A 45,409-nucleotide genomic window follows, 5' to 3' on the forward strand; every position below is an offset into this window, starting at 1 on the left:
AGCCACTTCCGGCAGCGTCCGCGCTCGACGAGCGATCCTCGAACGAGAGCCCACCCAGCAAACCGGCGTCTGCGCGGTCTCTATCGAGGTCAAGCCGAAATCACGAGCAACGATCGCTGTATCGTTCTCTCGGGGGACCACCGACGAAGCATGTACCAAGGCCAGGACCCTGGCCTCAGCGGTCGAACTGCTCTTGCCCAAGAACACGTGATGATCGCTGCCCGGATGTCATGAACGGCTGACAGCTCGTGTCCGTACATCTAGAGTGGGCACGGGAGCACACAGCGTGGCCTGGGAGGGTACTGCAGCGATGGAGGATGCATCCAACTTCGAGGATCACCCGGTCTCCTCGACTACCGGTCAGGGTCAGGCGCCTTTCCCCGACTTGATGGTCAACCCGCTCGACACCGAAGGCGCAAAACGTGTCAGCGAAAGTGCCGAGAAGTTCAAAGCGCTTGCCACCGGTGGTGGGTTCGCGATCAACGACGCCGGGTTCGAGGCGTACAACAAAGTGTGCGACGAATTCCTCGCAGGCTACGACAAGATCAGTATCGATTTCTACCGGCTCATAACTCGAGCCAAGATGGGCTCGAGCGACTACGCGGGCCAGGTCGCCGACTACAACGTCAAAGTTGCCCACGGTGATGGGCAGGCGCTGATCCCCAACCTCGAACTGCTCAAGGAAAGCATCAAGCAGGTCCAGGAAGCCCTGGCGATCGCGAAGGCCAACTACAGCGCGGCCGACAGCGAGCACGCCCAGACCTTCTCCGGTATCGGCAAGGCGGACTCATGAGCGAACGCGCCCAGCCCCGCGAGTACGAAGCCGACTACTACAGCCAGGCTCACGCAGACCTCTCGAAAAAAGCTGCGCCCGGGCGGTTCGGTGCCGAGGATCAGCAAAACATCCGCGGCTCCGTCGATCAGCGCACGGGTCAGGCGGCCTCGAATTACTCGGTAACCCAAGGCCAGCAGCTACTCGAGGGCCAGGCTACCCGCGGCGACGCCCCCGCCCCCAACGCGAACTACGCGGCGCACGATCACCAGCAGCTGTACGACATGGTGCACACGAACATGGACCCCGGCGAACTCGACGCCCGCGGGCGAGTCGCCAACGACCTCGGCAACTGGCTAGCCGCCGTGTCCAACTCGATCAACGACGCGGCCAACAGCAGCCAGATCGAGTGGCAGGGCTCGGGCGCGTCGCAGGCGCACAACTTCTTCCAGAACACCGCGACCTACGCTTCGAACACCGCGAGCGCCGCGCAGCTGAGCTCCAACCGCTATTCGCAGCAGGCCGCCGCGGCTGGGCACGCGCAGACGAACATGCCGGAGCCCGTGAAGTTCGACCAGCAGGCCGAGATGCAAAAGGCGACGCAGCAGTTGAGCGTCGCGGATCCCGCGGCCGCCGCGCAGACGATGAACGCCATCGCCGCCAAACAGCAGCAGGCGGACGCCGCGCATCAGCAGGCCGTTCAGGTGATGCAGGGGCTGGACAACACGTACCACGAGACGTCCACGACCCAGCCCCAGTTCACGGCGCCGCCGCCGATCGGGGGTGGGGACGACAGCACCCACGCCAGCAGCGCCCAGCCCGGTGTCGGCCTCGGAGGGCACGCGGGCGCGTTGAGCAGTGGAGCCGGCAGCTTCGGGTCGCCCGGTGGAGGTGCGCCGGGAGGCGGCGGCCCCGGTGGCGGAGCCGCGGGCTTCAACGGCAACGCGTTCACTCCAGGCGCGGGCTCCAGCACCGGTGCCGGGTCCTTCGGTGGGCCTGGCGGCACTGGTGGCACTGGCTTCCGCCCGCCTGCGGGCGGCGGTGGCTTCGGGCGGCTGTCCCCGGACGCGTTGGCGTTCGGCGGGGGTGGGCCGGGCGGCGCCGGTGGCGCCGGCGACGAGACCCTGCGCGGCGGGCGGGCCGGCGGCGGAACCGGGCGATCCGGCGGCGGGTTCGCCGGCAGCCGCGTCTCCGGCGGTGGCGCGGCCGGCAAGGGCGCGGCGGGCGAAGGCGCCGAGTCCGGCAAGGGCGCAGGCGAGCGGCTCGAGCGTGGGGCGACCGCGGCGGCCAACGCGGGCAAAGCCGGGAAGGCCGGCGCAGGCGGAGCGGCCGGCGCCGCTGGGGCCGGCAAGAAGAAGGAAGACGACAAGGAGCACAAGAACAAGCTCCCCAACCAGGAAGACCCCGACGAGGTGTTCGAGGTTCGCCCCGAGCGCGGACCCGATGGGGAGAAGATCACACCGCCGGTCATCGGTGGGTGAGTAGAGGCTGACGGAGCGCGGCGCCACCTGAGGGTGGCGCCGCGTTGTGTTTCAGACAGTGTCGACGCGAGCAGTGAACGTCGCGCGTCACGCAAGTGCCGAGAAACGGCACCACACCAACGCGTGAGAGCCGTGTCACGATGACGCCGGCACAACCGCAGCAACCAGCGCTGCGAAGGCGAGCCCACCGCGAAGACGCCCCGCGAGGCAAGAAGAGAACACCCAGGTCGACAAAGCGACACCACAAAATCCAGGGTAAAACCCTGACACCCCCACCCACCCCACCCCGGTACCGTCAAACCATGCGGTTCTACGTGGTCGATGCGTTCACCGGGGAGGCGTTCGCCGGGAACCCGGCCGGCGTGGTGGTCCTGGAGAGGGACGTGGACGCGGCCTGGATGCAGCAGGTCGCCGGCGAGATGAAGCACTCCGAGACAGCCTTCGTCCGGAAGAACGGCACCACGACGAGCCTCCGGTGGTTCACGCCGGCCACCGAGGTGGACTTGTGCGGTCACGCGACCATCGCGGCGACCCAGGTCCTCGGCGGCACACAGACCTACGAGACCCGCAGCGGCATCCTCCGATGCACCAAGCACGAAGACGGCTGGATCGAGATGGACTTCCCCGTCGACGAGCCGCGGGAGACGCAAGCGGACGTCAGCCGCATCCTCGCCGACGAAGACGTGAAGCCGCTGTACGTCGGCCGCAGCAGGGAGAACCTGTTCGTCGAGCTCGAGACGCCGGAGCAGGTCGCCCGAGCCACACCGGACCTCACGGAGCTCAAGAGCACCTGGACCGGACGCATGATCATCACCGCGAGCGGCGACCCCGGCGAACCCAGCGAGACCGACGAAACCGGCGACAACACAGACTTCGTCAGCCGGTTCTTCGGCCCCGGCGTCGGTGTCGACGAAGACCCCGTCACCGGATCCGCCCACTGCGCCCTGGCGCCCTACTGGGCCAGGAAGCTGGGCAGAAAAGACCTGACCGGCAAGCAGATCTCCCAGCGTGGCGGGATCGTGAAAACCGAACTCGACAACGACCGCGTCCGCATCAGTGGGCGGGCGGTCACCGTGGTGAGTGGGGAGCTGCACGTCTGATGCGCCTGCTGCTGAACATCATCTGGCTCGTGCTCTGCGGATTCTGGATGGCCGTGGGCTACGTCCTCGCGGGCATCGTGTGCTGCATCCTGATCATCACCATCCCGTTCGGGCTGGCGTCGTTCCGGATCGCGAACTACGCGTTGTGGCCGTTCGGCCGGACGGTGGTCGACCGGCGCGACGCGGGTGTCGGGTCGGTGCTGGGCAACATCATCTGGTTCATCTTCGCCGGCCTGTGGCTGGCGATCGGCCACGTGGTCACCGGCATCGCGCTGTGCATCACGATCATCGGGATCCCGTTGGGGATCGCGAACTTCAAGCTGATCCCCGTGTCGCTGATGCCGCTGGGCAAGGAGATCGTCGACGTCCCTACGGCTCAGGCGTGAAAGGCAAGGGCACCACGAGGCACGGGCCGCCCACGAACAAGCCGCCGTCGATGCCCAGGGCCTTGCCGCCGGCGTACAGGTAAGGCCCCTCGATCTGTGCCGGGTGGATGCCCAGCTGGTCGGCGATCACGCTGTGACCGTGGACGATCCGCGAACCGCCCAGGGCTTCCATCAACGCGTCCGCGTTCTCCTCGCCGGCCGGGCCGCGGAAGGCGTAGCGAGTGGTCATCCGGCGCCAGACGTCCCACCACGCCTCGATGTCGCTGCCGGTCAGGATTTCCCCCACCGACGCGTTGATCGACGTGATGTCCGAGCCCCAGTCGAGGTACTCCAGCGTGTCCGAATGCATCAGCAGGTGGTCGTCGACCAGCGCCACCAACGGACGCGCCGAAAGCCACTCGATGTGTTCCGGCGTCAGGCGGTCCTGATCGGACAGCAGGCCGCCGTTGATCTCCCAGCTGCGGGCGAAGCTGCGCGGCCCGAAGTCCGACGGCACCTGGCGGTCGCCGAAGTGGTACATCCCCAGGAGCAGGATCTCGTGGTTCCCCAGCAGCATCTGCACGGAGCCGCCCGCCTCCGGCGCCTGTTCCTGCAGCGAACGCACGAAGTCGATCACGCCGACACCGTCGGGACCGCGGTCCACGAAGTCGCCGAGGAACCACAGCTGGTCTTCGGCGCCGCTCCACTTGCCGTCGCTGTCGACGAGCCCCTCGGCGCGCAGTGCGTCGGCCAGGGCGTCGCGGTGCCCGTGGACGTCGCCCACCACATACACGCTCATCGTTCGACGATAGGCCCTGCTCCGGCGCGCACGCCGGTCAGGCTTCGCCGAACGGGTCCAGGGTTCGCCCGATCAGGTCGGCGACCGAGTCGATCACCTTCGTCGGCCGGTACGGATAGCGTTCGGCCGACTCCGGAGTGGAAATCCCGGTGAGCACGAGGACCGTCTGCAGCCCCGCTTCGATGCCCGCGTGGATGTCGGTGTCCATGCGGTCGCCGATCATCAGCGTCGACTCCGAGTGCGCGCCGAGGCGCCGCAACGCCGAGCGCATCATCAGCGGGTTCGGTTTGCCCACAAAGTACGGCGAACGCCCGGTGGCCTTCTCGATCAGCGCCGCGACGGACCCGGTGGCCGGCAGCGAGCCCTCCATCGTCGGGCCGGTCGCGTCCGGGTTGGTGGCGATGAACTTCGCGCCGCCGTCGATCAGGCGGATGGCGTTGGTGATGGAACTGAAGCTGTACGTGCGGGTCTCGCCCAGCACCACGTAGTCCGGGTCGCGTTCGGTCAGCACGTAACCGACCTCGTGCAACGCGGTGGTCAGCCCGGCCTCGCCGATCACGAACGCCGTGCCGCCCGGGCGCTGCGAGTCGAGGAACTGCGCCGTGGCCATCGCGGAGGTCCAGATCGACTCCTCCGGGATGTCGAGCCCGGTGCGCAGCAGCCGCGCCCGCAGGTCGCGCGGGGTGTAGATGGAGTTGTTCGTGAGCACCAGGAAGCCGATGCCGTTGTCCCGCAGCTCGCCGAGGAACTCGTCCGCGCGCGGCACGAGATGCTCCTCGCGAACCAGGACGCCGTCCATGTCGCTCAGGTACGTCCAGCGTCCTTCAGTCACCCTCGCCGTCCTCTGTTCTGCGGTACTTGATCGAAACAGGCGCACCGTACCACGGCACCCCGCCACGGTGCGCCCGCAGAGGATTTCCATTGCGGCACAACGCAGTCAGGCTTGCGCGGGATGCACCGCCACCGTCGCGGCCTTCACCGACAGCGTCACGGACGAGCCCGGCTCCAGCTCCAGGTCGGCGACCGCCGCCGGCGTCAGGTCGGCGGTCAGGCCCTCGGCCCAGCCGCCGCCGGTCACGCGCAGCCGGATCACGGGCCCGTGCGGTTCCAGGGCCGCGACCAGGGCCTCGGCGGTGTTGCGCGGGCTGCCGTGGTGCTCGCCGTCGTGCGGGTACACGGCCACCGCGCTGGGCTCGAACACCGCGACCGCGGCCTCCCCCACCACGGCGTCCGGCGAAAGCAGCCCCGACACCAGGTCACCCGACTTCGTGCGCAGCCCCTCGGCCTCCGCGAGGCCCGCAACCAGGTTGAGCCCCGCGATCCGGGCCGTGAACGCCGTGCGCGGCGCGGCCAGCACCTCCCGTGTGGGCCCGCGTTCGACGATCCGCCCGCCCGACATCACGGCCACGTGGTCGGCCAGCGCGAGCGCGTCGAGCGGATCGTGCGTGACCAGCACCGTGGTCGGCCCGCCGCGCAGCACCCGCCGCAGCAGGCCGCGGATCGCGGGCGCCGCGTCCACGTCGAGAGCGGCGAACGGTTCGTCGAGCAGCAGCAGCGACGGCGTCGAAGCCAGCGCCCGCGCGATCGCCACCCGCTGCTGCTGGCCACCCGAGAGCTGGCCGGGCCGCCGGCGCGCGAACGCCGACGCGTCCACCTCCGCCAGCCACATCTGGGCGACTTCCCGGGACTTCACCCTGCCCGCACCGGCCGAACGCGGGGCGAAAGCGACATTGTCCAAAGCGGACAGATGCGGGAACAGCAGCGCGTCCTGCGACAGCAACCCGACCCCCCGCGCGTGCGGCGGCAGGTTCACCTTGTCCCCCGCCAGCACGCGGCCGGACAACGTGATGTCGGCCGACGTCACGGGCACGAGCCCGGCCAGGCCACCGAGCACAGTGGACTTTCCCGAGCCGTTCGGGCCGAGCAGCGCCAGCACCGTTCCCTCGGGCACGGTGAACTCGACGTCGAGGGAGAACGTGCCGCGCGAGAGCGCGATCCGAGCCGAGAGCGTCACCGGAAACCACCTTCGAACGACCGCGGCCGCGCCACCGCGATGACCACGATCGCCACCACGATCAGCAGCAACGCGAGCGCCACCGCGCTGTCGACGTCCACCTCGGCCTGCGTGTAGACCTCCAGTGGCAGCGTCCGCGTGACGCCTTCCAGGCTACCGGCGAACGTGATGGTCGCGCCGAACTCACCCAGCGCGCGGGCGAAGCTGAGCACCACGCCGGAGCCGAGCGCCGGCAGCAGCAGCGGCAGCGTCACGCGGCGGAACACCGTCCACGGCCGCGCGCCGAGCGTCGAAGCCACCTGCTCGTAACGGTCGCCGGAGCCGCGCAGCGCGCCTTCGAGGCTCACGACCAGGAACGGCATGGCCACGAACGTCTGCGCGATCACCACGGCCGCGGTCGTGAACGGGATCTGCTGGCCGGTCAACGCGTTGATCAGGATGCCGAGGAAACCCTTGCGTCCGAGCAGGTACAGCAACGCGAGGCCACCGACCACGGGCGGGAGCACCAGCGGCAGCAGCACGATCGAGCGCAGCAGCCGCGTGCCGCGCACGCGCGAACGAGCCAGCACGACGGCCAGCGGCACACCGAGGATCACGCACGCCACCGTCGAGAGCAGCGCCGTGATCATCGACAGCTTGAGCGCGGCCAGCGACGATTCGGAGATCAGGAGAGACGGGAACCGGGCGACGTCCGAGCGCACGAGCAGCCCGACGACGGGCAGCACCACGAGCGCGAGCGCCACCACGGCGGGGATCCAGAGAACAAGGGGAACCCGCGAATGCGGCGGCCGTTGCTCGACCGCCGCACCGCGTCGCCCCTTACTGAGCCGGGCCAAACCCGATCTTGGTCAGCTCGGCCTTGCCCTGCGCGCCGAGCACGAAGTCGTTGAACTCCTTGGCCAGAGCGGCCTGCGGAGCGTCCTTCACGACGGCGATCGGGTAGTTGTTGATCGCGCCGGAAGCCTCCGGGAAGTCCACCTTGTCGACCTTGTCCGCGGCCGAGGTCGCGTCGGTGACGTAGACCAGGCCCGCGTCGGCATCACCCGACTGCACCTTCGCCAGCACCTGCTTGACGTCGGTCTCTTCGCTGGCCGGCTTCAGCGTCACGCCAGTGTTCGTCTCGACCTTCTTCGTCGCCGAGCCGCACGGCACCTGGGCCGCGCAGACGACGACGGTCAGGCCTGCCTTGTTCAGGTCGGCGAACGTCTTGATGCCCTTGGGGTTGCCCTTGGCCACGGCGATCGCCAGCTTGTTGGTGGCGAACACCGTCGGCTGGCCGTCGATCACCCCGCCCTGCGTGGCCTTGTCCATGTTGGCCTGGTCGGCGGAGGCGAACACGTCGGCCTTGGCCCCGTTGTCCAGCTTCTGCACGAGCGCCGACGAGCCCTCGTAGTCGAACTTGACGGTGACACCCGGGTGCGCCGCCTCGAACTCCTTGCCGAGCTCGTTGAACGACTCGGTGAGCGACGCGGCGGCGAACACCGTGAGCGTGCCCGTCGCGCTCGAGCCGGCGGGCGACGGCACCGCCGGGCCGCCGGAGCCCGGACTGGTGCTGGCCTCGTCGTTCGCGCTGCACGCACCGGCCAACAACGCGACCGCCGCTACGGCGATGGCGAGCTTCTTCATCTGTTTCCTTCCGGGGTCTCCACCACGACGGTGGTCGCCTTGACAACGGCCACCGCGAGCACACCCGGGCGCAACCCGAGCTCGCGGACGGCTTCTGAACTCATCAGTGACACCACTCGGTGCGCCCCGCACTGCAGCTCGACCTGTGCCATCACCTTGTCGGCGGTGACCTCGGTGACGAGCCCCACGAAGCGGTTGCGGGCGGAGCGGCCGACTGCCGACGGGTCCTCGGGACCGGCGGCCTGCGCGCGGGCGAACCCCGCCAGCTGGGCACCGTCGACGACCTTCCGGCCGGCGGCGTCGTCCGTCGCGGTCAACTGACCGCCGCGGACCCAGCGCCGGACGGTGTCGTCACTGACGCCGAGGAGCCGGGCGGCCTCGGACAACCGAAATTGCGGCATGGCCGGAAGATTATCGCCGCAGTTGAGGAAAAGCTATGTGAAACGTGAATTGTCGAGCACTTCGTTGTGTGACGCTTCAAGTATTGCGTTCTGGTAACGCTCGGGGTTTGCCCGGACGGTCCGCAGCCCTCGCCCGCGACCGCTGATCGAGTCGGCCGATGACCCACGTCACAGCCGGTGTGGACAGTCGGGTTCGCGCCGCAATCCGCCCCGCTGCCAGGAGTTCTGCGCCCCGTCCTGCGAGGTCGGGGGCGGTGCGGTCGATTCCGGACAGTCGCGCCGGCGCCGGCGCGCGAGCGGCCCGGCCGGGTCTGTGAGCGGGCGGTCACGAGGAGGTCACCGACGGCTCGCGAGAGGCCCTTCATCGGCCGACCCGGTGATAAGGACGAGTCGGCTTTTCAGGCGTTCACGAGTTAGGCTGTGCGTAATGACAGCAGTACATCTCGGGTTTCCTCGCGTCCCCGGTACACGAGGTTCGTCCGGCGCGCCCTCGGCACCCCGGCCCGATCATCCCGGCTTGCTCGACCAGTTCGGCCGCGTGGCCACGGATCTGCGGGTTTCGCTCACGGACCGCTGCAACCTGCGCTGCACGTACTGCATGCCCGCCGAAGGCCTCGACTGGATGCCCGGCGAGCAGGTGCTCAGCGACGACGAGCTGGTGCGGCTGATGCGCATCGCCGTCGAGACGCTGGGCGTCACCGACATCCGCCTGACCGGCGGCGAGCCGCTGCTGCGCCCGGGTCTGGAGGACATCGTGGCGCGGATCACCGCGCTCGAGCCTCGGCCGCGGGTTTCCATGACCACCAACGGGATCGGGCTCGCGAAACGGGCGAAGGGCCTCGCCGAGGCCGGCCTGGACCGGATCAACGTGTCGCTCGACACCGTGGATCGCGCCCTGTTCGAGCAGATCACCCGCCGCGACCGCCTCTCCCACGTGCTGGCGGGCCTCGCGGCCGCGCGCGACGCTGGGCTGGCGCCGGTGAAGGTCAACTCCGTGCTGATGCGCGGGCTCAACGACCACGACGCCGTGCCACTGCTGCGATTCTGCCTCGAAGAGGGCTACCACCTGCGGTTCATCGAGCAGATGCCGCTCGACGCGCAGCACGGCTGGAACCGCGGCGAGATGATCACGGCCGAAGAGATCCTGAGCATGCTGGGCGAGGAGTTCTCGCTGTCGCCGTTCCCGGCCGCCCGCGGCGGCGCGCCGGCCGAGCGGTGGCTGGTCGACGGCGGACCCGGCGACGTGGGTGTGATCGCGTCGGTGACCAGGCCGTTCTGCTCCGCGTGCGAGCGCACCCGGCTCACGGCCGACGGCGCGGTGCGCTCCTGTCTCTTCTCCAACGACGAGACGGACCTGCGCGCCCTCGTGCGCGCGGGCGCGCGCGATGAAGAGGTAGCGGACGCGTGGCGGGCCACGATGTGGGGCAAGCTCGCCGGCCACGAGATCAACGAAGCCGGGTTCGCGCAGCCGATCCGGCCCATGAGTGCGATCGGCGGATGACATGTCACCCCAGTCTCTGGAACCGATGACCGTGCTGGTCCGCTACTTCGCCTCCGCCCGCGCGGCGGCGGGAGTGGAAGAGGAGAAGCTGAAGCTTCCTGAGGGCTCGACCGTCGCGGACGCCGTCCGCCTGGTGCGCGAACTGCATCCGGGACCGCTGCCGCGCATCCTCGACGCGGCGAGCTTCCTGTTGAACGAGGTTGCCGTCCGTAATCAGAATCGCGCCCTCAGTGACGGAGCGCAACTCGACGTGCTCCCACCCTTCGCCGGCGGCTGACCCTCGCGAGACCCCGCCAGACCCGGCTCAGTGGCTCACTGGGCCCTTGAACCCTCCTGTCCGGCCATTTGGTCCGGACCACGCCGAGCGGCGCTCAAGGCGCCTTGAGCGGCCATTTTTGTCAATACCTACTCTCCGGAGTAGTTCGCTCACGGCGTATTCCCGGACACCCACAGAACCACTCGACGTGCACTGGCAGACTTCGCACTGAGTGGTTTAAGGTGCCCAACTCAAAGGCCGCGCGAATGGACCGTTGACGCCTTATCGACGTGATCCAAGCCTCACGATCTGTGAAATATCTCGGGCAGAAAACGGGCAGATAACGGCCCTCTGACCTGCGCAAACATGCCGATCGCGAGAGGTTGCGTGCTGTTACTGTGACGTAGGTCACATGCCGAATGATTTCCGATCACGGCTCTCATTACGTACCGTCGCTTTTCGGTTGGCCCCGACCAACCGAGCAAGACCGGGAATCCGTAGTGCCTAGCCCTGTCCAGCGGATCCCCGGACCCATACCCCGAGCGAAAGCATTTCCGGACAGGGACGAGGGGACGAAGACCGCGCGTCGTGCGCAGTCCGCGTCTGCCGCCCGGCAACGGGCGGACGGGCTCCCAACCCGGCCCTCAGCCTTCGGGCTCGTAGGCGCAGGAAAACCGAGAAGTATTCTCATGTCTTACCGAGGCAAGCACCGCAAGATGTCCGCCGCCACCCGCACCATCGCCCGCGTCGCTGTCGCGGGTATCGCGGTCGGCGCGCCCATCGCGATCGCCGCGACCCCCGCGTCGGCGACCAACTGGGACGCTGTCGCGCAGTGTGAGAGCAGCGGCAACTGGAACACCAACACCGGCAACGGCTACTACGGCGGCCTGCAGTTCACGCAGAGCACCTGGAAGGCCTACGGCGGCACCGGCAGCGCGTCGAGCGCTTCCCGTGAGCAGCAGATCGCCGTGGCCGAGCGCGTTCTCGCGGGTCAGGGCGGCGGCGCGTGGCCGAACTGCTACGGCAAGGGTGCCGGCGGCTCGACCGCCGCGCACAAGTCGACGAAGTCGACCAAGTCGACCTCGAAGTCGACTGCCAAGAAGTCGACGACCCCCAAGAAGAGCACGAGCGCCCCCAAGAAGGTCGCCAGCACTCCGGTCACCGGCGTGCCGAGCTCGAACCCGAACGGTGACTACACCGTCGTGTCCGGCGACAGCCTGTCGAAGATCGCCAAGCAGCTCAACGTTCAGGGTGGCTTCCAGAAGCTGCAGACCCTGAACAAGTCCTACATCCCGAACCCCGACCTGATCCTGGTCGGTCAGAAGATCGCCACCAAGTGACTCCTGACCTCCTCGTGAGGTCGTGAAGTCCTTCAGGGCGCAGCGTTCGGTTGGCTGTGATCCGACGAAAGGGCCCCACCGCGAATTTCCCCCGGCGGTGGGGCCCTTCGTGGGGTCTGACGAACGGCCATTGCCGCAGCGGATCAGGGTGAGTTGACCCATTCGTCGGAGCCGTCGGTGAAGTGCTGGTGCTTCCAGATCGGGAGCCGGGCCTTCACCTCGTCGACGAGCTCCGCGCAGGCCGAGAAGGCCTGGCCGCGGTGTTCGGCGGCGACAGCGCACGCCAGCGCCACGTCGCCGATGGCGAGCGGACCGACGCGGTGGCTCACGGCCACGGCGCGGACACCCGTCCAGCCCGTGGCGAGCTCGGTGACGACCTGGGCGAGCACCTCGCCCGCGGTGGGGTGGCCTTCGTAGACGAGGTCGAGCACGCCCTTGCCGCCGTCGTGGTCGCGCACGACCCCGCCGAAGGTGACGACGGCGCCGGCCGCGTCGTCCTCCACGAGGCGGGCGTGCTCGTCGACGGACAACAGCTGGTCGCTGACCTCCGCGCGGAGGATGCGGACCGCGGGTGTGCTCGGGGTCTTGGCTTCGAGCGGATCCGCCGGCAGCGAGTCCGCGGCGAGTGCGTCGGCGACGGACGCCGAGTTCTCCGTGGACTCAGCGGCTTGTTCGGCCTTGGCCAGCTCTTCTGAAGCAGGTCGTGGGTGGTCGCCGCCGGCGAGCTGGTCCACGGCGTGGTCGAGGATCCCCTCCAGCACGCCCAACCCGTCCTTCACGCCGCCGCGCGAGCCGGGCAGGTTGACGACGAGCGTGCGGCCCGCGACACCCGCGAGGCCGCGCGACAACACGGCCGTCGGCACGTGCGGCAGGCCCGCGGAGCGAATCGCGTCCGCGACGCCCGGAAGCTCGTAGTCCAGCACTTCGCGCGTGACGTCCGGAGTGCGGTCCGTCGGCGAAATGCCCGTGCCGCCTGTGGTCAGGACCACCGCGACGCCCTCGGAAACCGCCGCGCGCAAGGCGATCCCCACCGGTTCGCCGTCCTCGACGACCACCGGGCCGGGCACCGCATAACCGCGCGCCGCGAGCCACTCCACGAGCACCGGCCCGGTTTTGTCCTCGTAGACGCCCTTCGCGGCGCGGTTGGACGCCACGATCACCCGTGCCTCGCTCATGACTGCCGCTCCCACGTGCCGGTCTTGCCGCCGTCCTTGCGGATCAGCCGGACGTTGTCGAGCGTCGCGGCCGGATCCACGGCCTTGATCATGTCGTGCAGCGTGAGCCCCGCGACCGCGACGGCCGTGAGGGCCTCCATCTCGACGCCGGTGACGTCGGTGGTCTTCGCCGTCGCGCTGATGTGGACGGCGCTCCCGTCCAGTTCGAACTCCACCTTCACGCCGGACAACGCGATCTGGTGGCACAACGGGATGAGTTCCGGCACGCGCTTGGCGCCCATGATGCCGGCGATCCGGGCCGTCGCCAAGGCGTCGCCCTTCGGTAACCCGTTGGCGGACAACAGATCCACCACTTCGGCGGTGGTGTGCACCGTGCCGCCGGCGAGCGCTGTGCGCGCGGTCGCAGTCTTGCCGGAGACGTCGACCATCCGCGCGGCGCCGGTTTCGTCGACGTGGCTGAGTTCACTCACCCCACGAGGCTATGCCAGCGGTGTCCCGGCCGACAAAAAGGCCCCGTCACCGCGGTAAGCGATGACGGGGCCTCCAGGGCCTGAGGAACTCAGCCGGCCGTGGCCTCCGCGCGGACGGCCGCCTTCACGGCCTCCGCGACGGCCGGGGCCACCGCGTTGTCGAAGACGCTCGGCACGATGAACGACGCGTTGAGGCGGCTCTGGTCCACCACGTCGGCGATCGCGTCGGCGGCCGCCAGCAGCATGTTGTCGTCGATGTTGTGCGCGGCGGCGTCGAGCAGGCCGCGGAAGACGCCGGGGAACGCCAGCACGTTGTTGATCTGGTTCGGGAAGTCGCTGCGGCCGGTGGCGACCACGGCGGCGTGCTGCTGCGCCTCGAGCGGGTCGATCTCCGGGTCCGGGTTGGCCAGCGCGAAGACCACGGCGTCCTTGTTCATCGTCGCCACCTGCTCGGCGCCGAAGAGGTTCGGAGCGGAGACGCCGATGAAGACGTCGGCGCCGACCAGGGCCTTGTGCAGCGTGCCGGCCTGCTTGTCGCGGTTGGTGTGGTTCGCGATCCAGGTGAGGTTGTCGTCGAGGTTGCCGCGGTCCGGGTGGACGATGCCGTCGATGTCGGCGGCCACGATGTCACCCGGGTTCTTTTGCAGCAGCAGCCGGATGATCGCCGAGCCGGCCGCGCCGACGCCGCTGACCACGATCTTGCAGTCCTCGATCTCCTTGCCGACCACGCGCAGCGCGTTGCGCAGTGCCGCGACGACCACGATCGCCGTGCCGTGCTGGTCGTCGTGGAACACCGGGATGTCGAGCTGCTCACGCAGGCGCGCTTCGATCTCGAAGCAGCGCGGCGCGGCGATGTCCTCGAGGTTGATGCCCGCGTAGACCGGCGCGATCGCCTTGACGATCTTGATGATCTCCTCGGTGTCCTGCGTGTCCAGGCACACCGGCCACGCGTCGACGCCCGCGAACTTCTTGAACAGCGCGGCCTTGCCCTCCATCACGGGCAGCGCGGCGGCCGGGCCGATGTTGCCGAGGCCGAGCACGGCCGAGCCGTCCGTGACCACGGCCACGGTGTTGCGCTTGATGGTCAGGCGGCGCGCGTCCTCGGGGTTCGCGGCGATCGCCTGGCACACGCGGGCGACACCCGGCGTGTACGCGCGGGAGAGGTCGTCACGGTTGCGGAGCGCTACCTTGGGCGTGACCTCGATCTTGCCGCCGAGGTGGATCAGGAACGTCCGGTCGGAGACCTTGCGGACCTTCACGCCCGGCAGCGAGTCGAGCGCCTGGGTGATGTCCTGCGCGTGGTTCTCCGACAGCGCGTTGGCACTGATGTCGACCACGATCGTGTCGGCGTGCGACTCGACGACGTCGAACGCCGTGAGCACCCCGCCGACGCGGCCGACGGCGGTGGTGAGGTCACCGGCGGCCGTGGAGGAAGCCGGGGCCTCGACCCGGACGGTGATCGAATACCCGGGACCGGGAACCGGCATGGCACTAACTCCCCGCTGGGAAACCTGTGGCTAGGACACTTCGAACACTAGCCCCGTGACCGCCGCCACCTGACCCCAACCGGGTGACCGACCAGTAACTACGGTCGTTTCCCCAGAAGTGGGGAATCAGCGGTTGATTTCCGTCTCCGGGTGCACGTAGGGCACCGAGTCGAGCGGGAACGTCAGGTCGCCGAACGGCGACAGCGCGCCCTGACGGTCGGACGCGAGCTCCGACACGGGGTGCTCACCGTCTTCCGCCGGCCAGGTGGGGTCGATGCCCTTTTTCCTGCCGTTCTCGCCCTTCGCCACAACGCCCTCCATTGACCTGGTGCCGTCGGTTCGCCCACAGTCTGCCCGAACACCCCCGGCGCCCGCTCACCCGCCCGGTATCCTGGACGTCTATGCCCGCGACCTCTCTGGCGGACTGGCTGCGTGCGGAGTCCGACGACGCACTCGCCGACCTGCTGCGCACCCGTCGCGATCTGTCGACCCCGCCGCCTTCCGACACCACCGTGCTGGCCACGCGCGCCGGCACACCGGGCTCCGTCGCGCGAGCTTGCGAGGACCTCGACACGTTCACGTTGGCGGTGCTCGACGGCCTGCTCGTGGCGGGAGCGGACACCGCGCCGGTTTCGCTGGCTTCGGTCGCGGCACTGGTCGGAACAGACATTTCGGGCCCGCTGACGCGGTTGCGTGCGCGGGCGCTGGTGTGGGGCACGGACGACGAGCTGCGGGTGCCTCCGGCGGCGCGTGACGCGCTGGGGCCGTTCCCGGCGGGCCTCGGGGCGCCGTCGCCGGTGTTGGCGGCTTCCGACTTGGCGGCGCTGCTGGCGGAGGTCGGCGAGGACGAGCGCAAGGTGCTCACGGCGCTGGCCGCGGGCCCGCCGATCGGGCGCACGCGTGACGCGAGCTTCGACGTCTCGCTGTCCGACGCGGCCACGCCCGTACAGAAGCTGCTGGCGCGCTCGCTGTTGCTGCGCCGCGACGACCAGACGGTGGAGCTGCCGCGCGAGCTGGGGCTATTGCTGCGCGGCGGGGCGGCGTTCGAGGCGGCCACACTGGTCGAGCCGAAGCTGCCCGTCCATCCACATCAGACGGACACTGTGGACTCCACGGCGGCCGGCGAGGCGATGGAGTTGTTGCGGCAGACGGAGACACTGCTGCGTTCCTGGTCGGCCACACCGCCGCCCGTGCTCAAGTCCGGCGGGCTGGGCGTGCGGGAGCTGCGGAAGATGGCGAAGGACCTCGAGTCCGACGAGGCGCGCGCTTCCTTCGTCGCGGAGCTGGCCGTGGGCGCCGGCTTGGTGGCCGACAGCGAGGCGACGACGCCCGAGTGGGTGCCGACCACGCTCACGGATTCGTGGCTCGCGTCGCCGACGGTGCAGCGCTGGATGACGCTCGCGCAGGCGTGGCTGGAGCTGCCACGGCTGCCCGGGCTGAGCGGCGGGCGGGACGCGAAGGACAAGCCGATCGCGCCGTTGTCGGAGGATCTGCGTCGCCCGCTGGCGCCGGTTGCGCGCCGTCGGGTGCTGGTTGCTCTGGGGGATCTGGCGCCTGGCTCCGGCGTGAAGAGCGTGGACGAGCTGGTGGCCGTGCTCGCGTGGCGCGCGCCGCGGCGGGGCGGACGGCTGCGTGACGAGACCGTGCGCTGGACGATGGCCGAGGCGTCGGCGCTGGGCCTGGTCGGCCTGGGCGCGCTGACCACCGCCACTCGGCTGCTGCTGGAGGACGACCGCCCCGGCGCCGTCGAGGCGATGCACGACGCGCTGCCCAAGCCCGTCGACCACGTGCTGGTGCAGGCGGACCTCACGGTCGTCGCGCCGGGACCGCTCGAGCCCGAGCTGGCGACCGCCATGGCCGCCGTCGCCGACATCGAGTCGGCCGGGCACGCGACGGTCTACCGCGTCACCGAGCCGACCGTGCGCCGCGCCCTCGACACCGGCCGTACCGCCGACGAGCTGCACGCGCTGTTCCGCTCCAAGTCCGCCACCCCCGTGCCGCAGTCGCTCACGTACTTGATCGACGACGTCGCCCGCCGCCACGGCCGCCTCCGCGGCGGCGCCGCCGGGTCGTTCCTTCGTTGTGACGACGAGGCCTTGCTGGCCGAGGTCCTCGCCCACCCCGTCGCCGCGGAGTACGACCTGCGCATGATCGCGCCGACGGTCCTCATCAGCCCCGTGCCGCTCGGCGAAGTCCTGGAAGCCTTGCGCGGCGCGGGTTTCGCGCCCGCCGCCGAAGGCCCCGACGGCCGCGTCGTCGACATCCGCCCGTCCGGCCGCCGCCTCCCCGCGCGCGCCCGCGCGGCCCGCTCGCGCCCCGGCGAGCAGGCCGTCCTCACCGACGACCAGGCCACGCGCATCGTCGCCAACCTCCGCGCCGGCGACGCGGCCACCGCCCGCCGCCGCGGCTCCGCCGTCCGCGCCCACTCCGGCGGCGGCGCCGACACCACCGCAACACTGGACCTGCTCTCCCGCGCAACCCTCGAACGCCGCGAAGTGTGGATCGGCTTCGTCGACTCCCGCGGCACGGCCAGCCAACGCGTCGTCCGCCCGGTCCGCGTCGGCGGCGGCGTGCTGGAGGGGACGGATCACGAGCGGTACCCGTTGCACCGGATCACTTCGGCCGCGTTGGTGGAGGAGTAGGTCCTCCACCGTCCTCAGAGGTTGCGCCGCCCTGCCTCACGCGGATGGTCTGCCCCGTCCGAGCAGTCGGCTCAGTTCGCCGGCGAGGGCGACCGATGCCTCGATCTCGGCCTTGCGGATGGACACGCTTTCCACCAGGAAGCCGAAGGGCAGACCGAGTTTGCGGCAGAAGGCGGTCAGGTCGCGGGCGGTCGTCAGGCAGTGCTGGTAGGACTCGGCCAGTGTGTCATCGGCATGACGCAGGGAGTTTTCCAGCCAGCGTGGGACGTGGACGCCAAGCCACTTGAGGAAAGCCAGCGTCTTCACCGAGCCGCACACCGAGAGTGTGAACACGACGGGCTTCGGTTCCAGCTGCTGCTCGCGGCAGGCGTAGTAGTAGTCGGAGACCATGCTCTTCGCCGCGTCGGAGCTGTAGATCACCTGCGAAATGAAGTACGCGCAGCCCGCCTGCTGCTTGGTGATCAGTCGCCGGTGCTCGTCGGGGCGTTCGGTGATGGCGACGCCGCCGAGCAGCAGGTCCGGGCGGGCGTCCCGGCGCAGCGCCTGAGCCTGGGACAGGCGGGTCCGCACCTCCTTGTCCCTCGAAGACGCGCCGACGAACACAGTGAGCACGCGGTCAGAGTCGGCTGTCTGCAACCAGGTCCGCAGGTGCGCCTCGGTGTACTTGCCCACGCAGCGGTAGACGACCGCCGGCCGGTGCCACTCGCCGAGGTATTCCGCGTGGTACACGGCGGGATCAAGGGTCGGCAGGTAGGGGAACGGCCGCTCCGCCGGGTTGCGGTCGCTCTCGTCGTCGATGTCGTACAGCGCCAGACCGTCGACCTCGAGGGAGTCCAACCGCGCCAACGTCGCCGCTGTGATCTCCCGGATCCGCTCGGGATCGGTACTCAGACGGGGCGGCGTGATGCCGAACAGCAGGATCTCACTGCCGGCTTCGGTCACCAGCGTCCGGAGAGCGGCGCTGTCGCTGTGGTCCACCATGCGCGGAAGCTAGCAGCTTCATCCGTCGGACGGCGCTCCCCCGTCAGAGGTTGCGCAGGCCCCGCAGGACACGCTCCATGAAATCGCGCGAGGAGCGGTCGCCCAGGACGAGTTCGGTTTGGTGGATGAGGACCAGGCCGATGTCGGCCATGTCGCCGACCAGGATTTTCACCACGCCGAGGGGCAGGTGGAGGTGGGCGGCGATCTCGGCGACCGAGCGGGTGTCCAGGCAGAGGTCGCAGATGCGGCGGTGCTCGATGGAGCGCACGCCCCGGTAGCGGCGGCCGTCGTCGCTGGTGGAGACGAGGGCTTCGAGGGCGAGGTTGTGGTCGGAGCGGGTGCGGCCGCGGGTGCGGGCGTAGGGGCGGACGCGGGATTTGGCCGGTTTTGCCACCGGGGGCACGTCTTCGCGAGACCACGCCTGCTCGGACTCAGGTGAGTAGGGCTCGGCCGCGTACTGATCCTGGTGTGCCGCAACGGGTTCAGGCGCGTACTGCTCAGCCTCGGACTGGTGCGCGGCACGCTCGGGCGAGTACTGCTCAGCCGGGTACGACTCAGGCGAGTACGGCTCAGCCGGGTACGAATCATGCTGCGACACAACGGGTTCGGGCGCGCGGCGGCGGCCGGTGGTGCGCTCCGGGGGTTCGGCGAGGCGGTGCTGGGCGTCGGCAGGCGGGAGGTAGCCGACGTCGGCCGGGGTGGGGCGGTAGGGCCGGTCGCGGTCGGCGGTGTCGACGGCGGCGCGGCGGCCGCGCAGGTCCGAGTGCGAAGGCGCCACGACGGCGTGGCGGCCGGTCGACTCGGAGGCGGGCGCTTCGAAGTAGCCCGAGGAATACTCGGTGGCAGACGTCTGGTGGTGCTCGGCGGGATACGACGCCGGTGCGGCAGAACGGTTGTAGTCCGTCGGATAACCGGCATCGGAAGCAGGAAGCTGGTGGTAGCCGGAGGAGTACGGCTGAGCCTGCTGATACCCGGAGGCGTGAGGATCCGAAGCGGGAGCCTGGTGATAGCCGGAGGGGTACGGCTCAGCCTGCCGGTGTCCCGAGGCGTAAGGATCCGAGGCGGGAGCCTGCTGATACCCCGAGGCGTAAGCATCCGAAGCGGAAGTCTGGTGGTACCCCGAGGCGTAAGCATCCGAAGCGGGAGCCTGCCGGTACCCCGACGCGTAGTCGTCAGCAACCGGAGTCTGGTGATAACCCGAGGCGTACGCGGCATCCGTAGCAGGCGCCTGCTGGTAGCCAGCGGACTCCGGAACACGCTGGTACCCCGACGCATGAGCAGCATCCTGCTCATACCCGGCCCCACCCGCAGGCTCCTCCACCGCAGCCAAATGCCGCCGCTCCGGAGCCTGGTAATAAGCCGAGTCCTCCGGAACCTGACGGTCCTCGTGCGTCAAGTACGACTCGGCGTCGTAGTACCCCGAGGAAGTCCCGGTCTCCTCCCAGTACCCCGACTCCCCGTCCTCGACCCACTCGTACCCGTCATCGTCGTAGTACTCAGAAGACGAAGGAGCAGCAGGAACAGGAGCAACCGGACGAACAGGAGCAGGCGGCGGGACAGCAGAAGCAGCGGGCCGCCGGTGCGGCAGCATCGTCTTCAGCGTGCTCAGCTCGAAATGGCTCGGCGAGTCCACGCCTTCACGGTCGGTGCCCTTGTGCAGCGCGTCCCAAGCGCCCGTGTCCTGTTCGCCGAAGCCGGAGATCCTCATGTACTAACCACGCACCCCGCCCTGGAGCTGGGCGCGCAGTTCGGGCGTGAGCTGCTGGCCGACGCGCTCCACGAGCAGCGTCATCTCGTACGCGACCGTGCCGATGTCGCACGTGGGGGCGGCCAGCACGGCCAGCGACGACCCGTCGGACACCGACATCAGGAACAGGTACCCGAGCTCCATCTCGACCACGGTCTGGTTCACACCACCGGCCTCGAAACACCGCGCGGCGCCCTGCGTGAGGCTCACGAGGCCCGACGCGACAGCCGAGAGCTGCTCGGCGCGCTCCTGCGGCAGACCTTCCGACGGCGCGAGCAGGAGACCGTCGGCCGACACCAGCACGGCGTGGGCGGCGCCGGCCACCCGGCGCACGAAATCCGTGATCAGCCAGCTGAACGTGCCCTGGCCTTCCTGGCCGGAAACGGTCACTGTCCCTCCAAACTGGTCGAACACCGCCGAACACCGCCATGATCGCCGGGCGGGCGTGAAGACGCCGTTCCAGCGTATTCACCCGCCCGACACTGTCGAGCCCGCGTCGGGCGAGCACCCGTGCACTGTGCGTACCCATACGCACGCGCATCGCGCGAACCCATACGGGATCACGCATACGTGGGTCACTCGGTGGTGGCGCCGGCAACTGTGCGCAGCGGGGTGTCTGCGCAGGTCACCGGCCGTTCGGCTGCCCGTTCAGGCCTTGCCGGCCCCGACCGTACCGAAGAGCGGGCGGGGAGCCCTACCCCGGTCGGAGGCACCACTCCCCGAAGCGGGTGAAGCACGTGGAGTTCACTCCAACGGCCGCACCCGGTTTCGGGTACTGGGGTTCTAGCCTGCCCTCAGTGCCGTGTCGTGAGCGATGGCGTGCTGCACGACCGAGATCAGCACCTGCTTGGCGGAGTCACGCTCGCGCGCGTCGCAGGCCATGATCGGCACCGACGGGGAGATCGTCAGCGCGTGCCGGACGTCTTCGATCTGGTGGTGCAGCAACCGGTCGAAGCAGTTGATCGCGACCACGTACGGCAGTTTCCGGTTCTCGAAGAAGTCGATGGACGGGAACGCGTCGGCGAGCCGCCGCGTGTCCACCAGCACCACGGCCCCGATCGCACCGACGGCGAGGTCGTCCCACATGAACCAGAACCGGTGCTGGCCCGGCGTGCCGAACACGTACAGCACGAGGTCCGAGTCGAGCGAGATCCGGCCGAAGTCCATGGCGACCGTGGTGGTCGTCTTGTTCGGCGTGGCCGAAGTGTCGTCGTGGCCGACACTCGCCTCGGTCATCATGGCCTCGGTGGTCAGCGGGTCGATCTCCGAAATCGCCCCGACCATTGTCGTCTTGCCCGAACCGAACCCACCCGCGACCACGATCTTGGCCGACGAGGTCGGACCTGTCACCTGCGGTGTGTTCGCGTCGGAGTCAAATTCTCCGAAGCCCACTGAGCACCCTTTCCATGAACTCGATACTGGGGCGGTCGCCCGAGGAAGTGCTGCTGGTGGTGTGCACCAGCACCAGTCCGAGACCCGCCACGTCACCAATGAGCACCCGCACGACGCCGAGCGGCAGGCGCAGAAGCGCCGCCACCTCCGCGACCGAGCGGGTGTCGATGCACAGATCGCAGATGGACCGGTGCTCGGGCACGCGCACGCGGTCCAGCACGCGCCCCTGCTCGCTGGTCGAGACCAGGGCCTCGATCGCGAGGTCGTAGGTCGGCCTCGTCCGGCCGCGCGTGCGGAAGTACGGGCGCACGAGCCCGGACGTCTCCACCTCGGCCACCGGAGGTTCGTCCACGTACTCGCCCGCGGCCTGCTGCGGCAGGGCTTCGGCGAGCTCGTTGGACGACGGTCCCGGCGAGCCGTCGCGCTGCGCGCTGAACGCCGCGAACTCCGCGGAGTCGTACAGCGGCCCGCTCGCGCCGCCGAACAGCTCGGCGCCCGGACCGCCCAGGAGGCGGTCGCGGTACTCGCCGGTGATCGGCTGCTGCCCGGCATTGGAGTCCGTCAGCCAGTTCGGCGGCTCCCGCACCGGATCCGCGTCGGATCCCGTGGCGCGCCGGGCGCGCCACTCGCGGTCCACTCGGTCCCGGAAGGACTTCCAGTCCTCCCGGCCTTCGTCCCGCTCGGCCCAACCGCCGGTGAAATCGTCACCGAGCCGGCCATCGCCCCTCAAGCGCCCGTCGTCCACGGTCTGCTCCTGAAGTTCCCGATCCGCCTAGCGGCGGATCGCAGCGCCCTGCAGTTGCGCGCGCATTTCCGGCGTCAGCTGCTGGCCGACTCGTTCGACCAGCAACGTCATCTCGTATACGACGAGACCGATGTCGCTGTCCGGCGCGCCCAGCACCGCGAGGCACGAGCCGTCGGAGACCGACATCAGGAAGAGGAAGCCGTTGGCCATCTCGACCACGGTCTGCGCGACCGGGCCGCCTTCGAACACCTTCGCCGCGCCGCGCGCCAGGCTGGTCAGCCCGGAGGCGACCGCCGCCAGCTGGTCGGCCCGGTCCTTCGGCAGCCCTCGCGAAGCCGCGAGCAGGAGCCCGTCGGCCGAAACGACCACCGCGTGGGCCGCGCCCGGAACCCGGTGGACGAAGTCCGTGATCAGCCACGCGAAGCTGCCCGCCACGCCGCCGCCGGCCCTGCCGTTCGGCTGCGCCGAGCCGCCCCCCGGCTGCACTGCACCCGCCCGTGTCACTGTCGCTCCTCACTGCTGTCGCTCACATACCCGGACCCGGTGACTCGTACGCCTTCGTCGTCGAGCCGGGCTTCGTCGGCCGGCCGTTCCTTCAAACTGTGCCGTCCGGAGGTGTACCCACGCTGGAAGCTTGCCATCCTGTTGCGGGCCGCGGCGGCCGAGCGGGTGATAGCACCCGTTCCGGGCAGACCGGAAGTCGCGTCGGTGAACGAATTGTGCTGGTCATCCGGTGCGGAGTCACCGCCGATCGAGCCCGGCACGAGGTACGCGTTGGGCACCCGCTTGGGCAGGCCCGCCGGCGTGATCTCCTCGGCCTTCTTCTCCAGCAGCGACTGCGCGGCCTGCCAGCCCTCGTCCGACGCGCTGCTCCAGCCGTCGTCGGAACCGGGGTAGAGAGGCGTTGCTTCGATCGGCTCCTCCTCACGGCTGTCGAAGGCGCCGCCGATCCCGGCCGGCTCGTCAGCCGCCACCGAGGCAGCCGAGAACCCGTTGGCCGCTGCGGCCTCGCGGGCCCCGGCGGCTTCCGGTTCGACCGGAGCCTCGGCCGGAGCCGCTTCGGCTGCCGGGGCGCCGAGCTCGTCGGCCGCACCGGGTTCGCTGTCGTCACTGCCCTCGCTGAACCACCGCGAGAGCACCGACTGGTAGATCGGCAGGCGCCGCGTGGGCACGTCGTCCTCGAGGGCCGACGCGCCGTCGTCCACGGCCGGCTCCTGCCGCTGCGGCTCCTCCGGCGCGACGTACTTCGGTTCGCGCTTCGGGAGCACCAGCGGCGGGAACTGGGTCTCCGCCAGGCTCGCACCATCCCCGTTGGGCTGCTGGGTGAGCGGGGCGAGATCCTCCGCCGTCGGCCACGCCGGCACCTCGGGCAGCGACGCCTCCGGGCTCAGGAACGGCCCTGCAGCGCGGTTTCCGGCCACGAGGTCGTCGAGGCTGATCGGCTGGTCGAGCGGCACGAGGCCACCATTGGACTGCGCCGGCACGGCCGGTGCGGGCGGAGCCGCGGGCGGTGCCGAAGGGGGCGGTGGCGTCGAGTCGAACTGCGAGTCGAACTGGTCGAACTGCTGCCGGTTGCCCGGCGGCAGGCTCGGGTGCGAGACCTCGTTGCGGTTCAGCGGCGGCGGCGTGTGGCGCGGCATGGGGTTGGCCACGCGCACCTGCGTGAGCAGCTCGGCCGGCACCACCACGCGGGCGATCACGCCGCCCTCGATGTCCTCGTTCTCGCGCAGCCGCACCTCGATGCCGTGGCGCTGGGCCAGGCGCGCGACCACGTACAGACCCATTCGCCGCGTCACCGACACGTCGAGGTCCGGCGGGTCGGCCAGGCGCTGGTTGACCTCCGCGAGGCGGTCCTCCGTCATGCCGACACCGTGGTCGGTGATCTGGATGGCCAGGGCCTTCTTGCGAGTCACCACAGCCCGCACTGTGACCTTCGTCTCCGGTTCGGAGAAGTAGGTCGCGTTGTCGAGCAGTTCGGCGAGCACGTGCACGAGGTCGTGGATCGCGAGGCCCTGCACGGCGACCTCGGGGACGATGCCGACCTCGATGCGGGCGTACTGCTCGATCTCCGACACCGCGGCGCCGATCACGTCGGCCGCCGGCACCGGCTTGGGCACGGACTTCGCGAGACCGGCGCCCGAGAGCACCAGCAGCGACTCACCGTTGCGCCGCAACCGGGTGGCGAGGTGGTCGAGCTCGAACAGGCTCGCCAAGTGGTCCGGGTCCTGCTCGTCGGCCTCGAGCCGGTCGATCACGCCGAGCTGGCGTTCCACCAGCCGCTGCGACCGCCGCGAGAGGTTCACGAAGATGCCGTTGACGTTCTCGCGCAGCAGGGCCTGTTCGGCGGCCATCTTCACGGCCTGGCCGTGGACCACGTCGAACGAGCGCGCCACTTCGCCGATCTCGTCGCGTGAGGTGACCGGAACCGGGTCGACGGCCTTCTTGGAGGCGTTGACCGGATCCGGATCGTCCAGAATGGACTGAACCGTCTCCGGCAGCCTCGTGTAGGCCACGTCGAGCGCCGTGGTCCGCAGCACGCGCAGCGGCCGCAGCATCAGGCGGGCGATCACGAGCATGAGGATCAGCGCCGCGATGAGCGCCGCGAGCACGATCACACCACCGACCCACGCCGAGCGCACGGCCGAGCTGGCCAGGTCGTCGGCTTGGGTGCGCAGCTGCGTGAGCAGGTTCGTCTCGACCGCGCGCATCTTGTCGGAGGCGACGGTGCTGTCCTGCCCGAGCTGCGTCGGGTCGATGTTGAGCGCTTCGCCTTGCTGCGCGAAGGAGAACGCCTGCGTCTGGATGCGGCGCCGGTCGTCGACCTCCGGGCCCGAGACGGTGTCGGAGTACAGCTGCACCTGGTCGTCGGTGGCGTTCGCGAGGAACGCCGCGATCGACGCGTCGCCACTGGCTTCGGCGGCGCGCGTCTCGTCGAGGAGGTCGCCGGGGAAGCCGTTGCGGAAGGCCGCGATCTCCAGGGCCGTGTCGCCGCGGAGCGTGAACTCCTTGGCCTCACTGATGGCCTGCGTGCTGTTGCCCAGGCGCAGCAGGTCCCGGTCGGTGACCGCGGTGGTCACCTCGCGGCCCAGCTGGATCAGCGAGTTGAGGATCGAGGAATAGGTGTCCAGCACCGCGACGTCCGAGTAGGACGAGGAGCCCACGGCCGCGCGCAGCGGGCGCAGCGCGTCGAGGCGCTGGATTCCGCGGGCGTACCGATCAGCGGTGGCCTGGTCATCTGGATTCAAGTTGACCAACGAGTTGCGCAGGTCCTCGACGTCGTGGTCGACCTTCGCGATCTGCGCGTCGAGCCCGGTCTGGCGCAGCGCGTCGCCGGAGGAGATCCGCGCGACGGCGAGGCTGCGCTCGCCCTGCAGGTCGTGGATGACCGCGGTCACCTTGCCCGCGAACGCGACCTGGTCCGCGGTGTGGCCGAGCTGCACGGCCTGCTGCGCGTCGTCCGCCACCCGCAACGCGCCGAGCACCAGCGCGGTGAGCGTCGGGATGATCAGGATCAGGGCGAGCTTCGAGCGAAGCCGCCAGTTGTTCAGCGCGAAGACCGAACCCCGTCGTGCGGGATTCGCCCCACCTTCGCGCGCAGGGGCCCCTCCCACCCCCGCGGTGTCTTCGTTCGGCACCGCCGCACCACCATCTTCGTCGGGGCCCGAGGGACCCTGTGAGTTGAAGCCTGTCGTGCCCGCGACCACTACCCGCACGCTCCCGGCAGGCCGCCCGGCACCTCAGCGGCCCGGTGGGCCTGGGCCATTACACCCTTTCGGGGGAAAAGATCCACTTCCAGGTGCGGTTTCGCGCCGCCCTGGACGCGGAATCGGTTCAGTACTTGCATGGCGTTCGGTCCCCGCACTGGTCGATCACTGGTCCAATAGGCCTAAGCCACCAGTCCGCCGACGAGTGCCGGCCTGCGCAGAGTGCCTCTCAGCGAGGCTGACTCTCACTACATCGGTGGTCCACACCTCACACTGCCGGAGCAGAGGGTAGCGAACGACTCGGTGATTTGTAACCCTCTTGACAGCCGATCCAGAACACCCAAGTAGCGGATCAAGCCGATTCGTAGTTGGCTCCGACGTGCCGGATGATCTTCAACTCGACCACCTCGATCCCCTGATCGAGTGATTCACGCCACTGTCGGACCGTTGATGAACACCCATTGTGATGGATGCGGCGCTTCTCTACAGTAGCCGCGTGACTCCGGACAATGAGCCACACCCACCAAACCCAGCACGGTCAACACCCATGTGACCTCATTCTCCAAGGAGTGGCATTGTTTGAAACAGCCGGGAGCAGCCAGGCAAGACTCGGGCGCCGTGGCTTCCTCTCCCTCGCCATGGCGAGCGGCGTCGCACTGACCGCGAGCGGCTGCGGCCTGCTCGGGGGTTCGGACGACTCGGGCAGCACCAACGGCGCGTCGGGGCTCGAGAAGACGAAGATCAAGGTCTCGATCATGCCGACGATCGACGTCGCGCCGTTCCACCTCGCCGTGCAGAACGGCTACTTCAAGGACGAAGGCCTCGAGGTCGAGTCCGTCGACGCCGCCAGCGGTGACGCCTCCGTGACGAAGCTGATGTCCGGAGAGGTCGACATCGCGTACGCGAGCTACACGCCGTTCTTCATCGCGAAGAGCAAGGGCAACGCGGACATCAAGTTCGTGTCCGACGCCTCCTCGGCCGGCCCGAAGAGCACCGAGATCGTGGCCATGCCCAACGGTTCGGTGAAGAGCGTGCGCGACCTGGCGGGCAAGAAGATCGCCATCACCGCGCAGAACACCATTTGCGACACCCTGACCAAGTCCGTGATGCGCGACAACGGCGTGGACTTCTCCAAGGTGCAGTGGGTTTCCCTGCCGTTCCCGAGCATCGGCGCGGCCGTGAAGCGCGGCGACGTGGACGCGGGCTTCCTCACCGAGCCGTTCATCACAGGGTCGGCGAAGACCAACGGCACGGTGCCGATCATCGACACCGCGACCGGTGCCACGCAGGACTTCCCGACCGCGGGCTACGGCTCGCTGGGCAAGTTCACCTCGTCGAGCCCGAAGACCGTGGCGGCGTTCCAGCGGGCGATGCTGCGCGCCACCAAGGAATCCGCGGACCGCTCGAAGATCGAGCCGCTGATGGTGCAGTTCTCGAAGGTCGACGAGGCCACCGCCTCGCTCACCGCACTGCTCACCTTCCAGTCCACTCTGGACGCCCGTCGTCTGCAGCGCGTGCCGGACCTGCTGCAGCAGTTCGGGTCGATCCCGGCCAAGATCGACGTCGCGCAGATGATCGTGGCACAGCCGAGCGCTTCCTGACGTGCGACTCGTTCGGAACCTGGTCGGCCTGCTCGGCTTCCTCCTGATCTGGGAGGTCGTCGTGCGGGCCGGCCTGATCGACCAGAACGACGTGCCGCCGCCCACGATCGTGTTCGCGCGCATCGGCGAGCTGTTCGGCGACGCCGAGTTCGTGCGTGACGTGATCGCGTCCGTGCTCGCGTGGCTGATCGCGATGGCCATCTCCATCGTGATCGCGGTGCCGGCCGGGCTGGTGCTCGGCAGCGTGCGCTGGCTGCGCGACGCGACCAAGGCCATCGTCGAGTTCCTCCGGCCGATCCCTTCGGTGGCCTGGATCCCGCTGATCCTCATCGTGGTCGGCGGCGGGCCCGAAGCGAAGATCACGCTCGCGGTCTACGCGGCCGTGTGGCCGATCCTGTTCAACACGATCTACGCGATGGCCGAGATCGACCCGGTGCTCATCGAGACCGCGCGCTCCTACGGCACGCCGAAGTCGCGGCTGCTGACCTCGGTGGCGCTGCCGCACGCGGCGCCGTTCGTGTTCACCGGCATCCGGATGTCGGCGGCGATCTCGCTGATCCTGGTGATCAGCACGGAGTTCCTCGCCGGCGCGAAGCTGGGCATCGGGCAGTTCGTGCTCGAGGCGTCGTCCGGCTCCGGGCGGATGGACCTGGTGCTCGCGGGCACCGTCGTGGCCGGGGTGCTGGGATACCTCGCCAACGAAGGGCTCGAGCGGCTGGGCAAGCGGCTGTTCCGCTGGAGCAGCAACGACGAAGGGGACGTCGCGTGACCGTCGTCGGCAAACCGGTAGCCGCCGCGCGCGGCCGCGTGAGCCGCGGCCTGAGCGGCTTCGCGCGCAAGTGGCTGCTGTTCGTGGTGCTCGTGGTGATCTGGCAGGTCATCACGCAGTTCACGGAAAGCGTGTTCTTCCCGCCGCCCACCAAGATCGTCGCGGCGGCGGTGAAGCTGTGGTTCTCCGGCCCGGCCTCGCACGTTTTCCTCGGCCAGGCGGTGTTCGACCACATCCTGCCCAGCCTCGCGCGGGTGCTCGGCGGCTGGCTGCTCTCGGTGGTGCTGGGTGTCGCACTGGGAACAGCGCTCGGGCGCTCGAAGACCGGCATGGACTACGTGGGCCCGCTGTTCGCGTTCTTCCGCGCGATCCCGCCGCCGGCGCTGGTGCCGGTGTTCATCGTGTTGTTCCACATCGGACCGGGGATGCAGATCGCCACGATCATCTTCGGTTCCGTGTGGCCGATCGTGATGAACACGGTGGACGGCGTGCGCTCGGTCGACAAGGTGAAGGTGGAGACCGCGCGGGCGTTCCGCACGCCGCGGTTCTACTGGATCACCACGGTCGTGCTGCCGGCCGCGATGCCGAAGATCTTCGCGGGTCTGCGGCTCTCGCTGTCGATTTCGCTGATCCTCATGGCGATCTCGGAGCTCGTCGGCTCGCTCAACGGCATCGGCTACGCGCTGATCGCCGCCCAGCGCGCGTACGACTTCGACCAGATGTGGGCGTGGATCGTGCTGCTGGGCATCCTGGGTTACGGGTTCAACGCGGCCCTGCTCGCCGTCGAGCGCCGGGTGCTCAAGTGGCAGCCCGGCCGTCACTAGAACTTTCCGGAAGGTAGTCAGAATGTCGACCATGCTCGAGGTCTCCGACCTCAGCCACCGCTACGGCACGGGCGACAAGGCGCACGTCGCCGTGAACGAGCTGTCGTTCACCGTCGAGGCGGGCCAGCTGGCGTGCATCGTCGGCCCTTCGGGGTGCGGCAAGTCGACGCTGCTGCGCGCGATCGCGGGCCTGCTGCCGCCGTCGTCGGGCACCGTGAGCCTGCACGGCGACCTGGTCACCGGCGTGCCGGACGACCTCGCCGTGGTGTTCCAGGACTACAGCCGCTCGCTGTTCCCGTGGCTGACGGTGGGGAAGAACGTCGAATTCCCTTTGCGCTGGACCAAACTCGACAAGGCCGAACGGCGCAAGCGGGCCGCTTCGGCGCTCGAGGCCGTCGGGCTGGCCGGGGTCGGGGCGAAGTTCCCGTGGCAGCTTTCGGGCGGTATGCAGCAGCGCGTGTCGATCGCGCGGGCGCTGGCTTCGCGGCCGGCGCTGCTGATCATGGACGAGCCGTTCGCCTCCGTCGACGCGCAGACGCGCTTCGAGCTGGAGGACCTGCTGCGGCGGGTGCAGCGCGAGCAGGGCACCACGGTGCTGCTGGTGACGCACGACATCGACGAGAGCGTGTACCTGGGCGACCGGGTGCTCGTGCTGTCGAAGTCCCCGGCGTCGATCGTCGCCGACCTGCCCGTGGACCTGCCGGCGGAGCGGGACCAGATCACGACGCGGGAATCCCCCGAGTTCGTGACGCTGCGCGGCGAGGTGGCTCGGTTGCTGCACGGGCCGGCTTCGGCGGCGGTGGCGGGCGAAGCCGAGCGTGAGCTGGTGGAGTCCGAGGTCGCCGAAGAGGCCGCGGTGAAGGCCGAAGCCAAGAGCTGAGGATGTTCTTGCTGAACGGGGCACCCATGCCGGGTGCCCCGTTCTGGCGTCTCAGGCCTTCGCTCGCGAGTCCGGGCCGGTCTCGTCGGGGCCGATCTCCGGCAGCGTCCGCACGCCGAGCACGTTGGCGCCCACCAGCTTGCGCGTGGCGAGGTTGCCCATCGGCATGAACGTGCTCGCCTGCACGTCGCGCCACATCCGCTCGAACGGCAGCTTCTTCGTGTACGACATGCCGCCCAGCACGTCGACGAGGCGCTGCATCACCTGCACGGCGTTGTTGGCCGCCACGTACTTCACGACCGCGCAGCGGGCGACTCCGTCCTGCACGTCGCCGGTGAAGAGGCGCCGCGACATCACGTCTTCGGCGTGGCCGCGGATGAGCGCCCGCGAGCTGTCGAGGAGGATCTGGCACTCGCCGATCACGTCCTGCAGCACCGGATCGCCCGTCTTGCCGCGCTTCTGAAGCGAGCGCACGGTCCAGTCGAGCGCACCCGCCGCGACTCCCGTGTAGACGGCCGAGAACGCCGGCATCGCCCACGACCACACGGTTTCCAGCACCCGCGCGTCGAGGTGCTTCACCGGCAGCGAGTGGACGACGGCGCTGTCCTCGACGAACACCTTGGTGAGCTCGACGTCGTTGCTCTGCGTGCCGCGCATGCCCATGGTGTCCCAGGTCTGGTGGATCCGGACCCCGGGCTGGTCGAGGGCGATCTGGCACAGCAGCAGCCGTGGGCCGCCGTCGGCGTCTTCGTAGCGCGCAGTGGTGGAACAGTGCGTGGCCACGGCGGTGTTGGTGGCGAAGCTCTTGCGGCCCGTGAGCTCGAACCCGCCTTCGACGCGGACGGCCTCGGTGTTCGAGTCCGTCATGTCGTTGCGCAGGCCGGTTTCGCTGGTGACCGACGCCCAGATCAGCTCGCCCTCAGCCGCTTTCGTGAGCAGCTCGGCCAGGCGCGGCGACTGCGTGCGCCGCCAGACGCTCGCCCACTGCCCCAGCGGCGAGAGGTGCATCGTGAACGCCAGCGCGGTGGCGCCGTCGCCCATCGCCAGGCGCTCCAGCACGGGCAGGATCTCCGGCAGGCCCGCGCCGAAGCCGCCCAGCTCCTCCGGCACGGACAGGCGCAGGAAACCCGCTTCCCGCAGGTCGTCGTAGTTCTCGTGGGGGAAGGAGTTCTCGCGGTCGTGCAGGCTGGCGCGCTCGGCGAAGACGTCGGCGAGCTTGCCGGCCTGTGCGACGAGTTCCTGCTGTCCGGGAGTCAGTAGAGGCTGCACCCGGTCATCCAAACAGCGTCACCCGGTCGGGTCAATCGCGAAGATCAATACAGTTTCTGCGGATTCGGGTCCACCTTGACGTGCACGAGCGCGGGACCGTTTTCGGCGAGGGCTTCCGCCAGCGCGTCACGCAGGTCGGCGCCTTTCTCCACGGTCCGCGCCGGCACACCCATGCTCTGCGCTAGCTGCGCGAAGTCGATGCCGCCGAGCTCGGTGCCCGGCACCTTCTTGCCACCGGCCGACTCGCCGAGGATCCGCACGGCCGCGTACTGCGCGTTGTCCAGCACCACGAAGGTGACCGGCACGTTCTCGCGCGCGGCCGTCCACAGTGCCTGCACGCAGTACATGCTGGAGCCGTCGCCGAGGATCGCGACGACCTTGCGATCGGGCCGCCCCAGCGCCGCACCGACGGCCGCCGGGAGGCCGTAACCGAGTGTCCCGCTCGCGACGGTGAGGAACCCCGTGTCGGTGGAGGTGATCGGCAGGTGGTCGTGGAGGCAGTTGCGGTGGCTCGGCGTCTCCTCGACGACGATCGCGTTGTCCGGCAACAGATCCGCGACGGTGGCGTACGCGAAGTCCGGCGAGATCGGTGTGGTTTCGGCGGGCTTGGCAGGCTTTGCCGGTGGGGCTGGGATTTCGCGGCTCTTCGCGGTGACTTCTTGGGCGAGCGCCTGGATGGCGAGCTTCGGCGTGGAGCGGATGCCGGTGCCGTTGCCCGCGCGGGCCAGGATCTGCTCGTCGTCACTCACGAGGTACAGCGGCGGCAGCGGCTCCTCCGGCTCGCCGCGGTACACGTGGTAGGTGAAGGCGGGCGCGCCCAGCACCACCACGACGTCGTGCTCGCGCAGCGCCTCGGCCACCGCCTTGCGCTCGGGCTGCAGGAAGCCGAGGAACAGCGCGTGGTCCTCGGGGAACGAGCACCGCGACGACATCGGCGCGGCCCAGACCCCGGCCTTGAGCTTCTCGGCGAGCGCGACCACGTCCGGCACGGCGCCGTCCCCGTCCACACTGGCACCGACGACGAGCGCCGGGTTTTCCGCGTGGTCCAGGGCTTTCGCGAGCTCCTGGAGCGCCGCGGGATCGGGCGCGAAGCTCTGTGTCCTCCTGCCGACGGGCAGCGGCATGGTCGCCTCGGCGTCCCAGTCGTCCACAGGCACGGAGACGAACACCGGACCCTGCGGTGCCTGCGTCGCGATGTAGTACGCGTGCGCGATCGCCGCCGGCACGTCCTGCGCCCGCGCCGGCTCGATGCTCCACTTCACGTAGGGCTTCGGGAAGTTCGCCGCCTCGACGGCCCCCAGGAACGGCTCGTCCGGCAGCAGCGAACGAGTCTGCTGCCCTGCCAGCACGATCAGCGGCGCCCGGTCGCGGAAGGCGGTGAACACGTGGCCCAGCGAATGGCCCACGCCACCGGCCGAGTGCAGGTTCACGAGCACCGGCTTGCGCGTCGCCTGCGCGTACCCGTCCGCCATCGCCACGACGGCCGACTCCTGCAGCCCGAGGACGTAGGTGAAGTCGTCGGGCCACTCGGTCAGGAACGCGATCTCCGTGGTGCCGGGGTTGCCGAACACCGTGGTCAGGCCGAGGTTCCGGAGCAGTTCCCGCGTGGCGTCGCGAATCGTGCGCATGATCCGGAGGTTATCCCGGCTCCCGGCGGGTTGTCTCACCCACCCGAGTGAACATTGGTGCCGCTCACGTAGCGCACGTCGCTCAGGCGCAGCGAGTCGTCGTCCAGGGGCAGGCCGTTGGCGGACAAGAGTTCCGCGATCGTGGCGCCCGTCAGCTCCCAGCCGAGGCCGGCGAGGTAGGGCGCGGCTTCGTTGCGCTCACCGTAGTAGCGGACTTTCGCCATGTCCGTGTCGAACCCCTGCTCACGCCAGCGTTGCGCGATCTGGTTCAGGCCGGCCTTGGTCTTCTCCTCGTCGCCCGGCTTCGGGTTGGGCCTGCTCTCCGTCGCCACGCGGCTACCCGGCGCGCTGAGCTCGGTGATGGTGTCCAGCAGCCGATCCTGCGCCTCCGGCGGCAGGTACCCCAGCAGGCCTTCGGCACTCCACGCGGTCTTTTCGGCCACGTCGAACCCGTTGGCCCTCAGCGCGGCGGGCCAATCCTCACGCAGATCAATCCCGACGGCGCGGCGCTCCGCGGCCGGCTCCGCGCCGAGTTCACCCAGGGCGCGGGTCTTGAACTCGATGACGTCGGGCTGGTCGAGCTCGTAGACGACCGTCTCTTTCGGCCACGGCAGCCGGTAGGCGCGGGAATCCAGGCCCGAGGCCAGGATCACGGCTTGCTTGATGCCCGCTTTGGTTGCTTCTCGGAAGAAATCGTCGTAGAACTTCCCGCGCACCTTGGCGACATCGATCGCCACCCGCCCGACCAGGTCCCCCGGCGGCTCTTCGCCACTCGCCAGCCTCGTCAGCAGGTCGATGCCCACCGCCCGCACGAGCGGCTCGGCGAACGGATCCGCGAACAGCGCGCCGTCCTCTCGCGTCGCGATCGCCCTCGCCGCCGCGGCCATGGTCGCCGTCGCGCCCACGCTGGACGCGAGGTCCCAGGTGTCTCCGTCTTGCCGGGTGGAAGTCATGCGCCGCCTTTGTCTTTTCGGGAACTCACAAGCCTTCTCTTGCACCGGGGGCAGCCACCCGCCGACACAAACCCCCGCCCTCCCTAGGGCGCGCCCATGTCCATCCTATCGGCCACCCCCGACAAAACCGGGCCGCAAGCCGATGAGGGCCCGAGTTGTCCACAACTCCGAGTCGCTGTGGATAACCGGCCCGGAGCAAGTCACAGCTCGGCGGTCGGCAGCTCCGCAGTCAGTTCGGCGAGCACCTTCTCGACGAGCCGGATGCTCGCCGCTTCGTCGAGAGCCAACGACAGCAACGTTTTGGCAACCTCCCGGTGAGCCGCAACCTCAGCCACCTCCGACGAATACGTTCCGCCGCCAAGCTGCTCCGCGTGCACGATCGCCGGCAGATTCTCGAAGTCGAGGATCACGAAGCAACCGAGCAAGCCACGGTGGTACCCAACGCGCTCCGGCACGATGCGAAGCGTGACGTTGCGCCGCGAGGCCATCTCGATCAAGTGCCGCAGCTGCCCGATCATGGTCGCCTTGCCGCCGACCTCGTTGTACAGCGCGCTGGCGCCGATGAGCGCGGTGAACTCCACCGGGCCGCGCAGCAGCTCACGACGAGCGACTCGGGTCAGGATCCGGACATCCAGCTCATCCCGGGAGATCCGGCGGTTGTCGAGGATCACCCGCGCATACTCGCCGGTCTGGAGCAGTCCCGGAACCAGGTTCAGCTGCCAGTTGAAGATAGCGGTGGCGGTCCGTTCGTACTCCGCGTAGGTCACGGCCAAGGGCGGCGCACCGGGAACCACATTCTCCAGCCAGTTCGGCTCGCGAGCGTGGCGTGCCATCAGCACCAGGCGCTCGCGTTCTTCCACTGTCAGGCGCAGGCATCCCGCCAGAGCCCCGACTTCGGACTCTTTGGGGACACGAATCCCCACTTCCCAGTTGTGCAGATGACCCGCCGAGAGGTGAACCAGCCTGGCCAGCTCGCGCAGGCCCATACGACGTTCCTCGCGGGCCGCCTTCAACGAAAAGCCCAGCGCACGCGCCCGAGGCGTCGCGATCAATGTCGGCATTCGCGAATTGTGCCAGCAGAACGTGGCAACTTTCGAGACCTCCTTTCGGGCCTGCTGTACCCCGCCGCAAACATCGAAGCGGGGCCCTCCCCCGAAGGAAAGGGCCCCGCCGCAACGAAAAGAAGGAAAAACTCAGCCGATCAGACCCGAAAGCCCCGTGCCCTTGAACGAGCCCCAACCAGTCACCTGGTCATAACCCGTGCCGGCCGTGAAACCGGTGGTGCCGTTGAAGGTGTTGTTGCCCGTGGTCACGTCGTGGAAGCCCGTGGAGTACGAGGAACCGTCGCCGATGCTGTAGAAGGTCGGGTTCAGGTTGCCGAGGGAGCCGCCGTGGACCTGGTTCTGCAGGGCGGTGAAGGCGGCCCACAGCGGGGCCGCGCCGGAGGTGCCCCAGACGTTGCCGCTGCTGCCCTCGCTGACGATGGTGTACGCGGAGCCCGAAGCGGCGTCGCCGGCGACGTCGGGGACCTTGCGCTTCGTGGTGCTCTGCTGCGACTGCCAGGACGGCGCGTTGAACAGCGTCGAGATGCCGCCGCCGCCGGCGCCGGCCGAGGCGCCGTCGTTCCAGGCCTTCTCGCTGCTGTAGGCGTTGGCGGAAGTCACGGTGAGCTGGGTGCCGCCGACGCCGGTGACGTTGGGGCTGGACGCCGGGAAGTCGACGGCCTTCGAAAGGCTGCCGGTCTGGCGGGCGCAGTCGGTGGTGCCGTCGTCACCGGCGGCGGCGAAGTAGCTGATGCCCTCCGCGGTGCCGGAGGCGATCGCGTTGTTCACGCTGTTGGCGGCCGACGAACCCTCGGCCGACTCGCACGAGCCCCACGAGATGGAAACGACGTTGACCCGCGCGTCGGAGGCGATCTTCTGGTACATCGCCAGCTCGCCGGCGTTGGAGTTCGGGGCCTCGTAGACGAACGAGCTCACCTTCGAAGCGAGCGCGTGCACGACCTCGATGTCCAGGTCGACCTCGACCTCGCCGTCGCCCGGGCTCGAGTCGTAGTTGGCGCCGCTCACCGGGACGGTGGTGACAGTGCCGCCGGACAGGCCGTACTTCGAGTCGTAGCTGGTGATGTCGGACTTGCGGTAGCCGTCGAACTCGACGAAGCCGACGTTCACGCCCGAGCCCGTGGCCGAGAGGCCGCTGGTGGAGTACGCGGTCTTCAGGATGCTCGGCGTCACGGCCTTCACGACCTTCGGAGCGGCGGTGGTGGCCGAGTGCTCCTTCACGGCGTGGTTGTCGAGGCCGACCACGGCCTGCACCACCGAGGAAACGGAGGCGGGCAGCGCGGGGGCGGAGTCGTTGGCGAAGAACTTGCGGCCGTTGGTGGTGTCGGTGTAATTGCCGAGGCGGGTGTGGAATGTGGATTCCAGCTGTGCGGCCGAACCGGTGAACGTGATCGCCTGCCGGTTACCGGAAACCTCGATCCCCTTCGCGCCGTTTTGTTTCAGGAATGAAACAGCCTTCGCGACGTCAGCCTGCGTTGGGCCGAATGCCGTATTGAATTGCTCCGGAGTGAGGAAGTGGTGGTACTGCGGCGAGGCCGGGTTCTGGACGTCGGAGAGGAACTGCTGGAGGGCCTGCTGGTTGTGCAGCTTGAGCGACAGGGCGGCGTTGATCTGCTGGCCAGCGTCTACATCGCCACTGCGGGCGCTCGAGGTGAGCGGCGCGGTGTTGGCACTCATGGTGATCAAGGGATCGGCGTGGGCCACGCCGGCCAGTGAAAGGCACAGCAACGCCGGCAGCGGGACCGCTGCGGCGACGAGCTTGCGCAAGCGCATGGCAATTCCTCTCAAACGGTGGGGGACCTGACCGAAACACTCCGTGCCTCGACCTGGGAAGGAGCATAAGCCGCCGAGGAACCTACTTTTGGCTGAGCTTTTCACAGTCCGTTTATGTTTCACGAGAGCAATTTCGGCAGGTTTTCGCCGCGGCCGTCCTGAAACTGTGCCGGTTTCCGTAATACACCTTAAGACGGCTTTGGGGTAGTTCTCGATCGAACACATGTTCGTAGTCCGTTCGGGTATACGGACTGTCTGAACACTGCGCATGACGGGGCCGAGCGGTACACGCGGTTCTTCGCCGAGGTGCTGACCATCCGCCGGGCGAACGCGAAGGTGCTGGCGGCGTTGCGCGAAGTGGCCGGGTACGACCGGACCATCCGCGGGTTCCACTCCGCGGACCTCGAGGAGTTCGACGAGGCCGTGCTGCGGACCGTGGAGGAGCAGCAGCGCCGCGGCGCCACCGGCGAAGACGTGGCCGCGGTCGCCGCCAGCCGGGTGATCGTCTGGGGCGGTGGCGCGGCCATCGCCCGGCACATCGAGGTCGACGACGGCAGCGGCGACGCCGCGTTCGCCCGTGAGCTCGGCCGGATCTGGTGGTCGACCACCGCCGAGCTGCTGGCCCGCGCCGGCGCCCGCGTGGTGCTCACCGGCCGGTTGGCCGAATCGCTGCGCAAGGTCGCCGACAGCCTCCCCGGCGGCGCCGAGGTCATCGCGGCCGATCTGACCGCGCCGGGCGAGGCCGAGCGCGTGTTCGAGACCACGATCGGCCACGTCGGCCGCCTCGACGTGCTGGTCAACAACGAGGGCGCCGAGAACTTCACCCCCGCCGACGAGGTCACCGAAGCCGACGAGCTGTGGCGGCTCAACAGCCGCGCGCCGATGCTGCTCGCCGGCCGCGCGGCCGCGCACATGGCCGAGCACGGTGGCGGCAGCATCGTGAACATCTCGTCGGCGATCGGCAGCGACCGCGCCATCGCCGGGCAGACGCTCTACGCCGTGACGAAGGGCGCCGTCGACAGCCTGACCCGCGCGCTCGCCGCGGAGTGGGGTCCGAAGGGGGTGCGGGTCAACGCCGTGCGCCCCGCGGTGACGCGCTCGGACATGTCCGCCGCGGTCTTCGCCAACCCGGAGCTGCAGGCGATGCTGACGGCGCAGTACGCGTTGTCGCGGCTCGGGGAGCCGGAGGACATCGCGGAGGCCATCCTGTTCTTCGCGAGTCCGGCGAGCTCGTTCGTGACCGGCCAGGTGCTGAGCGTCGACGGCGGCTGGGGCGCGGCCCTGGTGCACTGACGCGGTTTCCGCCAGTCCTCAACGAACGCTCCGCGCGGCGTCGGGTCTTTCCGATGGACAATCCCGGCCCCTCGGAGCAGGCTGTCGGAGGCTCGCGAAGCGTCCCCGGCCCCTGGCTGTCGAGCGTGCTCTCCCCGCCGCGCCACCTCGGTCCGGCGGCCCGCCCGACCTGGGAACGATGTGAATGGCCACCGACGACCGCGCGCCGTCGCCGCGCCCGGACAGCCGGCTCGTCGCGGCTGCCGTGGCGGGCGATCGCGCCGCCGTGGCCGAGCTCGTGGAGTTCTTGCGTCCCTTCGTGCTCCGCTACTGCCGCGGCCGGCTCGGCCTGGCCGGCAACGCCGAGGACTGTGCGCAGGAAGTGCTGATCGCGGTGCTCGTGGAGCTCCCGCGCTATCGGTACGAGACGGACAGCTTCCTGCCGTTCGTGTTCGGCATCGCGAGGAACAAGGTCGTCGACGAGTTCCGCCGCCGTTCCCGCAACCGCGCCGACCCGTATGCCGACGCCGGCGACGAGGACCGCCCCGGCCCCGACGAGTTCGCCCAGACCGACTCGCGGCTGCAGATCGAGGAGCTGCTGGGGCATCTGGCGCCGGAGCAGCGTGAATTGCTGACGCTGCGGGTCGTCCTCGGCTACTCGGCCGAGGAAACGGCCGCGGCGCTGGGATTTCCGAGCGCCGTGGCCGTGCGCGTGAGCCAGCACCGCGCGCTCACGAAGCTGCGCCGTTTGATCCACAACGGCCCGGAGCCGACGAAGAAGGACGACTGACGCGTCAATGCGGGCTCCCGGCCCGGCGATGCGAGAGCCTTCGGATCAGCCGCACACCCAGCACGAGCGGGTGCGCCGCGATCGAGGAAACCCCTCGCCGATTCCTCGAGAGCACGCCGAACTGAATACGCACGCCCATGGCGCGCCTCCTGCACCTGCCGGACCGGAACCGATTTCCGCCGAGGTCCAGGGCGAAGCAACCGACGTTAGCGCCGAAACACCGCTGTGCACTCCACCGACCGGTCGAAACGTTTCAGCGCGTCGGCGGGTTCAGGAACAGCTCCCGCACGGTCTCCGACCGGTTCACCACATCGGCCGCCACCAAACTCAGCTTCCGGCTGTTGCCCCGCGCAAACCGCCGCAACACCGTGAACGCCTCGTCCATCTCCACGTTCAGCCGTTCCGCGATGAAACCTTTCGCCTGCTCGATCACGACCCGGCTGCTCAACGCGGTCTGCAGCTGCTCGACGAGCACCTCGTGCTGCTGGATCGAGCGGGCCTGCAGCAGGCCGATCGTCGCGACGTCGACCATGGCGCGCGCGACCTGCAGGTTCTCCCTCGAAAGCTCGCCGGGGCGGGCTGAGAAGAGGTTGAGCGCGCCGATCACCTCGGAGCGCAGCCGCATCGGCAGCGCGTGCACCGAGTGGAAACCGTGGCCGACCGCGGCCGCGGCGAAGGCGGGCCAGCCGGCGTCGTCGAGCGCGAGGTCGGGCGCGCTCACGGGGGTGTGTGTGCGGAACGCGTCGAGGCAGGGGCCCTCGTCGCGTTGCAGCTGGAAGAGCTCCAGCAGGCGTACGTGCTCGTCGGAGCTGGCCACGAGCTGCAGCCCGCCGCTCGGGCCGGCCAGCAGGATGCCGGCGGCGTCCACCGGCAGCAACGCGACGCTGCGGGCAGCGAGGAGGTGGAGGAAATCGATCACGTCGAAGTCGTCGGTGAGCGTGTCCGCCAGTTCCACGAACGTGTCCACCAGCTGCCCGTCAGCCACCCGAACCATCTCCCACCTCACCGAACGCGAGTTTCACCGAGTTCCCCCTTCTCGTTCGAACCGCAATCGTCTGTTCACCACCTCGGCGGCGAGGTCGGACAGAGGGCGCTGCTCCGCGAACGCCCTCGCCCGCAACGCGGCGAACGCGTCGTCGAGACGGACGTCGAGCTGCGCCGCGACCATGCCCGTGGCCTGGTGGACCTGCGCCGCGCGCAGTGACAGGTCCACGGACTCGTCGCCCGCCATGCCGACTTGCTCGTCGAGCAAGAGAAGGAGCGTCAGTTCAGCGTAGGCCAATGCGTCGGCCAGCAAAACAGGCTCCAGCGGTATCGGAGCCTTTCGGTGGTATACGACCGTGCCCACGTCGACGAGCCCCACGCGCAGCGGCAGCACGAACTGCGCATGCACCCCGGTCTGCACGGCCAGCGGCGCGTACAGCGGCCAGCGGCGCGACTGTTCGGCCGCGTCGAAGTCACCCACCAGCACCGGCGAACGCAGCTCGCGCGCGCTGCGCACCGGGCCCTCCCCCACCATCACCTCGAGCTCCGCAAGCACGGTGGCGAGGTCGTCGGTGGCCACCCGCACCTCCTGGCTGCCCGGGCCGGTGCTCACCAGCACACTCGCCCCGGCAACGCCGAGCCACGCCACGGCCGATTCGCACAGGGCCATCACAGTGACGGTTGAGTGCAGCAGGTGCGCTTCGTCCTTGACCCGGTGCCAGGCGCGCGAAAGCGGGGTGTCGTCGCGTCTGCCGTCCTGACTAGCCTCCACGCCCCGCGCCTTCGGCTCGTACTGCCCGGACAAGCCACCCGAGCGGGAGACTTCTGCACACCCTAGCTCAGCTTTTGACGAGTTCAGCCCACTCCCGAACCGCCCCAGCGTCCACAGGGGACTCCCAGCCACCGGGCCGCACCGCGCTACCGACGTGAAACCCTCGCACTCCCCCGGCGCGCAGAAGGTGCACCTGCTGCGCGCGCAGGCCACCGCCGACGAGCAGCGAAGGGCCTTCAGTGCGCCGCGCGAGCCGCTGCAGCACGGAAAGCCCGCTCCCGACGCCGTGCGGGCTGCCGGCCGCGAGCACCGTGTCGCAGCCGAGATCGGCGAGCACGTCGAACGCGGCGAGCGGGTCGCGCGCGCGGTCGATGGCGCGGTGAAAGGTCCACGGCGCACCGTCGAGCTCCTTCAGCAGTGAGCGGCACGCGTCGACGTCGATCTCGTTGTCGTCGGTGAGGAAGCCGAACACGAACTCGCGCGCGCCGGCGGCCAGGAGCTTCGCGGTGTCGGCGCGCAGGGCCTCGAGGTCACCGGCGGCGAAACCGTCGCTGCCGCGCAGCATCACGCGCACCGGCAGGTCGGTGGCGGCGAGAACGTCGCGCACGGTCTGCTCCGAAGGCGTGAGCCCGTCCCGCGCCATGTCCGCGACCAGTTCGAGCCGGTCCGCCCCGCCTTCCTGAGCGCGCTGCGCGTCTTCCGGACCCAGCGCGATCACTTCCAGCAGGGCGGTCTTCGAGCTCATGGGTCATCCGTTCGATCAGGTCGTGGGGTTCTCGTCCCCCCGTGCGTGGCGGCCACGCCTGAACCCGCCTTGAAGGCTCGTCATCCGCTCGCGCACCGCTTCGGGGGAAAGCGAGAGTATCGGCCGCTGCTCGGGCACCTGCCCGGGGCTGGCCTGCATGCCGTCTTCGACTGCGTTCTCGGCTGCGTCCTCGGCTGCGTCCTCGGCTGCGTCCTCGACATCGGAGACGCGCAGGAACGGCCACGTGTCCTCGGCGCCGTCCTCCTGCTCCAGCTCGTCCGGGGTCGGCCACTCCGGCGGGGCCGGGCTCTCGTCCGGGTCGGTGGTCGGGAACTGCACGGCCGGGAAGGCCGGTTCGACGCGGTCCGGTTCCAGCACGGTGCGGGCGTGCCGTGCGGCCTGTTCGGGAGCTGGGGGTTCGCGTTCTGGCTGGAGTTCCGGTTCTGGCTGGAGTTCCGGTTCTGGCTGTGGTGCCGGTTCTGCCACGGGTTCCGCCACCGGCAACGGTTCCGGCGGCGCCGGCGCCCTTCCCTCGGGCGGCGGCGCAGCCGCGTCGAACCACCGCGACAACACGTCCCGGTACGCGGGCATCCGTTCCGTCGGCGCGTCCAGATCGAGGTGCGAACGGTCCTCCTGCGCCGGCCACGGCGGCGTGCTCTCCACCACCGGCGCGCGCCGCGGCGGACCCGGCTCGAGCACCGGAACGATCGGCGCCTCCACCGGAGCCTCGGCTTCTTCCTCGACAGCGGGTCCGGCGGAGGCGGCGACCAGCGGAGCCAACGGCGGCAGCAGCTCCGGCGTCGGCTCGGGTTCGGCGGCGGCGGGTGCGGGTGGCTCGGGCAGCGGCGGCGCGTCGACGATCAGTTCGGTGGGCACGAGCACCGTCGCGGTGATGCCGGTGCCTTCGGCCAGCCGCAGCGAGACGTCGATGTGGTGGCGCTGAGCCAGCGTCGCGACCACGTACAGGCCCATCCGGCGCGAGACCTCGACGTCGACGTCCGGCGGGTTGGCCAGGCGCGCGTTGGTGCGGTCGATCTCGGCCTGCGGCATGCCGGCGCCGCGGTCGGTGATCTCGATGCGCCAGTCACCGTCGGGGGTTTCGGCGCTTTCGACGGTGACGGTGGTTCGTTCCGACGAGTAGCGCGTGGCGTTCTCCAGCAGCTCGGACACCACGTGCACTAGGTCGTTCACGGCCTCGCCGCGCACCGCGAGCGTCGGCGCGGAGCCGAGCTCGATGCGCTGGTAATCCTCCACTTCGGACAGTGCGGCGCCCACGATCTCGTCGGCCACCACCGGTCCGCTGTCCTCGCGCACGAGGTCAGTGCCCGAGAGCACCAGCAGGTTCTCGCTGTTGCGGCGCATGCGCGTGGCGAGGTGGTCGAGCTCGAACAGGCCCGCGAGCGTGTCCGGGTCCTGCTCGCCGGCCTCCATGCGGTCGAGCACGGACAGCTGTCGTTCGACGAGATCTTGGCTTCGCTGGGAGAGGTTGACGAACATCGAGTTGACGTTCTCGCGCAGCATCGCCTGCTCGGCCGCCAGCCGCACGGCCTCTCCGTGGACCGCGTCGAACGCGCGCGCGACCTGGCCCACCTCTTCACGCGTGAACACCGGCACGGGCGCGACGGCCGCGCGGTGGCGCAGGTTCTCGGGCGCCGGGTCGGGATCGGTCAGCAGCCGCTGCACGGCCTCGGGCAGCCGGTGGTCGGCCACGTCCAGCGCCGTGCGCCGCAGCACGCGCAAGGGCCGCAGCAGCGAGCGCGCGATGACCACGGACAGGATGCCGGCCACGAGCAGCACGGCAAGCACGATGCCGCCGTCCCAGATCGTCGACGTGCGGGCGCGCGCGGCGAGCGAATCGGTCTGCTCCTGGAGCTGTACGAGCAGCGCTTCCTGCACCTGGTGGGCGAGGTTCACGGTGTAGGTGGCCGCGGTGTCCCACTGGTTGGGGTCCAGACCTTGCAGCGACTGGCCGTTCTCCGTGCGGGTCAGTGCCGACTCGACCATGTCGTTGCCGATGTCGACGACGAGGCCGATCACCGTGTCGTCGTACATCCGCTGCTGGTCGGGCGTCGCGAAGGTGCGGTAGTCGTTGCGCGCGGCGTTGAGCTCGGCCTCCGCGCCCAGCAGCGCACGCGTGCGGTCGCGGTTGAGGCTGCCCTCGGCGAGCGCCTCGGACATGATCGCGCGCTTGACCGACATCTGGTCCTTGATCCGCGCGAGGGCGTTGCCGGCCAGGCGAAGCCGGGCGAGATCGGGATCGGACACGTCGGCGGCGGCCATGTCGCTGATGTCGAGCAGGCCGGAGATCAGTTCGCTGTAGGAGCGGAGCACGGCGTCGGCGGGGAACGCGGAGTGTTCGGCGGAGTAGCGCAGGCCGCTGAGCACGCGCAGCCGGTCGTCGCTCTGCTGCAGGCTGCTGGCGGCCACGGCGTCGAGGCGCGGCTTGCTGTCGACGAGCGTCTTCTCGAACGTGCCGATCGCTTGGTCCACGCGCGTGCGCTGGCCCGTGAGGTCGGTGGTGGCGCCCTGGCGGTTGCCGGCGACGAACCGCACCGTGACGTCGCGCTCGCGCTGCAGCTGGTGCAGGACCTCGGCCACGGTGCTGTCCACGCGGCCGCGGGCGGCGAACTCGGCGAGCTGCTGGGCGTCGCGCAGGTCCGTGCTCACGCGCAGGCCCACCAGCCCGATCACGGCGAGCGCGGGGATGAGCAGGACGACGAAGAGCTTGGTCCGCAGGTGCCAGTTGCGAAGGCGCCAGCGGCCCCCGACCTGTCTGGCGGCAGCGGGATCCGTCGCGTCGCCCGTTCGGGGACGCTGGTCGCGACGGCTCACCTAGCTTCCTTTTCCACCGCGGCACCTCATCCGCGGACGACATCGAGGGTGTCCGAATCGAGTCTACTCGGCAGTAACTTGGCTCGATCGGATCGGGAAGCCGCACTGGCGGGGTCACGGCCCTGTCGGGGATCGTATGGGCAGCGGCCCATACGATCCAGCGTGATGCCGAGATTCTCCCGGTAGGTGAGAGCGGATGAACGTGCGTGCACTGGTGTTGCCGCTGGTGGCGGTCTTGCTGGCCATCAGCGGCTGCTCGCTGTTCGATTCCGGTGACGCGGCGGCGCCGGCGCCATTGGAGCGGACCACTCTGCGCGTGGGCGTCGGCGGGCCGATCGACACCGCGCCGCTGCGCATCGCGGCGGCCGCCGGGAAGTTCCGCGAGGCCGGGCTGAACGTGACGCTCGTGGACCTCGGGACCCAGGACGGCCTGGCGAAACTCAGCTCCGGGCAGCTGGACGTGACGTTCGCCAGCGACGTGTCTCTCTTCCGCGCCGCCAACGCCGGAACCGCGTTGCAGCTGCAAGGCGAGGCGTACACGTCGGGCAACAACACGATCGCGCTGGTGACGCTGCCGAACTCCGACTACACCGAGCCGACGGCGAAGAAGTCGCCGAAGATCGCCGTGGACGACCTCGACGACATCGGCGCGCTCACCGCTCGTTCCGTGCTCGCGACTGCCGGCGTCGACGCGGCGAAGATCCACTTCGTGCCCGAGCCGTTCGACCGGATGCCCGACTCGCTGCAGGCCGGCGACGCCGACGCGGCGCTGATGGTGGAGCCGTACATCACCCGGGCGGAGAAGGAGCTCGGCGCGCAGATCCTCGCCGACGGGTCCAGTGGCGCCACCCTCGACTTCCCGGCTTCGGGCTACGCGACGACCGGCGCGTTCGCACGCGACAACCCGCGCACGCTGGCCGTCTTCCGGCGCGTGCTCATGCAGGCGCAGCAGACGGCCGCCGACCCGGCGATCGTCCGCGACGCGCTGCCCACGTTCTCCGACATCGACCCGACCACGGCGGCGCTGATCTCGCTGGGCACCTACCCGACCACGCTGTCGGGCATCCGGCTGCAGCGCGTGGCCGACCTCATGCACACCTCGGGCCTGCTCCCGAGCCGGCTCGACGTGCAGGCGATGCTGCCGGAGGAGGACCAGCCCTAGATGTATTTGGCCATTAGGTTGGTGGCAGTCGGCTGGTGGGTGGGTGTCCGCCGAGTGCGCTGTGGCGGCGTTGAGTGTTGTAGTGCTCGAGCCAGG

At 69.5% G+C, this 45,409-nt stretch carries 42 protein-coding genes and 1 pseudogene (1 of these 43 only partly in view); 16 read left to right on the forward strand and 27 right to left on the reverse strand.

All coding sequences use genetic code 11. The features are described from left to right. The 5 genes from AB0H62_RS27335 to AB0H62_RS27355 all read left to right on the forward strand — a co-directional run. Positions 1–211: the 3' portion of a DUF3558 family protein gene (locus tag AB0H62_RS27335; RefSeq protein ID WP_360589013.1), read on the forward strand. 344 nt of this gene lie to the left of the window's left edge; only the last 211 of its 555 coding nucleotides appear in the window; its start codon lies off the left edge, out of view; its stop codon occupies positions 209–211. Between the two features lie 99 nt (positions 212–310). Further along, a complete protein-coding gene (locus AB0H62_RS27340; RefSeq protein ID WP_360589015.1) occupies positions 311–793 on the forward strand; it encodes a hypothetical protein in 483 nt (160 codons plus the stop codon). Beyond that, positions 790–2,253, forward strand: coding sequence for a hypothetical protein (locus AB0H62_RS27345; protein ID WP_360589017.1), 1,464 nt, complete (start codon positions 790–792; stop codon positions 2,251–2,253). Before AB0H62_RS27340 ends, AB0H62_RS27345 begins: the two co-directional genes overlap by 4 nt. 302 nt (positions 2,254–2,555) lie before the next feature. Beyond that, positions 2,556–3,353: a PhzF family phenazine biosynthesis protein gene (locus tag AB0H62_RS27350; RefSeq protein ID WP_360589019.1), complete on the forward strand. Its 798-nt coding sequence runs from the start codon at positions 2,556–2,558 to the stop codon at positions 3,351–3,353. Beyond that, entirely contained in the window at positions 3,353–3,739 is a 387-nt protein-coding gene (locus tag AB0H62_RS27355; protein ID WP_220244613.1) for a YccF domain-containing protein, read from the forward strand. The genes AB0H62_RS27350 and AB0H62_RS27355 overlap by 1 nt, the downstream gene beginning before the upstream one ends. On the opposite strand, the gene AB0H62_RS27360 is transcribed toward AB0H62_RS27355, so the two are convergent. From AB0H62_RS27360 to AB0H62_RS27385, 6 genes are all read right to left on the reverse strand, one after another. Further along, the gene (locus AB0H62_RS27360) at positions 3,723–4,517 is read right to left on the reverse strand and encodes a metallophosphoesterase family protein (protein ID WP_220244614.1); all 795 of its coding nucleotides are present in this window, start codon (positions 4,515–4,517) and stop codon (positions 3,723–3,725) included. The two genes, AB0H62_RS27355 and AB0H62_RS27360, sit on opposite strands and share 17 nt — an antisense overlap. Before the next feature lie 37 nt (positions 4,518–4,554). Continuing rightward, a complete protein-coding gene (locus AB0H62_RS27365; protein ID WP_360589021.1) occupies positions 4,555–5,349 on the reverse strand; it encodes an HAD-IIA family hydrolase in 795 nt (264 codons plus the stop codon). 105 nt (positions 5,350–5,454) lie between these two features. Next, complete coding sequence (locus AB0H62_RS27370) at positions 5,455–6,531, reverse strand: ABC transporter ATP-binding protein (RefSeq protein WP_360589023.1); 1,077 nt, start codon at positions 6,529–6,531, stop codon at positions 5,455–5,457. Then, positions 6,528–7,286: an ABC transporter permease gene (locus AB0H62_RS27375; protein ID WP_255638758.1), complete on the reverse strand. Its 759-nt coding sequence runs from the start codon at positions 7,284–7,286 to the stop codon at positions 6,528–6,530. Before AB0H62_RS27375 ends, AB0H62_RS27370 begins: the two co-directional genes overlap by 4 nt. 64 nt (positions 7,287–7,350) lie before the next feature. Continuing rightward, positions 7,351–8,157 (reverse strand): molybdate ABC transporter substrate-binding protein, encoded by an 807-nt coding sequence (gene modA / locus AB0H62_RS27380; protein WP_360589025.1) that lies wholly within the window; start codon positions 8,155–8,157, stop codon positions 7,351–7,353. Next, positions 8,154–8,558, reverse strand: a complete 405-nt coding sequence (locus AB0H62_RS27385) for a TOBE domain-containing protein (protein WP_220244619.1) — start codon at positions 8,556–8,558, stop codon at positions 8,154–8,156. The genes modA and AB0H62_RS27385 overlap by 4 nt, the downstream gene beginning before the upstream one ends. Before the next feature lie 427 nt (positions 8,559–8,985). On the opposite strand from AB0H62_RS27385, the gene moaA reads away from it, so the two are divergent. From moaA to AB0H62_RS27400, 3 genes are all read left to right on the forward strand, one after another. Next, positions 8,986–10,059 carry a GTP 3',8-cyclase MoaA gene (moaA, locus tag AB0H62_RS27390; protein WP_220244620.1) on the forward strand — a complete coding sequence of 358 codons (1,074 nt, stop codon included), beginning with the start codon at positions 8,986–8,988 and terminating at the stop codon, positions 10,057–10,059. Between the two features lie 25 nt (positions 10,060–10,084). Further along, the gene (locus tag AB0H62_RS27395) at positions 10,085–10,336 is read left to right on the forward strand and encodes a MoaD/ThiS family protein (protein WP_220244621.1); all 252 of its coding nucleotides are present in this window, start codon (positions 10,085–10,087) and stop codon (positions 10,334–10,336) included. A gap of 668 nt (positions 10,337–11,004) precedes the next feature. Beyond that, positions 11,005–11,655: a transglycosylase family protein gene (locus AB0H62_RS27400; protein ID WP_220244622.1), complete on the forward strand. Its 651-nt coding sequence runs from the start codon at positions 11,005–11,007 to the stop codon at positions 11,653–11,655. Positions 11,656–11,798: 143 nt separating this feature from the next. On the opposite strand, the gene AB0H62_RS27405 is transcribed toward AB0H62_RS27400, so the two are convergent. The 4 genes from AB0H62_RS27405 to AB0H62_RS27420 all read right to left on the reverse strand — a co-directional run bounded on the left by AB0H62_RS27405 (position 11,799) and on the right by AB0H62_RS27420 (position 15,096). Continuing rightward, complete coding sequence (locus tag AB0H62_RS27405; protein WP_220244623.1) at positions 11,799–12,830, reverse strand: molybdenum cofactor biosynthesis protein MoaE; 1,032 nt, start codon at positions 12,828–12,830, stop codon at positions 11,799–11,801. Next, positions 12,827–13,300, reverse strand: coding sequence for a cyclic pyranopterin monophosphate synthase MoaC (moaC, locus tag AB0H62_RS27410; protein ID WP_220244624.1), 474 nt, complete (start codon positions 13,298–13,300; stop codon positions 12,827–12,829). Before moaC ends, AB0H62_RS27405 begins: the two co-directional genes overlap by 4 nt. A gap of 89 nt (positions 13,301–13,389) precedes the next feature. Further along, positions 13,390–14,787 carry an NAD-dependent malic enzyme gene (locus AB0H62_RS27415; protein ID WP_220244625.1) on the reverse strand — a complete coding sequence of 466 codons (1,398 nt, stop codon included), beginning with the start codon at positions 14,785–14,787 and terminating at the stop codon, positions 13,390–13,392. A gap of 126 nt (positions 14,788–14,913) precedes the next feature. Next, positions 14,914–15,096 carry a hypothetical protein gene (locus AB0H62_RS27420; protein ID WP_220244626.1) on the reverse strand — a complete coding sequence of 61 codons (183 nt, stop codon included), beginning with the start codon at positions 15,094–15,096 and terminating at the stop codon, positions 14,914–14,916. A gap of 92 nt (positions 15,097–15,188) precedes the next feature. Here AB0H62_RS27420 and AB0H62_RS27425 point away from each other — a divergent pair, with 92 nt between their 5' ends. Further along, positions 15,189–17,429 (forward strand): helicase-associated domain-containing protein, encoded by a 2,241-nt coding sequence (locus tag AB0H62_RS27425; protein ID WP_360589029.1) that lies wholly within the window; start codon positions 15,189–15,191, stop codon positions 17,427–17,429. A gap of 36 nt (positions 17,430–17,465) precedes the next feature. Here the strand turns inward: AB0H62_RS27425 and AB0H62_RS27430 are convergent, their stop codons facing one another. The 7 genes and pseudogenes from AB0H62_RS27430 to AB0H62_RS27460 form a co-directional block, all read right to left on the reverse strand. Continuing rightward, a complete protein-coding gene (locus tag AB0H62_RS27430) occupies positions 17,466–18,410 on the reverse strand; it encodes a 5,10-methylenetetrahydrofolate reductase (RefSeq protein WP_220244628.1) in 945 nt (314 codons plus the stop codon). Positions 18,411–18,453: 43 nt separating this feature from the next. After that, a pseudogene (locus AB0H62_RS27435) lies at positions 18,454–18,786 on the reverse strand (DUF742 domain-containing protein); the annotation flags it as partial. A gap of 1,335 nt (positions 18,787–20,121) precedes the next feature. Continuing rightward, on the reverse strand, positions 20,122–20,547 hold the full coding sequence (locus AB0H62_RS27440; RefSeq protein ID WP_220244629.1) for a roadblock/LC7 domain-containing protein: 426 nt from the start codon (positions 20,545–20,547) through the stop codon (positions 20,122–20,124). A gap of 393 nt (positions 20,548–20,940) precedes the next feature. Further along, on the reverse strand, positions 20,941–21,549 hold the full coding sequence (locus AB0H62_RS27445; RefSeq protein WP_220244630.1) for an ATP/GTP-binding protein: 609 nt from the start codon (positions 21,547–21,549) through the stop codon (positions 20,941–20,943). Further along, positions 21,530–22,294 (reverse strand): DUF742 domain-containing protein, encoded by a 765-nt coding sequence (locus AB0H62_RS27450; protein WP_360589032.1) that lies wholly within the window; start codon positions 22,292–22,294, stop codon positions 21,530–21,532. Before AB0H62_RS27450 ends, AB0H62_RS27445 begins: the two co-directional genes overlap by 20 nt. Positions 22,295–22,321: 27 nt before the next feature. After that, entirely contained in the window at positions 22,322–22,780 is a 459-nt protein-coding gene (locus AB0H62_RS27455; RefSeq protein WP_220247186.1) for a roadblock/LC7 domain-containing protein, read from the reverse strand. A gap of 14 nt (positions 22,781–22,794) precedes the next feature. After that, the gene (locus tag AB0H62_RS27460) at positions 22,795–25,929 is read right to left on the reverse strand and encodes a nitrate- and nitrite sensing domain-containing protein (RefSeq protein ID WP_220244632.1); all 3,135 of its coding nucleotides are present in this window, start codon (positions 25,927–25,929) and stop codon (positions 22,795–22,797) included. Positions 25,930–26,636: 707 nt separating this feature from the next. Here AB0H62_RS27460 and AB0H62_RS27465 point away from each other — a divergent pair. The 4 genes from AB0H62_RS27465 to AB0H62_RS27480 are packed head-to-tail and all read left to right on the forward strand — an operon-like array spanning position 26,637 to position 30,072. Further along, entirely contained in the window at positions 26,637–27,599 is a 963-nt protein-coding gene (locus AB0H62_RS27465) for an ABC transporter substrate-binding protein (protein ID WP_220247187.1), read from the forward strand. Between the two features lies 1 nt (position 27,600). Continuing rightward, entirely contained in the window at positions 27,601–28,368 is a 768-nt protein-coding gene (locus AB0H62_RS27470) for an ABC transporter permease (RefSeq protein ID WP_220244633.1), read from the forward strand. Beyond that, the gene (locus tag AB0H62_RS27475; protein ID WP_220244634.1) at positions 28,365–29,192 is read left to right on the forward strand and encodes an ABC transporter permease; all 828 of its coding nucleotides are present in this window, start codon (positions 28,365–28,367) and stop codon (positions 29,190–29,192) included. The genes AB0H62_RS27470 and AB0H62_RS27475 overlap by 4 nt, the downstream gene beginning before the upstream one ends. A 22-nt stretch (positions 29,193–29,214) precedes the next feature. Then, positions 29,215–30,072 (forward strand): ABC transporter ATP-binding protein, encoded by an 858-nt coding sequence (locus tag AB0H62_RS27480; protein ID WP_220244635.1) that lies wholly within the window; start codon positions 29,215–29,217, stop codon positions 30,070–30,072. Between the two features lie 51 nt (positions 30,073–30,123). Here AB0H62_RS27480 and AB0H62_RS27485 read toward each other — a convergent pair whose 3' ends face one another. The 5 genes from AB0H62_RS27485 to AB0H62_RS27505 form a co-directional block, all read right to left on the reverse strand. Next, entirely contained in the window at positions 30,124–31,341 is a 1,218-nt protein-coding gene (locus AB0H62_RS27485; protein WP_220244636.1) for an acyl-CoA dehydrogenase family protein, read from the reverse strand. Positions 31,342–31,385: 44 nt separating this feature from the next. After that, the gene (gene mdlC / locus AB0H62_RS27490; RefSeq protein ID WP_220244637.1) at positions 31,386–32,969 is read right to left on the reverse strand and encodes a benzoylformate decarboxylase; all 1,584 of its coding nucleotides are present in this window, start codon (positions 32,967–32,969) and stop codon (positions 31,386–31,388) included. Positions 32,970–33,004: 35 nt separating this feature from the next. Then, complete coding sequence (locus tag AB0H62_RS27495; RefSeq protein ID WP_220244638.1) at positions 33,005–33,922, reverse strand: class I SAM-dependent methyltransferase; 918 nt, start codon at positions 33,920–33,922, stop codon at positions 33,005–33,007. Between the two features lie 200 nt (positions 33,923–34,122). After that, entirely contained in the window at positions 34,123–34,983 is an 861-nt protein-coding gene (locus AB0H62_RS27500) for a helix-turn-helix transcriptional regulator (RefSeq protein ID WP_220244639.1), read from the reverse strand. 132 nt (positions 34,984–35,115) lie between these two features. Then, on the reverse strand, positions 35,116–36,756 hold the full coding sequence (locus AB0H62_RS27505; RefSeq protein WP_220244640.1) for a S53 family peptidase: 1,641 nt from the start codon (positions 36,754–36,756) through the stop codon (positions 35,116–35,118). Positions 36,757–37,062: 306 nt separating this feature from the next. On the opposite strand from AB0H62_RS27505, the gene AB0H62_RS27510 reads away from it, so the two are divergent. After that, positions 37,063–38,049, forward strand: a complete 987-nt coding sequence (locus tag AB0H62_RS27510; RefSeq protein ID WP_360589036.1) for an SDR family oxidoreductase — start codon at positions 37,063–37,065, stop codon at positions 38,047–38,049. Positions 38,050–38,233: 184 nt separating this feature from the next. Next, positions 38,234–38,818, forward strand: a complete 585-nt coding sequence (locus AB0H62_RS27515; RefSeq protein ID WP_220244643.1) for a sigma-70 family RNA polymerase sigma factor — start codon at positions 38,234–38,236, stop codon at positions 38,816–38,818. 253 nt (positions 38,819–39,071) lie between these two features. On the opposite strand, the gene AB0H62_RS27520 is transcribed toward AB0H62_RS27515, so the two are convergent. The 4 genes from AB0H62_RS27520 to AB0H62_RS27535 all read right to left on the reverse strand — a co-directional run bounded on the left by AB0H62_RS27520 (position 39,072) and on the right by AB0H62_RS27535 (position 44,151). Then, a complete protein-coding gene (locus tag AB0H62_RS27520) occupies positions 39,072–39,812 on the reverse strand; it encodes a GAF and ANTAR domain-containing protein (RefSeq protein WP_220244644.1) in 741 nt (246 codons plus the stop codon). 24 nt (positions 39,813–39,836) lie between these two features. Continuing rightward, positions 39,837–40,574, reverse strand: coding sequence for a hypothetical protein (locus AB0H62_RS27525; RefSeq protein WP_220244645.1), 738 nt, complete (start codon positions 40,572–40,574; stop codon positions 39,837–39,839). Positions 40,575–40,641: 67 nt separating this feature from the next. Beyond that, a complete protein-coding gene (locus AB0H62_RS27530; RefSeq protein ID WP_220244646.1) occupies positions 40,642–41,319 on the reverse strand; it encodes a copper homeostasis protein CutC in 678 nt (225 codons plus the stop codon). 15 nt (positions 41,320–41,334) lie between these two features. After that, complete coding sequence (locus tag AB0H62_RS27535) at positions 41,335–44,151, reverse strand: nitrate- and nitrite sensing domain-containing protein (RefSeq protein WP_220244647.1); 2,817 nt, start codon at positions 44,149–44,151, stop codon at positions 41,335–41,337. A gap of 196 nt (positions 44,152–44,347) precedes the next feature. Between AB0H62_RS27535 and AB0H62_RS27540 the strand changes: the two genes are divergently transcribed. Beyond that, positions 44,348–45,313: an ABC transporter substrate-binding protein gene (locus AB0H62_RS27540; RefSeq protein ID WP_360589039.1), complete on the forward strand. Its 966-nt coding sequence runs from the start codon at positions 44,348–44,350 to the stop codon at positions 45,311–45,313. Positions 45,314–45,326: 13 nt separating this feature from the next. On the opposite strand, the gene AB0H62_RS27545 is transcribed toward AB0H62_RS27540, so the two are convergent. Then, on the reverse strand, positions 45,327–45,409 hold an 83-nt coding region (locus tag AB0H62_RS27545; RefSeq protein WP_360586664.1), incomplete at its 5' end, for an integrase core domain-containing protein.

Source organism: Amycolatopsis sp. NPDC050768 (genome assembly GCF_040654155.1).
Classification (GTDB): domain Bacteria; phylum Actinomycetota; class Actinomycetes; order Mycobacteriales; family Pseudonocardiaceae; genus Amycolatopsis.

Coding starts and splice junctions, on each gene's coding strand:
- AB0H62_RS27530 (WP_220244646.1), bottom strand. CDS start 41,319: ATGAGCTCGAAGACCGCCCTGCTGGAAGTGATCGCGCTGGGTCCGGAA.
- AB0H62_RS27345 (WP_360589017.1), top strand. CDS start 790: ATGAGCGAACGCGCCCAGCCCCGCGAGTACGAAGCCGACTACTACAGC.
- AB0H62_RS27540 (WP_360589039.1), top strand. CDS start 44,348: ATGAACGTGCGTGCACTGGTGTTGCCGCTGGTGGCGGTCTTGCTGGCC.
- AB0H62_RS27355 (WP_220244613.1), top strand. CDS start 3,353: ATGCGCCTGCTGCTGAACATCATCTGGCTCGTGCTCTGCGGATTCTGG.
- AB0H62_RS27465 (WP_220247187.1), top strand. CDS start 26,637: ATGGCGAGCGGCGTCGCACTGACCGCGAGCGGCTGCGGCCTGCTCGGG.
- AB0H62_RS27415 (WP_220244625.1), bottom strand. CDS start 14,787: ATGCCGGTTCCCGGTCCCGGGTATTCGATCACCGTCCGGGTCGAGGCC.
- AB0H62_RS27495 (WP_220244638.1), bottom strand. CDS start 33,922: ATGACTTCCACCCGGCAAGACGGAGACACCTGGGACCTCGCGTCCAGC.
- AB0H62_RS27430 (WP_220244628.1), bottom strand. CDS start 18,410: ATGGTGGACCACAGCGACAGCGCCGCTCTCCGGACGCTGGTGACCGAA.
- AB0H62_RS27350 (WP_360589019.1), top strand. CDS start 2,556: ATGCGGTTCTACGTGGTCGATGCGTTCACCGGGGAGGCGTTCGCCGGG.
- AB0H62_RS27340 (WP_360589015.1), top strand. CDS start 311: ATGGAGGATGCATCCAACTTCGAGGATCACCCGGTCTCCTCGACTACC.
- AB0H62_RS27400 (WP_220244622.1), top strand. CDS start 11,005: ATGTCTTACCGAGGCAAGCACCGCAAGATGTCCGCCGCCACCCGCACC.
- AB0H62_RS27520 (WP_220244644.1), bottom strand. CDS start 39,812: ATGGTTCGGGTGGCTGACGGGCAGCTGGTGGACACGTTCGTGGAACTG.
- AB0H62_RS27385 (WP_220244619.1), bottom strand. CDS start 8,558: ATGCCGCAATTTCGGTTGTCCGAGGCCGCCCGGCTCCTCGGCGTCAGT.
- AB0H62_RS27395 (WP_220244621.1), top strand. CDS start 10,085: ATGACCGTGCTGGTCCGCTACTTCGCCTCCGCCCGCGCGGCGGCGGGA.
- AB0H62_RS27405 (WP_220244623.1), bottom strand. CDS start 12,830: ATGAGCGAGGCACGGGTGATCGTGGCGTCCAACCGCGCCGCGAAGGGC.
- AB0H62_RS27480 (WP_220244635.1), top strand. CDS start 29,215: ATGTCGACCATGCTCGAGGTCTCCGACCTCAGCCACCGCTACGGCACG.
- mdlC (WP_220244637.1), bottom strand. CDS start 32,969: ATGCGCACGATTCGCGACGCCACGCGGGAACTGCTCCGGAACCTCGGC.
- moaA (WP_220244620.1), top strand. CDS start 8,986: ATGACAGCAGTACATCTCGGGTTTCCTCGCGTCCCCGGTACACGAGGT.
- AB0H62_RS27505 (WP_220244640.1), bottom strand. CDS start 36,756: ATGCGCTTGCGCAAGCTCGTCGCCGCAGCGGTCCCGCTGCCGGCGTTG.
- AB0H62_RS27515 (WP_220244643.1), top strand. CDS start 38,234: ATGGCCACCGACGACCGCGCGCCGTCGCCGCGCCCGGACAGCCGGCTC.
- AB0H62_RS27360 (WP_220244614.1), bottom strand. CDS start 4,517: ATGAGCGTGTATGTGGTGGGCGACGTCCACGGGCACCGCGACGCCCTG.
- modA (WP_360589025.1), bottom strand. CDS start 8,157: ATGAAGAAGCTCGCCATCGCCGTAGCGGCGGTCGCGTTGTTGGCCGGT.
- AB0H62_RS27500 (WP_220244639.1), bottom strand. CDS start 34,983: ATGCCGACATTGATCGCGACGCCTCGGGCGCGTGCGCTGGGCTTTTCG.
- AB0H62_RS27425 (WP_360589029.1), top strand. CDS start 15,189: ATGCCCGCGACCTCTCTGGCGGACTGGCTGCGTGCGGAGTCCGACGAC.